Source organism: Nocardia jiangsuensis, assembly GCF_042650385.1.
In the GTDB taxonomy this organism is placed as follows: Bacteria; Actinomycetota; Actinomycetes; order Mycobacteriales; family Mycobacteriaceae; genus Nocardia; species Nocardia jiangsuensis.
Genome location: NZ_JBHSAX010000017.1, coordinates 59,703 through 113,170 on the forward strand (window position 1 = coordinate 59,703; position 53,468 = coordinate 113,170).

Sequence of the window (53,468 nt, forward strand, 5' to 3'; positions counted from 1 at the left end):
GGGATCGCCGAGGGGGTCAGGCAGTTGCGCGGCACCTCGGTGAACCAGGTGCGGGACGTGCGGAACGTCCTGGTCACCGCTGGTACAGGGGTACCGACCTCGGGGCTGATCCTCAGCGCGGCGTGAGCGGCTCGGCGCGGTCGATCCGCCACGCGGTCCGGGGCGGGGCGGGAGGCCCGTCCGCGACGGCACGCGATCCGCTGGCACGCTGAGTCCGGCGCGCACATCGGGCGCCGGAGAGGAGCACCCCCGTGATCGCGCGGCACCTGGTCGACGTGCACGTCCTGCTCACGAGGCAGGACGAGATCCTGCTGAGCCTGCGCCGCAGCGGCGACGAGTTCGACGCCCGCTGGCACCTGCCCGCGGGCAAACTCGAGGCGGGCGAGCCCGCCGCGCGCGGTGCGGCCAGGGAGGCGGCCGAGGAGACCGGGGTCGAGATCGACCCCGCTGACCTGCGCCTGGTGCACACCGCGCACGTGGTGAGCCCGACCAGGGATTCCCGCCTCGGCCTCTTCTTCCACACCGAGCGCTGGTCCGGCACCCCGGAGAACCGCGAACCGGACAAGAGCTACGAACTCCGCTGGTTCCCGCTCGACGCCCTCCCGGACGCCCTCATCCGCTACCCGGCGCTCGGCATCGCCGGCTGGCGCGCAGGCGTTCCCTACAGCGAATTCGGCTGGGCGGAGTAGCGGTCCGCGGGTCGGCGCCCGCGCGAGTGGCTCCCGCCCGCGCGGCGGTCGGCCCGGCCCGCGCGCCGGTCGGCTCTGCCCGGTGTGCATCTGCTCACGACCGCCACGGGCAACTGCCCCGATGCGTTAGAACCGGAAGCGATGTCCGAACCAACGCTCGACCCCGCGCAACGTGCGGCCGCCGACGCCCTCGACGCCCTGCTCGACCGCCGCGGCCGGGTGCGCAAACCGGGCGGCAAGCGCCCCGCGGGCGTCTACCTGCACGGCCGCCCCGGCCGCGGCAAGACCATGATCATGGACCGCTTCTTCGCCGCCACCTCCTCGAAGCACAAGGCCCGGCTGCACTTCCACCGCTTCTTCGCCGAGCTGAGCGCCGCCGTCCGGATCACCGGCTCGATGCGCACCGCGGTGGACATGGTGGTCGGCGACGTCGACCTGCTCTGCTTCGACGAGTTCCACGTGGACGACATCGGCGACGGCATGCTCATCGCCCGCCTGCTCGACGTGCTCTTCACTCGCCGCGTCCTGGTAATCGTCACAGCGAACCAGCCCCCGGCCGAACTGCTGCCCGACCCGATCTTCCACGAAGGGTTCGAGCCGACCATCGCGCTCATCACCGAGCGCCTCACCGTGCTCGCGGTGGACGGCCCGCGCGACTACCGCTCCGGCGGCGAGCGCGCCACCGGCGGTTTCGCGGGCGGCGCCTACCGCGTCACCGGGGTGTTGCCCGCACTGCCGCCGCCCGGCCGCCCGGTCCGCCGTGCCCTGCGCCCGGTCCCCGCGGACGACGGCGTCGCCCTGACCTTCACCGCGGTCTGCGGCGACGCCGGTGCCGCCGCCGACTACCTCTCCCTGGTCGCGACCCATCCGCGGATCACGCTCACCGGCGTTCCCCCGCTGCGCCTGGTGCCGCCGACCTGGGCCGCGCGCCTGGTCACCTTCATCGACGTGCTGCACGACGCGGGCGCGCACCTGACCGTCGAGGCGACCGTCCCGCCCGCCGAACTCGCCGCGGACGCACGCCCGATTCCCGGCCTGGCCCGCATGCTCAGCAGGCTCGGCGAACTGACACCTGTTCCAGCCTCCTGAGACAGCGGAGTGAGATTCCACAGAAAGAGGCCGGTGTGGTTTGTGGCTGAACCCGACCAGTCCGCAAGATCGCTGGTGAGAGCGCTTTGTGCGCCTTCCGGATGTCACCGATTCGGACTCGAGCGGACCACCCGGCATGTAACTATGTGGGCGAATTCGGTGTGATCGGGGTTGGTGAACTGAACGTGGCAAGGGCGCGAGCGCCGATCGCACGCGTGGTCGTATCGATCGCGCTGCTCTGCTGTGCCGTGGTCGCGCTCCGCGGCCACCTGCCCGGCGCGGAGGCGGCGCGTCCGCCGGAGCCGGGCGCGCCCTCGGCGCTCACCCTCGCGCTCATGCCGGTGCTGCTCACCGTCTCGGTGGTGATCCTGACCGCCGGGGTGATCGCCTCCAGGCACCGGCTGCCGCTCGCGGTGCCCGAGCCGGAGCGCGACGAGGAGCGCGAGCTCGGCAAGCTGGGGCCGATCGGGGTGCTCGCGGTCGCCGGGCTGGCGCTGCTCGCCATGGCGCTCGCGGTCGGGTCGGTGGCCTACCTGCTTCGGGCCACCGCGCCGGAGGAGGAGCCCGGCCCCGTCGTGCTGCCGCCGTCGCCGACCGGCACCGCCCCGCTCACCACCGACGCCCCGCCCCCCGACCCCGGCGCGGCCCCGCTCGGGCTGGACGGCACCGCGCTGCTGCTCACCGCGGTCACCGCCGCCGTGCTGCTCGGCGCCGCGCTGATCGGGCTGATCGTGGTGCTCTTCTCCGGCCCGCAGGCGCGCAGGCGGGCGGTCGCGGTGCCGCCGGAGCCGGAGCCCCCGAGCACCATCGACTCGCTGGCCCGCGCCGCCGAGATGGGGCTGGCCGCCATGAACGCCCCGGGCCAGGACGCCCGCACCGCCATCATCGCCTGCTACGTCGCGATGGAGCGCGGGCTCTCCGCCGACCGCGCCGCCGCCCCGCTCGCCTCCGACACCCCCATGGAGGTGCTGGCGCGCGCGTTCGAGCACGGCGCGCTGCGCGATGCCTCGGCCCGCGAGCTGGTCGCCATGTTCGAGGAGGCGCGGTTCAGCCCGCACTCCATGCTGGAGTGGCAGCGCATGCGCGCCGAGCAGCTGCTCCGGGTCGTCCTCGCCGACCTGCAGGGGGAGATGGCATGAACCGTGCCGGTGCGGTGGCGGCGGGCGCGGTCGTCGTCCTCTTCGTCGAGCTGATCGCCTTCCGGGCGGCCCACGAGCTGGCGCTGATCGTCGCGGCGGTGCCGCTGGCGCTGGTGCTGTGGGTGCTGGCCAGGTGGTGGCTGAGCGAGCGGCAGCCGTTCAGCGAGCCGGAGCTGCCGCCGGACGAGATGGAGAACGGCCCGGCCGAGATGCTGGAGCGCTGGCGCGCGCGGGCGACCGTGCTCGCCGACCGCGCCGACGGGACCAGGGCCGACTGGGACAAGCACCTGCGTCCCATGCTGGCGAAGGAGTTCGAACTCTCCACCGGGCTGCGGATCGCCAAGAACCGGAGAGCCACCGAGGCTGCGGGGTTGCAGCAGTTCGGGCCGGAGCTGTGGCGATGGGTGGACCCGACCGATTCGGCGACTCGCGACCATATCGGTCGCGCGCCCGGGCGGGCGGCGCTGGACGAGATCCTGCGCCGATTGCAGCGGTTGTGACAATGGGGTCGAGGGAAATGCGGGTGTTCACATGACCATGCCGATGGACGCTACCGTCCACCGCAGCGAGGCCATCCTCCGCGAGATGTCGCGGGTGGTGGTGGGTAAACGCGACGAATTGCAGCTGATTCTGGTGGCTGTGCTCGCGGGCGGCCACGTACTGATCGAGGACCTGCCCGGCCTGGGCAAGACGCTCATCGCCAGATCGTTCGCCGCCGCGCTGGGGCTGAACTTCACCCGGGTGCAGTTCACCCCCGACCTGCTCCCCGCCGACCTGCTCGGCTCCACCATCTACGACATGAACACCGGCCGCTTCAACTTCCGCCGCGGCCCGATCTTCACCAACATGCTGCTCGCCGACGAGATCAACCGCACCCCGCCCAAAACCCAGGCCGCGCTGCTGGAGGCGATGGCCGAGGGCCAGGTGAGCATCGACGGCGAGACCTTCCCGCTGCCCGACCCGTTCATCGTGCTCGCCACCGACAACCCCATCGAGTACGAGGGCACGTACCCGCTGCCCGAGGCCCAGCTGGACCGGTTCGCCATCCAGCTGCGGCTGGGTTACCTGTCCGAGCACGACGAGACCCAGATGATCCGGCGTCGCCTGGAGCGCGGGTCGGTGCCGCCGCAGGTCGGGCAGGTGGTCGACGCACAGGGGCTGCTGGAGATGCGGCAGTCGGTGGAGTACGTGACGGTGCATCCCGACGTGGTCAGCTACGTCGTCGCGCTGGCCGCCGCCACCCGCGCGCACCCGCAGGTCGAGGTGGGCGCCAGCCCGCGCGCCGAACTCGACCTGGTGCAGATGTCCCGGGCGCGGGCGCTGCTGCTCGGCCGCGACTACGTCATCCCGGAGGACATCAAGGCACTGGCCGTCTCCGCCATGGCGCACCGGATCACGCTGCGGCCCGAGATGTGGGTGCGGCGCATCCGTGGCGAGGATGTGATCTCCGAACTGCTACGCCGGCTTCCGGTGCCGCGCGCCACGAACTCATGAGGCATCGGGACGCGGGCGCCACCGTCGAGGCGGAGCTGCGGTGGCGGCCCGCTCCGCTGGTGTTCATGCTGCTCGCCGTCGCCGGGGTCGCGCTGCTGCTCGCGTTGGTGCTGCAGCTGTGGCAGTTGGTCGTTTTCGCCGCGCCGATGATCGGGGTGCTGGTCACCGCGCCGTGGCAGCAGTCGCGGACCCGCATCCAGGTCGATGGGGCCGGGACTCTGCGGTGTTTCGAGACCGAGGAGGTGACGTTCTCCGTCGCCGCCTTCGTTGACGACGGGCACGCGCTGCTCCGGATGGTGCCGGAGCCGCTGGACGGGCTCGCCATTCACGTCGAGGAGAGCTCGGACTCCGGGCTCGCCCCGGCCGGGTTGAAACTCGCGCTCTCCGCGCAGCGGTGGGGGCGGTATCCCGCCGCCGTTCGCGTTTCCGCGCTGAGCCCGGCCGGGCTTGCCGTGGCTACCGCTGTGCTGCCCGCCGGGCAGCTGTACGTGTATCCGATCACCGATCCGCAGCGGCTCACGCTGCCGCGCATCGACATGCCGGAGCGCCTCGGCGTGCATCTGACCCGGAAGCACGGGCCCGGTGTGGAGTACGCCGACATTCGCGCCTACGCGCCCGGTGACCAGCTGCGGCTGGTCAACTGGCCGGTGAGCGCGCGGCGCGGGAAGCTCTACGTCACCGAGCGGTATACGAATCGCTCGGCGGATGTCGTGGTCCTGGTCGACACTTCGCAGCAGGCCCCCGGCCCCGCCACCGACTCGCTGGAGCTGTCCGTGCGCGGCGCCGCCCAGGTGGTGCAGTCCACCCTGCAGGCCGGTGACCGCACCGCCGTCGTCTGCCTCGGCGAGACCCCCCGCTGGCTGCGCCCCGACATCGGCCGCCGCCAGTTCTACCGCATCGTGGATACGGTTCTGGACGTCGGCGACGAGCACATCCCCACCACCGGCACCCTCGCCCCGCACGCCGCCGTTCCCTTGGGCGCGATCATCGTCGCCTTCTCCACCCTGCTCGACACCCAGTTCGCCCTCGCCCTGATCGACCTGCGCAAGCGCGGTCACGTGGTGATCGTGGTCGACGTCCTGCGCGGCACCCCCTTCCGCGGCGGGCTCGACCCGACGCTCGGGAAGATGTGGCAGCTCGAACGCACCGCCATGTACCGCGACATGGGGACGGTCGGCGTCGATATCGTCGGCTGGCCGGAGGACGCGCGGCTCGACCAGGTGATGAAGCTGATCCCCGAGCACCGCCGGATGATTCGAGCCCGCCGATGAAGCGCTTCCTCGCCGCGCTCTCCGGAGTGCTGCTCGCCGTCTCCGTCGCGGTGGTAGAGCCGCGCCTCGCGGTGGTCGTCCTGGTACTGGCCGCCGTCGGCCTGTGGTTCCGGATCGCCGCCGTCTGCGCGGTTCTGGTCGTGGTCGGGTTGGTAGCCGTCGCCGACGTCGACCTGGTCGTCTGCACCGCCGCCGGCCTGGTCGCCACCACCTACCTGCTGCTCAGCGCGACCGTCACCGCCCCGGCCGGTGTCGTCCCCACCACCATCCCCTCGGTAGTCGGCGCCCTGTTCTTCTCCGGCTGCGCCGTCGCCGTAGCGAGCGTCCCCCTCGACCTCCCCTACGCCCCCCTCGCCGCCCCGGTCCTCGTCCTGATCCTCAGCGCCCTCGTACTGCTCGGTGTAGCGGTGCGGCGCAACGGTTCTGTATCAACCCCCTCGACCTCTCCCGCCACGTCAGCGGAGCCCGAGCCCGACGTGAAATCTGCTGACGAGCCGACCACCGCCGACCGATGATGAACCCGGGAGGGGAAGTGGACAGGGGCACGATCCACCGCTGGAACCCAGCGACGGGAACGGGCGTCATCCGAATCGGTGAAACGCTCGTGTGGTTCCACTTCTCCGCCTTCGACAATGCCTCGGTGACCGATATCGCCGAAGGTCTGCCGGTCGACGTCGACGTCGACCACACGTCTCAGGGGGAATTCTCCTGTCGCGCTGCGCGCATTCGGCTGTCATCGCCTGCATCCTGGCAATCCTGACCGCAGGACCGGCGTCCGCGAAGCCGGGACAAGCCGATTTCACGCCATCGAGTACGGCACACCGCTTCAGCGGCGACCACGGCGTCTTCACCGCCGACGCCGTCTACGACCCGGCGAATCCCCGCCTCTTCTGGTCTCTTCGGCGGTCGGATTCTGTGCGAGCGATCGTGCAGGGGCCGATGTCGTGCGGAGCCCACGTCGAGGGAAAGCGGGGGTACGCCGACCACCACCCGTCCATTCCCGCGGACTACCAGTGGCACTCCGTCGTGCCGAACCTCCAACTGGATACGCCGTACCGGCTCGTCGCGAATTGCGCATTCACCGCGACGAACGGTCACACCACCGCACTCGGCCGAGTCGACTACTCGGTCGTGTTCACCCTGCACTCCCGGTGAGTCATGGTCACCGGGTGCTCACCCCGCTACTACTTGCGCTGCGGACATGCTCGACCCGCTCCGAGTCGAGGACTGGTCTGTCCCGGATCCGCTCCGGCCTCGATCGACCTCCATCGCGGGAGTCGACGCGCCGCCCGACGAGATCGAGGGCCTGCTCGCGCTGGCGTCGGACTGCGGGATGTCGGCCGAACAGGCCCGCGAGCGAATGCGCCACGTCGCGGCAGCGCTGGTGAGCTGGCCCGACCGGGCGCGAAGAAATCAGCTCAGCGAGTGTGAGATCACCACAATGGCCGAGTCGATCGAGCCGCGGCTGGAGGCCGTCGCCGCGGCTGCCGGCGCTGACAATCGCGCACGCAGACTCCGTCGTATGCACCCCGGTGAGCCATGATCACCCGGTGCCCACCCTCTACCTGATCATCTGCGCCGCGGGCACTGCCCATCGCGCCGCGGACATGGTCCGCTCCGCCCAATCCGATGGCTGGTCTGTCCACTGCATAGCCACCCCCGCCGCCGTTGAGCACTTCCTCGACATTCCTGAGCTGGAAGTCGCCACCGGCCACGAAGTGCGCACTGCCCACCGCAATCCCGGCGACCCACCGCTGCCGCCCGCCGACGCGGTGATCGTCGCCCCTGCCACCTACAACACCATCAACAAGTGGGCCGCGGGCATCGGCGACACCTATGTCTTGATCAAGCTCGCCGAACTCACCGGACTCGGGGTCCCGATCGTTGCCGTCCCGTACGTGAACGCGGTGCTCGCCGGGAACCGCGTCTTTCACCGCAGCATGGCCGAACTCCGGGAAGCGGGGGTCCGAGTGCTCTATGAGCCGTATGAGCCGGGCGGCGATTCGTCCGGCGGCTTTCCGTGGTCTGCGGCGCTCGCCGCTATCCGGCACAGCGGGTAGCGGCGAGTACGTCGGCCGGGTATCGCCGATAGGCGAATGAAACTCACGACGCCGTCGTGGGCCAGCGCATCGACCAGGTCGGCGGTGCGGTCTCGCCGACCTGTCGGCCCATGTCATTCGAACAACCGATACCCAGATCGCCCCACACCCCCCGACGATGATCGGATGACCCCCCGCCAACCCCGCTCCGGTTGCGTCCCGGCAACAACGGAGCCAGGTTCGGCTCTCGCTTGTAAAGCAGCGCGAATCTTATTTCGGGGGTGACGATTTCGGATGTGGTGAAGGCTCCCGGCTGCGGTATTCCGAGCTGACCATCGGCAATCTCGGGTTCGTGCCGGCCGGTCGGTGTAGCTCGAGGACACGAAGAATTCTTGAACAACCTATTTTATCTTGATAGTGAAGCGGAAGATTTGCGTACATGGGAATGCTCGATGATGCTCGACGTGAGCACGAAGAACGAGATCGTGAACTGCTTGCTTACTCTGAAAAGATAGCGGCGTTTCATCGATACGAACAGGCTGCCGTCGCTGATTTCATGGATGCGATGGTCGAGCTGCGCATTTCCACCAGAGTTCATGACTTGGTGACCTGGAAGATGGAAGATCTACGCAACTGGCGCGGTGCGCCGACCGGGACGTGTCGATGGCAACTCGTCCCGACCGGTAAAGCGATGGCAGGCTGGCTTCTTGGAAATCCCCGGCTGGAGCTGCGTGGCACAGATGGTGAAGAACTCGACAAGAAGACGACTCCGCGATTCGCGGACCCGGCTCACATCGCTGTCCGTACCAATGACGTAATTGTCACCTCGAAAGGCGAAGTCTGCGCGCTGGGTCTCAGCGGTTTCAATTGGCGTAATCGGGTGTTCAATCCGGCGAACGATATACCGCCCCGCCAGTTTCTTCCTCCTTGGGAGTTCTGGACGGTCAAGGTTGTGGAACAAGACGAAGTGACACGACTGTCGGATATGCTGAAGGCCTGCGTATCACGAATGCTCGCACAGTCGTAGGGCTCCCCGGCCGGCTTTTCCGGCAATCTCCGCCGCCACCTACCGGCAAGCGGAACGGCTCGCGGCCTGCATCGCCGATACCGGCGCGGTGTAGACCGGGCTCTCGTGGCGCTGACGGTCCTCATCTGCTACGACATCTCCGGTGACGATCGTCGGGCCAAGGTCGCCGCGCGACTGGAACGGTGGGGCGATCGCAGCCGCCTACGCCGGAGTTGTTTTGGGCTGTGTACTGAGTCACATTGAGGTGGCGGGCGGCAGTGATTTTGAGGCGAGGTCCGTGCAAGGATCTAACTGCGGAAATGAGGTTTTCGGGAGGGTTCGAGGTCCGGTGGGAGGGGTGCTGGAGGGGATAGGGTCGGGGACGTTGTCTCGCCGATAGGCGAACAGAAACCATTTACGGTTCGAGGAAAAGCCGCTCGTTCGGAAGGCGCGGCGCATCCGCCACGCCACGCGGACTCACCCGAACCGTATCCGCCAGACGATGGTGCTCGAGGTCGCAGACGAAAACCAGCGCGGCGGTGAGGCACGCGGCGAAGTGGAATTCGACTCCACCGATGAGAAGGGTGAGCCAGACGTCGGGCTCGTGCGGACGGGGTGAGCGCATCGTCAGGTGCCGTTCCAGCCGTTGAGCGCGGCGACGAGGCGTTCGAGCAGTCCGCGTTCCGGCGGCCGGATGAGGGTCATCGGTGGCGGAATCGGCTTCGGTTTCCGGACGGGGAGCGGCTCTGGGGCGGGGCGGGCGGTCATCGCTGTGCCGCGCATCGGCGAAGGGCGGAGATCACGGCGTTTCTGGATGGGAGGTCAGTGCTGATCGGCGGGACGATCCAAATCCGTGCCGCCGCGTGCCTGGCACTCGGTGAAGGAAGCGGAATGTCCGTGTCGACGACGATTCCGGCGTTTGCTTCGGCCAGCCCGACCGTTTGCCGGTCGTCGGGCAGGTCGGGTTCGGTCAGGAACATCCAGCGGCGGGCGGGCGGGTAGCAGGAGATCGGTCCGGGGTGGCCGGTCGATGCCAGGTCGGCTGCGACGGAGAGTCCGAGGGTGTGGGGCATGGTGATGGCGGAAATTTCTGTACCGGGTGCAAGGATTTGCTGCGCACACCACTCGGGGATGAAGGCGGGGATGCCGCACACGCGGCGGTAGTAGTCGCAGCGCTGTTGCGCGGTGGTGCCCCAGGGCGGTGGTTCTGTCCGCATCGGCCTCTGCTCTCGAATGGATGCCGGAGGCTCGCCTGCTCCGGCTGGTGATTTGCGCCCATGACACAGCGGATGCGGAGTAGGGTTCGCCGAATCGGGACGCCCGAAGGGGGATTCGTTCATCAACCCTGGGATGTGCCCATCGCAGGTGGGAGTACATATTCGAAGCGGGTTGCCAGCGGTACCCGAAATGGGTACCCGGCTGAACCCGGAACGGGGGAATCATGGACCATGTGCAAACGGCATCGACGCTGCCGCGTCGGCAGCTCGGCCGGTACCTCCGCGAGTGGCGGTCGCGGGTCGGACTGACGCAAGCGGCGGCGGGCCGGTTGATCGAGATGAGCGCGAGTGCGCTGCAACGGATCGAGGCGGGAGAGACCACGCGGCTACGTGGCCGCGATATCGAAGCGCTCTGCGATGTGTACGGTGTGCCACCGGAGACTACGGCGGCGTTCGTCGGACTGGCTCGGCAGGCGAATGTGAAAAGCTGGTGGCATCAGTACGGCGACTTGATCCCGCCCGATTTCAACGTCTACGTGGGACTGGAATCCGTTGCGGCACAGATTTACTCGTATCAGCCCGAACTCATTCCGGGGCTGCTCCAACGCCGCAGTACGTGCACGATCTGATCCGCGCCCGGCAGCCGGAAGGTCCGGCACACGAGTGGGCGCAGCACGTCGAGTTCCGTGCGCATCGGCGGACGATCATTCAGCGGCGGACAGCGCCGGTCCGCCTCGATGTTGTGATCGGCGAGGCGGCGTTGCGGCGACCTGCGGGCAGTTCCGCCATGATGGCGAAGCAGATGCGGCACCTTGCGGACATCCCCGGCCAGTTGCCGCAAGTCACGGTTCGTGTGCTGCCGTTCTCGGCTGGTTTTCCAGGCGGGATCTCGCTGCCGCCGTTCGTCATTCTCGGGTTCGGTGAGACGAGTCCTGGTGAGCCGGTGGAACCGCCGGTCGTCTACCTGGAAGCGGTGGTCGGCAATCTCTACCTCGAGAAGCCGGAAGATACGGCGAACTACCATGAGGCGCACGCCCGCCTGGTGCGTGCTGCGCTGGATGAGGCGGACAGCAGGCAACTGCTCCGGCAGGTGGCAAGGGAGTATGAACGTGGACTATGACCTTTCGGACTTGGCCTTCCGTAAGAGCAGCTTCAGCCAGGCCGGTGGTGAGTGCGTCGAGGTAGCCGAGGCACCGAACGGCGACCACTACGTCCGCGACTCCAAGAACCCCACCGCCGGAGCCCTCCGCTTCACCGCCGCCGAGTGGACCGCCTTTACCCACGGCATCCGGGCCAGAGAGTTCTGATCTGCGGATTTCGCGAAAACCTGGGATCGGTAGGCGCCCAACCCGGCATCTACTTACCGCATGACATCTCCCCAGCAGAACCTGAACCCCACCGGCCTCGACAAGAAGACCAGCGCGATCCTCTCCTACGCGCTCGGCTGGCTCACCGGAATCGTCTTCCTCATCCTGGGCAAGCACGATCCCGACGTCCGCTTCCACGCCGCGCAGTCGATCGTCTTCTTCGGCGCGGTCTCCGTACTCAATATCGTCCTCAGCATTCTCGGCTCGCTCCTCGGCGCGATCGGGATCATCCTCAGCCTGGCCGGATTCGCGCTCGCGGTGTTCGCCGCCGTGGTCTGGGTCATGGCCATGCTGCAGGCGAACCGGACCGGCGGCGTGCGCGCCGAGCTGCCGATCGTCGGGAAGTTCGTCGCCCCCTACGCCGATCGGCTGGCCGGCGCGGCCAACTGATGGCAGGAAGCCGCTCGCGAAGGTCGGTAGCGTCTCCCCGATGGACGACGCTGCCGACCTGATGCGGCTGTACCTGGCCGATCCGGATCAGCCCTTCCCGCCGGTCGAACTCGCCGACCCCTCCGGGCTGATCGCCTTCGGCGGGGATCTCTCCCCGCGGCGGCTGCTGAACGCCTACTCCTCGGGAATCTTCCCCTGGTACGACCCCGGCGAGATAATCCAGTGGTTCTGCCCGGACCCCCGCAGCATCCTGATACCGACCGACCTGCGCATCACCAAGTCGTACCGGCGAGCCATCGATAAGGCCGACTACGCGGTGACCATGGACCGCGCCTTCGCCGCCGTGATGTCGAACTGCGCCGAACCCCGCGACGACGACGCCGGAACCTGGATCGGCGCGGACATGCTCGCCGCCTACCTCCGGCTGCACCACCTCGGTCACGCGCACTCGGTCGAGGTGTGGCGCGATGGTGAGCTGGTCGGCGGCCTCTACGGCGTCGCCCGCGGCCGTTCCTTCGCAGGCGAATCCATGTTCTCCCGGGCCCGCGATGCCTCCAAGATCGGGCTGCACTGGCTCTGCGCCCAACTCACCGCTTGGGATTTCCCCCTCGTCGACTGCCAGATCGCCTCCGGCCACCTCACCTCGCTCGGCGCCATCGAGGTCTCCCGGGCGGACTACCTGTCCCTGCACACCCGAGCCGCCGCTCGTCCCGGGCTGCCCGGCCGTTGGAAGTTCGACCTTCCGGTGCCCGCCTCGCCCAACCACCTACCACTCTGAGCGCACACTGATAGGTGTGACTGATGAGACGATCGATGGTGAACCCGTCACTGACGAGATGGTCCAGGGGTGGGCCGACGAGGCGGAAGCCGGATACGACGTCGAGCAGCTGAGTAAGCGTGCAGAGGGCCAGTGGAGGTGAGCAAGACGTACAGCGCGAGGGTTTCCCGCGACGAGGACGCCTGGTCCATCGAGGTGCCCGAGGTCGATCGCGTCACACAGGCTCTCGACCTGCGGCAAGTCGACGCTATGGCCAGCGATCTCATCGCCGTCATGGACGATGTCGATCCGGATTCCATCGAACTCGACATCGAATGGCCCGCGGATATCGCCGCAACCCCGTCGGCGTAGTTCAGCGGAGAATTCCGTTCTGTGTCGTCCACGCATCCCGGACGAGCTCTTCGAGCTCTGAACGGCGGGGTGACCACCCCAGATCTGCGATCGCCCTGGACGGGTCGCTGATCGAGACCGCGGGCTCCGGCGCCGCCGGACGGTACTCGAGCGGAACAGGCCGCCCGGTCACCCGCTCCACCGCGGCGACGACGTCTTTCACGCTGCTGCCCACCCCGCTCCCGATGTTGTACGTCACCGCCCGCTCGATCGCGGGCAGGTGGTCGACCGCGGCGGCGAAGGCGTCGGCGGCGTCGGCGATGTGCAGGTAGTCGCGGATGGCCGAACCGTCTCCGTTCACGGTGAGCGGCGTCCCGCACCCGGCGGAGGTGAGCGCGCGGGGGAGGAGGCGGGTGGGGTCGGGGTCGGAGCCGCCGGCGATGTTCAGCATGCGCAGGGTGATGGCGGTGAACGATTCGAGCGCGAGCTCGGCGGCGAGTTTGCTGGCCGCGTAGGGGTGCGGCGGGGCCGGAGGCAGGTCCTCGGTCATGGGCTGGCGGTCGGGAGTTCCGTACACCGAGCCGGTGGAAGCGAAGACGATGCGGCGCACTCCGGCCGATTCCATGGCGTCGAGCAGCGCGAGCGTCCCGGTGGTGTTGGCGCGGAAGTAGCCGAGCGGGTCGGCGAGAGACTCGCGGGCTCGGGTGCGGCCGGCGAGGTGACAGACTGCGCCCACATCCCGGACGGCGTTCCGCAGTGACCCGGGATCGTGCAGGTCGGCGACGCGGACCGGGCCGGGTTCACCGACCCGGCCCGAAGCCCGGACCATCGGGATGGGTTCATGGCCGCGGTCGCGCAGCGCTGCGACGACGGCCCGGCCGACATAGCCGTTCGCTCCGGTCACGAGTACCCGCACCGGGCCATCATGGCAGGTCGGAGCCCCGGGGTGGGGCGCTTCCGGGTCTGCGGGTCAGGGCAGGACGCGGGCGCTCTTGCTTCCGGTCTCGCGGTTATCCGGCGATCCGCAATTCCACATCCGCGAGCACCGGCGCATCGTCCCGCTCGACAACGGTCACCCCGAGCGTGACCACATCCCCGGACTTCCACCCGCGGATCCGCAATGTCTCGCCCGGGAAAACGACCCCGGCGAAGCGCGCCCGGAACCCGCCGACCTTCGAAACATCGCTACCGAGAAGCACATCCGTTGCCGTCTTGCAGGTGATCCCATACGTGCACAGCCCGTGCAGAATCGGCGCCGGGAACCCGGCCCCCTTCGCGAAAGCCGGATCCGAATGCAGCGGATTACGATCCCCGCTCATCCGATACAGCAGCGCCTGCTGCGGCAGGATCGGCACCAGCTCTTCGAAATCCGGGGCGGACGAGGGGATCTCGACCTTGGTGGAGGGCCCCCGCTCGCCGCCGAAACCGCCCTCACCCTTGGCGAAGATGGACGAACGATCGGTCCACAGCGGTTCCCCGTTGGAGCCGACGATGGTCAGCTCGCGCACGACGACCGCGGCGGACCCCTTGTCCCACACCTCGGTCACCCGACCGGTCAGCGTCGCCTTCCCGGAGGCCGGAATAGCCCGGTGCAGCACGATTTCCTGGTGCGCGTGCACCACCTTCGCCAGGTCGATATCGACCCCGGGGTAACTCACCTTGGGTGGCTCGGTCTCGTGCACGGTCGGCGCGACGGCGGCGAAGGTGGGCAGCACCTGGGGCGAGACGTCGTCCAGGTAGCGGAGCTCCGCGGGGTCGGTCCAGCGCGTGCCCGCGCCGAGTCCGAGGTGGTAGATCTGCACGTCGGACGGCGTCCAGGAGAACGAGCGTCCGGGCAGTTCGGCGCCGAGCGCGCGGTCGAGATCGATGGGCATCAGTGAACCTCCTTGGCCTTCTGCTCGACGATATCCATGACGGCCAGGTACCCGAAGGTCAACGCGGGGCCGATGGTGGCGCCGGGGCCGGCGTAGGTGTGGCCCATGACCGGCGCGCTCACATTGCCGGAGGCGTAGAGCCCCTCGATCACGCTCTGATCCTCGCGCAGCACCCGGGCCGCGGTGTCGGTGACGACGCCGCCCTTGGTCCCGAGGTCGCCGGGGACCAGGACGACCGCGTAGAACGGGCCCTCCTCGAGCGCGCCGAGGCACGGGTTCGGCTTGATGGTCGGGTCGCCGTAGTACTTGTCGTAGGCGCTGTCCCCGCGGTGGAAGTCCTCGTCGACTCCGCTGCGCGCGAATCCGTTGAACCGCTCGACGGTCCCGGCCAGTTTGTCGGCGGGCACCTTGATCTTCTCCGCGAGCTCGGCCAGCGTCGGCGCCGACACGATGTAGTCGTTCTCCAGCCACCGCTTGGGAATCCGCTGCCCGGGCTGCAACCCGGCGAAGATGTAGCGGTTGCGGTACCGCTGGTCGAAGACCAGCCACGCCGGGATGTTCTCGCCCGGGCCATCGCCCTCGCCGTACTCGCCGCCGTACATGGTGTGCACCGCCTCGACGTACGGCGCGGACTCATTGCCGAACCGCTCACCCCGGTCGTTCACGATGATGCACCCGGGCAGATTCCGCTCGGACAGGCAGAACCAGGGCTTGCCGCCCTTGAAGATGGTCGGCCCCCACCAGGCGTCGGCCATGATGTCGGTGTCGGCGCCGAGCTCCAGCGCGGCGCGGTGGCCGTCGCCGGTATTGGCGGGCGCGCCGGTGGTCCAGTCGGTGGTGATGGGGGCGCGCTGGTACTTCGCGCGCATCTCGGCATTGTGGTCGAAGCCGCCGGTGGCCAGCACCACGCCGTATCGAGCCGTGAACCGCACCGCCTCGCCGTTCTGCTCGGCGTCCACCCCGACCACCCGGCCGTTCTCCACGACGAGCCCGGTCAGCGGCGTCTCCAGCAGCACCGGCACCCCGGCGTCCATCAACCCCTTGCGAATGGCGGCCGCCAGCGCCTGCCCCATCCCGAGCAGGTGCTTCCCGGTGAGCCGAGCCCAGGTGGTGCGCGCCCCGACCTTCGCGGCCCGCAGCATCCCGCGCGGATGCCTGCGGATCAGGTTCAGCTGCTTGAAGTCGGCCTGGGTGACCACGACGTTCAGCGGCGCCTTGCTGTAGTTGGGCTCCAGCTTGAAACGCTCGGCGCCGAGCACCTTGGCGTTGAAGGGCTTGGGCTCGCAGGAGCGCCCCTCGGCCGTCCCGCCCGGCGCCTCGGGGTAGTAGTCGGAGTACCCCGGCACCCAGTTCATCTTCAGCGGCGTGTGGTCCAGCACGAAGTCGAACGCCTCGGCGCCGCGGTCGATGTAGGTATCGATCCGGTCCTTCGGCACCACCTCACCGATGATGCTGTGCAGGTAGGTGCGGGCCTCCTCGCGGTCGTCCGGGCGGCCCGACGCCTTCAGCGCCTTGTTCCCCGGAATCCACACCCCGCCCCCGGAGCGCGCGGTCGACCCGCCGTAGTGCGCGGCCTTCTCGATGACCACGACGCTGAGTCCGTGGTGTGCCGCGGTGAGGGCCGCGGTCATTCCGGCGGCGCCGCTGCCGACCACCACCACGTCGTATTCCCGATCGCTCATGTAGAACACGTTATAGAATGGACGCGGCTTTGGTCTATGTCGAGTGGCAGATGACTCGAGAACAACCAGGTAACTCGTTTCAGTTCGGAGTGTGAATGGTCTGGGATAGCAGTGCCGACGTCGTCGTGATCGGCGCCGGAGCGGCGGGTGCCGCCGCCGCGCTGGAGGCGGCGGCAGCGGGGGCGCAGGTGCTCGCGCTGGACCGGTTCGCCGGCGGCGGGGCGGCGGCGCTCTCCGGCGGGATCGTCTACGCGGGTGGCGGCACCAGCATCCAGCGCGCGGCCGGGGTCACCGACGATCCGGCGTGGATGCTCGCCTATCTCCAGCGCGAGGTCGGCGATGCCGTCGCCCCGGAGACGCTGCGCCGATTCGTCGACGAGAGCCCCGCGCTGATCGACTGGCTGATCGAGCACGGCGTCCCCTTCGACCCCGCGCTCTGCCCCTACAAGACCTCCTACCCGAACGACGACTGGTACCTCTACCACTCCGGCAGCGAGCTCTCCGGCGCCTTCGCCGACATCCCGCCCGCGCAGCGCGGGCACCGGGTGAAGGGCCGCGGGGTCTCCGGGAAGAAGTTCGCCACCGGGCTGCTCGCCTCGATGCGGAAAGCCGGGATCCAGCTCGAGACCTGCACCCGCGCGACGACCCTGCTCACCGACGACACCGGCGCTGTCATCGGCGTCGAGTGCGTGACCATGAACGACGCACCCCGCCGCGTGCGCGACCAGTTCGCGCGGATGGCGGCGCTCGCGGCCAAACCGGGCATCTACTACCCACCGCTGCGCAAGGCGATGGAACAGCGAATGGCCCGGCTCGAGCAGCGCTACGGCGTCACCACGAAGGTGCTCGCGAGGCGTGGCGTGATCGTGAGTGCCGGCGGCTTCATCGCGAACCGGGAGATGGTGCTCGAGCACGGCCCCGAGTTCCGGCACGGCCTCGCGCTCGGCACCACCGGCGACGACGGCAGCGGCATCCGCATGGCGCAGCAGGCAGGCGCCGCCACCGCGCACATGGACAACATCTCCGCCTGGCGCTTCCTCCTCCCGCCCAGCGCGTTCGCGGGGGCATTGCTGGTCGACGCGGCAGGCACCCGCGTCATCGACGAGACCCGCTACGGCGCGGCCGTCGGCGGCAAACTCGTCCGCGAGCACGGCGGCCTCGGCTGGCTGCTGGCCGACGACGCGGTCGCGCGGCGCGCCTTCGGGCAGATCCACAGGGAGGGCGCCTGGTTCCAGCGCGCCCAGTTCGAGCCGGTGCGCCGCCGGGCCGTCAAGGCCCCGACCATCGAGCAGGCGGCCAGAAAGGCCGGCATCGACCCGGCCGGGCTGCGCGCCACCGTCGAGGCGCACAACGCCGCCGTCGCGAACGGCACGCCCGACCCCGTCGGCAAGCCCGCCGAATTCCGCGAAACCTGCGACACCGGCCCGTTCTGGCTGTTCGATGTGGGTATCAAACCCAGCCTGACCAACCCCTGCCCGATGCTCACCCTCGGCGGCGTCGTGGTGAACGAGGAGACCGGGGCCGTGCGCGACCGCGACGGTGCCGACATCCCCGGCCTCTACGCCGCGGGCCGCACCGCGGTCGGCATCTGCTCGCGCTCCTACGTGAGCGGGCTCTCGCTCGCCGACTGCGTCTTCTCCGGGCGTCGCGCCGGGCGGGCGGTGGCGGGTGCGGACATAGTGGAAGGAATCCGATAGGTGCTCTCCGAAGCGGTACGCATCGAGCTGGCCGACGAGCTCGCGGTCGCCGAGCGCGAACGGGTCGCGATCGACCCGCTGGTGGCCAGGCACCCGGAGATCGACGTGGTCGACGCCTACGAGATCCAGCTGCTGAACATCAGGCACCGGGTGTCGAACGGCGCGCGGGTGGTCGGGCACAAGGTCGGGCTCTCCTCGAAGGCCATGCAGCAGATGATGGGCGTCGACGAGCCGGACTACGGCCACCTGCTCGCCGAGATGGAGGTCTTCGAGGACCGGCCGGTGCCCGCCGCGAACTACCTCTTCCCGCGGGTCGAGGTGGAGGTCGGTTTCGTGCTCGGCACCGACCTGCCGGGTGAGGAGTGCACCGAGGCCGACGTCCTCGCCGCGACCACCGCCTTCGCTCCCGCCATCGAGCTGATCGACTCGCGGATCAGGGACTGGAAGATCGGGCTCTGCGACACGATTTCGGACAATGCGTCGTCCGCCGGGTTCGTGCTCGGGCCGGAGCGGGTGGCGCCCGGTGACATCGACATCAAGGCGATCGACGCAGTGCTCACCCGCAACGGTGAGGTGGTGGCGGAGGGGCGCAGTGACGCGGTGCTCGGCGATCCGGTGATCGCGGTGGCATGGCTGGCGCGCAAGGTCGCGGGCTTCGGGGTGCGGTTGAAGGCGGGGGATATCGTGCTGCCCGGGTCGTGCACGCGGGCGATCGATGCGCGGCCGGGGGATGGTTTTCTGGCCGAGTTCGCCGGGCTCGGCGCCGTCCGGCTGCGGTTCGAGTAGTCCGCGTTGGATTTTCGGATCGTCCCATCCGGCATGATCGACGCCGGAGGGTTTGCCGGTGTCAGCCGATATGCACCCAGCCGACATCGGCTACCGCAGCTCCCGCTGGGGCCGCCGCGCCACCCCTCCGGTCCCGCTCACCACCCTCGGTGGTCTCCCCGGGCACCTCGTCGAGACCTCCGGAACCCGTGAATCCGACGCCCTCGGCTGCCCCACCGACTTCTCCGTCTACACCTCCGCCTTCCGTCTCGACCGGGAGAAGCTGGTGCTGACGATCGGCGCTGACCGCGGGGTCGCGTGAGAGTTGTCGCTCGCCCGGACGCAGCAGATCTTCGCCACCGTCCGGCATCTGCCATGATTTCGCTAGAATCATGGCATGACCATGTTTCAAGTCAGCGATCTAGCGGGAGCACGGCGCCGCGAATTCCTCGATGAAGCCAAGCAGGACTCGGCTTCGCTGCGGGATACCGATGGCTCGGTCCTGGTCATGCTCGCAGCTCGCCGGGTGGCGGCGCTGCGGGAGGCGGCCTCGGTAGCGACGCTGCTGTTCGCCGTCGAAGCCGTGCTCGCGCGAACCGACAAGCCGACGCCGGTCGAACTGGGCGGGCTGGCCTGGCTGGCGGAGTTCGATACCGACGACCGGGCCGAAGCGCTCTCCGAGATCAGGAACGCGGTCGCGCTCACCGTCGCATCGGAGGATCCGGCGCCATTGCGCGAGGTGCTGCACGCGTGGGCGGCTACCGCATCGGTCATGCGTGATCCCGCGCGCCGAGCCATCCACACCGCTCCGGCGGACGAACTCGAGTTCAGCGAAGTCGAGGCTCCGCGTCCGGGCAATGATGGCTGAGGGCGATCCGCAACCCGGCGCCTACCGTCCGTTCGTCGCCGCCCGGTCACCCGGCGGCAGGCCGCGGGAGAAGCCCGGCTATCGGGTGCTCGTGCACCGGCAGTACGTGCACCTGTGGAACGAACTCGCCGACCGCGTCGGCCTGACCGCAGCATGTCAGTTCTGGGATCATGTATCTGCCACGCCCGGCCAACCGCCGCCGGTGGGCAGCTCGACGATGCTGCGCGGCAAACACCACGGTCCCAAGTGGGCCGGCTACTCCCGCACCATCCACTACGAAATCAGTGGTGCTGGGCGGATCGACTACCAGTACTGCAGTGACACGCGCGAAGGCGCGGACGGCGATCCGCACGCGGTCGTCAAGATTTTGACGATCGACCTGGGCAGCCATTGAGTGACTGACGCCTCATAGGTGCCTTGTCAGCTTCTCCCGACCTATCCGGTCTACCCGGTAACCGACGAGCGAAGGAGCGGGCGATGAGGATCGCGGTGGCAGGTGGGACCGGGACCGTGGGGAAGCCGGTGGTGGAGGTGCTGCGCGAGCGCGGGCACGAGGCGGTGGTGCTGGCCCGCTCGACCGGGGTGGACCTGCGCACCGGCGCGGGGCTGGACCTGACCGGAGTGGACGCGGTGATCGACCTGACTTCGCTGGTCACGCGCTCGGCCGCGGAGGCGACGGAGTTCTTCGAGCAGGTCACCGCGAACCTGCACCGCGCGGAGCAGGCGGCGGGGGTGCGGCACCATGTGCTGCTCGGGATCGTCGGGAGTGATGCGGTGCCGTTCGGCTACTACACCGGGAAGATGGCGCAGGAGCGCGCCGTCGAGCGTGGACCGGTGCCGTGGACGCTGCTGCGTGCCACCCAGTTCCACGAGTTCGCCGGGCAGCCGCAGGGTGGGGTGCGGGTCGGCCCGCTGACGCTGGTCCCCGCCATGCGGGTGAATCCGATCGCGGCGCGCGAGGTGGCCGAGCGGCTGGTCGACTTGGCGGTCGGTGCGCCGGCGGGTCGGGTGCGAGACCTCGGGGGTCCGGAGGAGCTGCCGCTGGACGACATGATTCGCCGCTATGCCGCCGCCACCGGTCGTGGCGATCGGGTGCTGCGGTTCCCGCTGCCGGGGAAGGCGGGACGTGCGTTCCGGCAGGGAGCCCTGGTAGCCGGGCCGGATGCCGATCGCGGAATTCAGACGTTCGCAGAGTGGCTCGAAATGCGCACCTAGCAGCGTTTTCCTGAGAAAAGTATACTTATCATAACTGTACTTCTCCCGGGAGGCGCTGTGGAAAAGCCAGCCGATGTCTTCGATCGGGATCGCGAGTGGGACGCGTTGCGCCGCTTCGTCACGGACGAAAGCCGCGGAGCCTCGCTCGGCGTCGTCTCGGGCCGGCGGCGGCAGGGAAAGAGCTTCCTGCTGGAGGCGGTCTGCGAGAGCGCGGGCGGTTTCTACTTCTCGGCGCAGGAAGCCACCGACGCCGAGTCGCTGGCATCCATCGGGCAGGCGCTGACCCGGCACCTGCGGCCGGTGGTGCCGTTCGCGCCCGCCGACTGGGGGCAGGTGCTCGACGTGCTGCTCAGGATGGGAGCGGAGCGGCCCGTCCCGGTGGTGATCGATGAGTTTCCCTACCTGGTGCGGGTGAACCCGGCGCTGCCCTCCATCCTCCAGGGCGCGTACGCCCCTCGGCGGAGCGAGCGCACTTCGTCCCGCACCCGGCTGCTGCTGTGCGGCTCGGCGCTGTCGTTCATGGGGAAACTGCTGTCCGGGAATGCCCCGCTGCGCGGCCGCGCCTCGCTCGAACTGCCTATCCGCACCCTCGGGTATCGGGAGGCGGCGCGGTTCTGGGAGATCGATGACCCGCGGCTGGCGCTGAACGTGCACGCGGTGGTCGGCGGCACGCCCGCGTACCGCACCGAGATGATCCGCTACGACGCCCCGCGCGGGCTCGACGATTTCGATGACTGGGTCACCCGCGCGGTCCTCTCCCCGGGCAGCCCGATGTTCCTCGAAGCCCGCTACCTGCTCGCCGAGGAACCGGACCTCCGCGACGGCGCGATCTACAACTCGGTACTCAATGCGATCGCCAACGGCAACAGCGGCCGCGGCGGTATCGCGGGCTACGTGGGCCGGAAGTCGAACGAGCTCGCGCACCCGCTGACGGTGCTCGAGGATGCCGGCCTGATCACCCGCGAAGTCGACGCCTTCCGCGCCAACCGCACCGATTTCCGAATCGCCGAACCGCTCCTCACCTTCTATCACGCGATCATGCGGCCCTATTGGCCACAGCTCAGCGCGGCGACGGCCATCGAGCGCATCTGGGAACGGTCCGCGCAACGCTGGACGAGCAATGTTCTCGGGCCGCGCTTCGAGCAGGTGTGCCGGGAGTGGGCGGCGGTGTACGGGCATCAGCGGCGGCTGGCAGATCTGCCGGTTCGGGTGTGTGCGGGCACCGTCAACGACCCCGTCGATCGGAGGACGCACGAGGTGGACGTGGTCGCGGTCGGTTACGCGGACGGAAGCCGGGCGCCGCTGCTCGCGCTGGGCGAGGCGAAGTGGAACGACGTCATGGGGCTCGGGCACCTGGATCGGCTTCGGCGCATCCGCGCTCTCGTCGGCCGTCAGGGACGCTACGACACCGATGCGACCCGCCTGCTCTGCTTCTCCGGGGCCGGATTCACCGACGATCTGGTGCAGGAGCAGAGCCGTGGTGAGGTCGAGTTGATCGGCCTCGATGAGTTGTACGGCAGGGCGTAGGCGGAAGCGGTCAAGACCGTAATTCCGCTAGCACCCTCCGCACCTGATTCGCCCGCCCGGCGTCGGTTCGCGCTTTGGTCACCCGCAGTGAGAAGCCATAGCGCGCACTGCGCCCCAGTGCGTCGAATCGTGCCCGGGCAGCCGGATCAGCGGCGAGCGCGACGACCAGATCCGGATGCGTCGCACCACTCCGCTGCGGGGGATACGCCGCCGCCCAGCGCCCGTCCGCCCGCGCCGCCTCGATCGCCGCGAGCCCGGCGGCCCGCATCCTCCCGGCCGCGATCAACGCCTCCGCCTTCGCCACGTTCACCGCCGACCACGGGCTGCGCGCCCGGCGCGGCGAATACCGCTGCAGGTAGTGCTCGGCGTCGACACCCCGCCGGTGGCTATCGATCCAGCCGACGCACAGCGCGCCGTCCAGCGCCTCGGTGAGCGTCACGCTCGCCCGCGCCGCCCCCTTCTTCGCGATCCGCACCCACACCTCGCCTGCCCGCGCGTGATTCTCCGCCAGCCAGCGATCCCACTCGGCGGCATCCGCGCACTCGATGATCTCCATGCGTCCATGATCCCGAGATAAGCGCTCATCCACTGAGCACTTTCCCGACGAACTACCGTGGCGAGAATGAAGTTCTCGGTCAATTACCCGACGCCGATGCACGGCGCCGACCCGGACGCCCTGGTCACCTTCGCCCGGCACGTCGAGGCATGCGGCTTCGAGGGGTTGTACGTACCCGACCACGTCGCGCTGTATCCCGGCGCCCGCATCGGCGGCACCGAGGTGCCGACCACCCTCCCCTTCCCGGACCCGCTCGAGATCCTGACCTTCGTCGCCGCGCACACCGACCGGCTGCTCCTCGGCACCGGCGTCCTGCTGCTCCCGTACCGCCACCCGATCCTGCTGGCCAAGCGCCTCGCCACCCTCGACCTGCTTTCCAAGGGCAGGCTGCGGCTGCTGACCGTCGGCGTCGGCGGGCTGCCGGGCGAGGCGGCGGCGCTCGGCGTCGGCTACGCGACCCGCGGCCGGCGCGCCGACGAAGCGCTCGACGTGCTGCGCCTGCTCTGGTCCGGCGGCCCCGACGGCGTCGAATTCCACGGCGAGTTCTTCGATTTCACCGAGGTGTGCGTCTATCCCAAGCCGTCCACCGCGGAGTTCCCCATCCACATCGGCGGCTCCAGCCCCGCCGCCGCCCGCCGCGCGGGCCGCCGCGGGAACGGCTACTTCACCGGCGGCATCCTCACCCCCGACGAACGCGCCCGCCAGCTCGCTCTCGCCCGATCCGAAGCCGCCGCCGCAGGCCGCGATCCCGCGCGCCTCGAATACACCCGCTGGGGCTCCACCGACCTCACCCCCGGCGACATAGCCGCTCTGACGGCGGAAGGCGTCGACCGCTTAGTGGTCAACGCCTCCCCGAACCCGCTCGACGCCCAGCTCGACGAACTCTCCGCCTTCGCCGAGCTGATCCGTGCTGTCTAGAAGCTCACAACCACGTATCCAACGTCGTGGTGGTGAGAAAGTGCTCGAGATCTGCCCGCCAGGGCGCGGGCACCGTCTTGTCCGGCTCGATGGCGCTGTATTGCCCCCGGTAGAACAGCAACGGCCGCCCCGACTCGCCCACCTCGGCGAGCGAGAGCACCCGTCCGATGACGATCCAGTGGTCCCCGCCGTCGACCACCCGATCCACCGAGCACTCGATGGTCGCGAGCGCATCGTCGAGAACGGGCAGTTCCAAAGAAGAACGGTGCCATGCGGCCCCGGCGAACTTGTCCTGCTCGCGCGACCCGAAGCGGGCACAGAGCTCCCGCTGCTCTTCGGCGAGCACGTTCACCGCGAAACGCCCGCGCTCCTCGATCGCCGCCCAGGACCGCGACGCCTTACCCGGGCAGAACAGAACGAGCGGCGGGTCGAGGGAGAGCGCGGCGAAGGACTGGCAGGCGAAGCCGATCGGGGCCTCGTCCGCACCGAAGGTGGTGATCACGGTGATGCCGGTGCAGAACTGCCCGAGGACGTTCCGGAACGCCCTGCCGTCGATCTCCGGGTATTCGCTCATTGCTCGCGGAACCCGACGGTGAAGTCGTGGCCCCACAGGCTGACGGCGGTGGATTCCCGCGCGATCCAGTCGGTGTCCTCGACTTCCAGCCCCTCGCAGCCGAATTCGATGTCGAAGCCGCCCGGGGTCTTCATGTAGAAGGACAGCATCTTGTCGTTGACGTGCCGCCCGAGCGTGGCCGACATCTTGACCTTCTTGCGCAGCGCGCGGTCCAGCGCGAGCCCGACGTCGTCGGCGTTCTCCACCTCGAGCATGAGGTGCACGATGCCGCTCGGGGTCGGCTGCGGCAGGAAGGCGAGCGAGTGGTGCCTGGGGTTGCAGCCGAGGAAACGCAGCCAGGCGGGTTCGCCGTCGGCGGGGCGGCCGACCATCTGCGGGGGGAGCCGCATGGAGTCGCGCAGCCGGAAGCCGAGGACGTCGCGGTAGAACTCCAGCGCCGCCTTGTCGTCGGAGGTGCTGAGCACGACGTGCCCGAGCCCCTGCTCCTCGGTGACGAAGCGGTGCCCGTACGGGCTGGCCAGCCTGCGGTGCTCCAGCGCGACCCCGTGGAACGCCTCGAGCACGCTGCCGCTCGGGTCCTCGAACCGGATCAGCTCGTAGACCCTGCGGTCGGCCAGTTCGGCGGCGGTGCCCTCCTTGTAGGGCACGCCGGCGGCGTCCAGCCGGGCGCGGATGTCCTGCAGTTCCTCGGCGTTTCCGGTCTCCCAGCCGGAGACCTGCAGGCGGTCCCGCTCGCCGGGCACGATCACCAGGCGGGCCGGGAACTCGTCCATGCGCAGGTAGAGCGAGTTCGGGTCGGTGCCCTTCCCCTCCACCATGCCGAGCACCTTGAGCCCGTACTCGCGCCAGGCGGCGACGTCGGTGGCCTCGATGCGGAGGTAGCCGAGGGAGCGGATGCCCATCACTTCTCCTTCACGCCGGCCAGGAAGTCGATCGCCAACCGGTTGAACTCGTGGAACTTCTCCAGCTGCGCCCAGTGCCCGCAGCCGCCGAAGACGTGCAGCTGCGCCCGCGGAATGGATTTCAGCGCGACCAGCGCGCCGTCCAGCGGGTTCACCCGGTCCTCGCGGCCCCAGATCAGCAGTACCGGCTGGCGCAGCGTGTAGGCGTCGCGCCAGAGCATGCCCTTCTCGAAGTCCGCGCCCGCGAAGGACTTGCCCATCGCGCGGGTGGCGGCCAGCGACTCCGGCTCACTCGCCGAGGCGAAGCGCTCCTCGACCAGCTCGGGGGTGATCAGCTTCTGGTCGAAGACCATGATCCGGAGAAACGCCTCCAGGTTCTCCCTGGTCGGCTCGTAGTTGAACTTGCCGAGCAGCTTGACGCCCTCGGTGGGGTCGGCGGCGAAGAGGTTGGTGCTCAGCCCGCCGGGGCCCATGAGGATGAGCTTGCCCGCCCGCTCCGGGTAATCCAGCGCGAACCGTACCGCGGCGCCGCCGCCGAGCGAATTGCCGAGCAGGTGCACCCGGTCGGTGACGCCGAGGTGGTCGAGCAGGTCCTTCAGCGCGGCCGAGCTGTGCACGAAGTACTGCGGGTGCTCGGTGGGCTTGTCGGACTTGCCGAAGCCGGGCTGGTCCACGGCGAGCACGTGGAACTCCCGCGCCAGCACCGGGATGTTGCGCGCGAAGTTGGACCACGAGGAGGCGCCGGGGCCGCCGCCGTGCAGCAGCACGATGGTCGGGCCGTTGCCCACCCCCGCCTCGTGGTAGTGCAGTTTCAGGTCCGGCCGCACCTGCGCGTACCGGGAGGTGGACTCGTAGGTGAGTTCCGCCGTCGAGGTCACGTGTCTTTCCCCCTACACCATGGCGTCGTTGATCGGCAGCCCGAACTCGTGCGTGCCGAACATCTGGTACGCGCGCTCCGGATCGTTCGCCGCGTGCACCCGGCCCGCGTGCGCGTCGCGCCAGAAGCGCTGCAGCGGCGTGCCGTTGGAGAGCGCGGTGGCGCCCGCGCTCTCGAAGAGCCGGTCGATCGAGGCGATGGCGCGGCCGGTGGCGCGCACCTGGTCGCGGCGGGCCCTGACCCGCAGGTCGAACGGGATCTCCCCGCCCGCCTTCAGGATCGCGTACTCGTCGGCGACATTGCCGGAGAGCTGACGCCAGGCGGCGTCGATGTCGCTGGCCGCCTCGGCGACCCGCACCTTGGCGAACGGATCCTCCTTGGCCTTCTCGCCCGCGTAGGCGGCGCGCACCCGCTTGCCCTGGTGCTCGATGTGCGCCTCGTAGGCGCCGTAGGCCATGCCGACGATCGGCGCCGAGATGGTGGTGGGGTGCACGGTGCCCCACGGCATCCGGTAGACCGGGTCGGTGTTCTGCTCGAGGCCGGGCGCGGTCAGCTCGCTCATCGCGCGGAAGCTGAGGAAGCGGTGCCGCGGCACGAAGACGTCCTCCACCACGACGGTGTTGGAGCCGGTGCCGCGCAGCCCGACCACGTTCCAGACGTCGTCGATGCGGTAGTCGTCGCGCGGGATCAGGAAGGAGCCGAAGTCGACCGGCTTGCCGTCCTTGATCACCGGGCCGCCGAGCACCGCCCAGCTGGCGTGGTCCGAGCCGGAGGACCAGGCCCAGCTGCCCTTGACGATGTAGCCGCCGTCGGTGACCGTGCCGATGCCCATCGGCGCGTACGAGGACGAGATCCTGACCTCGGTGTCCTCGCCCCAGACGTCCTCCTGGGCGCGCTGGTCGAAGAGCGCGAGGTGCCAGTTGTGCACGCCGATGATGCCCGACACCCAGCCGGTGGAGCCGCACGCGCTGGCGATCTTGCGCACGGTGTCGTAGAAGACGACCGGGTCGGCCGCGTGGCCGCCCCACTGCGTCGGCTGTAGCAGCCGGAAGAAACCGGTCTCCTGCAGCGCCTTCACGGACTCGTCCGGAATGCGGCGCAGATCCTCGGCCTCCTGCGCGCGCTCGCGCAGCGTCGGCAACAGTGCTTCGACCCGTTCGGTCACTTCCTGCGTCATGTCCGGACCTGCTCCTGCCTGGTCGATCGGTAACCGGTACTCATCACTCCTGAGACTAGAACAGGTTCTTATTTATGTCGAGAACAGAACCCGGGTGCTGGTCGCCGCTGGGCGAAAGGGGGAGACCTGGGCCGACGCTGGCGCTGCGGCCCACAGTTTTGTAACGTGTTCTAGTAGTGAAGGAGGAGGATTCGCGAATGGCAGACACCTCAACCCGCGGCGGTAAGGTGCGGGAGCTCGACGTCGGCACGGTTCCGACCCGCTACGCGCGGGGCTGGCACTGCCTCGGGCTGGCGAAGAACTTCCGCGACGGCAAGCCGCACGCGGTCCAGGTCTTCGGTACCAAGCTCGTGATCTGGGCCGACGGCGGCGACGAGCTCCGCGTGCTCGATGCCTACTGCAGGCACATGGGCGGCGACCTGAGCATGGGCGAGGTCAAGGGCGACGACATCGCCTGCCCGTTCCACGATTGGCGCTGGTCGGGGACGACCGGCAAGTGCACCGAGATCCCGTACGCGCGGCGCGTGCCGCCGCTGGCGCGGACCCGCAAGTGGACGACGCTGGAGCGCAACGGCCAGCTCTTCGTCTGGCACGACCACGAGGGCAGCCAGCCGCCGGACGACGTCACGATTCCGCACATCGTCGGCCCCTACACCGACGCGGACGGCAACACCACCGAGCAGCTGGACAGCGGCTGGACCGACTGGACCTGGAACTCGATGCTGATCGAGGGCGCCAACTGCCGCGAGATCATCGACAACGTCGTCGACATGGCGCACTTCTACTACATCCACTACGCCTTCCCGACCTACTTCAAGAACGTCTTCGAGGGGCATATCGCCACCCAGTTCCTGGAGACCAAGGGCAGGCCGGACATCGGGATGGCGTCGAAGTACGGCGGCGACACGCTGCTCAAGTCCGAGGCGTCGTACTTCGGCCCCTCGTACATGATCAATCCGCTGGTCAACATCTACAGCGGGTACGAGGTCAAGAGCGTCCTGATCAACTGCCACTACCCGGTGTCGCAGGACTCGTTCATGCTCCAGTGGGGGATCACCCTGCAGAAGCCGGACGGGGTCGAGGGCGCCACCGCGGACAAGCTGGCGGCCAAGATGACCGAGGGCATCAGCGTCGGCTTCCTGCAGGACGTGGAGATCTGGAAGCACAAGTCCAAGGTCGAGAACCCGCTGCTCTGCGAGGAGGACGGGCCGGTCTACCAGCTGCGCCGCTGGTACGACCAGTTCTACGTCGACCTCGCCGACGTCACCGAGAAGATGACCCAGCGCTACGAGTTCGAGGTGGACACCGCCAAGGCGAACGAGTACTGGGAGGCCGAGGTGGCGGAGAACCTGCGCCGCCAGCAGGAGACCGGGCCGCAGGAGGCGAGCGTCTGATGGCCGCCACCTGGGCCAAGGCCCCCGATTTCGCGGACCGGCCGGAGCGGCGGGCCGAGGTGCGGGCCCAGACGGTGGCGGACAAGCGGCGCTATCTCGAGGACGGCCTGACCCCGCTGCGGTGTCAGGCCTGCGGCACCGAGGTCCGGGTGCGCAAGGCCAGCGAGCGGCAGACCTCGATCGAGTGGACCGAGCCGCCGCAGCAGCGGTGCCCGGTGTTCGCCCGGCTGAGCGAAGGCGGGTACGGGCCGGGGCGGCCCGAGGGGTGCGAGAGTCTCGCGAAGACGATCCGGTGGGCGGTCGAAGAGGGCGTGCTCGAGGTGGAGTGACGGCGGTTCGGCTCAGTCCAGCCGGAAATCCGCGAAGTCGAAGCCGGGGGAGACCACGCAGGCGACGAGCACGTGCTGGTCGCCCGCGGGCTTCGCCGCCTGGCTCACCCCGCCGGGGACAACCAGCTGCAACTGCTGCCCGGCCGCGTGATCCGGGCCGAGCAGCACCTCGGTGCCACCGATATCGAGCACGAGCGCACCCCCGCCCTGCCAGAACCACAGCTCGTCCGAGCGGACGGTGTGCGGCGCCGAGCGCTCGCCCGGCATGAGCAGGAACAGGATGGCGGTGGCGGCGGCGCGGTCACCCGGGTAACCGTCGGGGGTGAAACGCACCGGGCTGCGGTAGGTTTCGCGGAACCAGCCGCCCTCGGGGTGCGGGTCGAGATCGAGCGTTTCGGCCAGGGGCGGGCGCATGGATTCCTCTCAGGAGAACGGGGTCTGCGGCCGATCCTGCCGGACGCCGTCGATGACGATGTCCACTTTCTCGTTGTAGAAGCAGAGCAGCCCGGCGACCTTCTGGCTCTCCGGCAGCGGCGTGCGGTAGCCCCAGACGATGTCGCGGTGCTCGATGCCGTCCACCGTGACCGTCCAGTAGTCGGCGGTGCCCTTGTACGGGCAGCTGGTGTGCGTGGCGCTCGGCGTGAGCAGCTCCAGCCGGACGTCGGCGAACGGCAGGTAGTACCGCGGCGGCAGCGAGGTCTCGAAAAGAATACGCGGCGAGCGGGATTCGGCGAGCACGGTGCCGTCCAGCTCGATCCGCACGTGCTTGGAGCTGGCCAGCACGTCCACCCGCTTGTACGGGTCGCGCGGGTGCACGTAGACCGGCTCGTCCTCCTCCAGCCACTCGTCCATCGCCGCCCACTCCAGCCGGACGTGATCCGGGACCGCGGTCCAGCGCAGCGCGGCGCCGGGCGAGCGCACGCCGTCGAGCAGGACGTCGTACCTGGTGCCGGTGCCGAGCAGGTGGTGCGTCTCGGGCGCGCCGGTGGGGACCAGCTCGGCCTTCAGGTCGGCGAGCGGGAGGTAATAGGCGGGGTAGTACGGGATCTCCCAGACCAGCAGCGGGGTGGCGGTGTCCGCGACCGGGCGGCCGGCCAGGAAGGGGCGCACGCGTTTGGGGCTCGGCTCGGAGCGGAGGCTCATGGGCCCGACGCTACTCCCGGATCAGGGCGGGAGTAGCCGGTCCAGCAGGCGGTCCAGCAGCAGCTCGGCGTGCTCCGGGGTGGCGAAGCCGCTCAGCATGCCCTGGGCGAGCCCGCCGACCGCGGCGACCAGGAGCTCGGCGTCCAGCGTGATCGTCTCCATCCGCGCGTCGGTGCCCTTGCGCAGCCGCGCCAGTTGCTGAGCGGCGGCGTCGACCATGTACCGGGCCGGGCCGTTGCCGATGGTGTTCTCGACCTCGGCGCGGCCGAGCTGAGCGGCCTGGAAGGCGCCGAGGATCAGCACCTCGTCGCGGCGGGTGTCGTCCAGCGGGAGCAGCTCGGCGAAGGTGGTGCGCAGGATGTCGCGCGGGGTCGCGTCCGGGCCGAGCGCGGTGAGCCCGGCGCCGAGCCGGGCCCCGGCATCCACCACGACCGCCTGGTGGGTGGCGATCAGGAACTCGCGCTTGGTGCCGAAGTAGTACTGCACCAGCCGCACCGAGATCCCGGCCTCCGCCGCGACGGACTGGAAGGTGGCCGCGGTCAGTCCGTCGCGCGCGATCACCCGGCGGGTGGCGTCGGTGATCTGCTTCCGGCGCTGTTCATGGTCGGCGAGCCGAGGCATTCGTCCACCTTTCCCCGGAAGGCATACGTACGGCGGGACAGCCGATATGATACGACGGTACCACCATGTGTGAGGAGCGGTGATGGCTATCAGAGCGGGGCACTTCGGCAGCGCGAAGGCGCGGGAGAAGTTCGTCGCCGCCTACGGGGCCGCCGAAGCACTGTATCCGATCCCGTGGCGCGATCTCGAGGTGCCGACCTCGTACGGCCCCACCTACGTCCGGAGCTCGGGAGACGGCACCGGCACCCCGCTGGTGCTGATCCACGGCTTCCAGGGCAACAGCCTCATGTGGAGCCCGGTGATCGAGCGGCTCGCCCGCCGCCGCACCGTCTACCTGCCGGACATCATCGGCACGCCGGGCCGCAGCGTGCAGACCGAGCCGATCGTGCACGGCGCCGAGATGGCGCGCTGGCTCGGCGAGGTGCTCACCGGGCTCGAACTGCCGCGCGCGCACCTCGTCGCCTTCTCGCACGGCGGCAGGCTGGCCGGGATGCTCGCCGGGCAGAGCTCCATCCCCGCCAGCCTCACCCTGATCGAACCCGGATCGGTGCTGGTCCCGGTGCGCACCGTGCTGCTGGCTCGCATGGTGCTGGCAGGCATCCGGCCGACATCGGGTCGCACCCGCAGGCTGCTCGCCAAGCTGCAGCCCGGTGTTCCGACCACCCCCGAGGACACCGAGCTCGCCACCGCCGCGATCCGCTTCCGCATGTCGCTGCCGTACGCCCGGGTCCTGGCCGATGCGGATCTCACCGCCATCGCCACCCCCACCCTCGTCCTCTGCGGCGGCGGCACCGTCCTCTACGACCCCGCCGCCGCCGTCACCCGCGCCCGCGCGTTGATCCCGAACGTCGAGACCGAGGTCTTTCCCGAGGTCTCGCACGGCCTGCTCGCCGAAGTCCCGCGCAGCGCCGCCACCCGCCTCCTCCAGTTCACCGCCCTGCACGATCTGCGGGTTCCGCGCGCGACGGCGTAACGGCGGTCAGCCGCCGACGGTGATGGCCTGGGCCTCGGCCACACTGCGCGGCGCCGGTTCGTGCTCGTCGATGTGCGCGAGCGCGCCGCGCCCGGCGTACAGGACTCCGACGGCGGCGGCGGTGAGGGCGGCGCCGAGCCAGAAGGGGAGTGCGGTGTTGTGCTCGCCGAGCTTGCCCGCCAGGTAGGGGGCGGCGGCGCCGCCGGCGAAGCGGACGAAGCTGTAGGCCGCCGATGCGGTGGAGCGCTCGACGGGGGCGGAGATCATGACAGCCTCGGTGATGAGGGTGTTGTTCACGCCGAGGAAGAGCCCGGCGAGCACGGTGCCCGCGATGAGCACCGGCTTGGCGTCGGCGAAGAGCGCCATGACGGCGAGGTCGGCGGCGAAGAGGCCGATGGCGGCGCACATCATGGGCAGGGTGCCGTAGCGGCGCTGCAGCCGGGGAGCGAGGAAGACCGAGGAGACGGCGAGCAGGATGCCCCACCCGCAGAAGGTGAAGCCGATCGCGTAGGTCCCCATGTCCAGCGGGAACGGGGTGTAGGCGAGCAGCGTGAAGAAGCCGAAGTTGTAGAGCAGCGCGGTCAGGCTGACGACCAGCAGGCCGCGGTGGCGCAGCGCGCGGAAGGGGGCGGTGATCGAGGTGCGGTGCTCGGGCTTCGGGCTCTCCGGCAGCAGGACCAGGATGGCGACGAAGGCGACGGCCATGAGCACCGAGACGCCGAAGAACGGCCCGCGCCAGCTGATTCCGCCGAGCACCCCGCCGACCAGCGGCCCGGTGGCGATGCCGATCCCGAGCGCGGCCTCGTACAGGATGATGGCCCGCGCGACCCCGCCGCTGGCCGTGCCGACGATGGTGGCGAGCGCGGTCGCGATGAACAGCGCGTTGCCCAGCGGCGCCGTGGTCACGCGGCATGCCGCACACGGATAATTGTTACATAAGCTAATTATCTGTGTGCGGTGAGGTCGCTCGCCCGGTGCGGGCCGGGCGCCGCGCCGTACCGAAGAGCTGAGCGTCGGCGTGCGCGCGCTTGAAGAACAGGTGCGCGTCGTGCTCCCAGGTGATGGCGATGCCGCCGTGCAGCTGGATGGACTCCGCCGCCACAGTGGAGAAGGCGGCGGTGCTGTGCGTACGCGCCACCCAGACGTCCTCCGCGGTGCTCTCCGACCCCGCCACCAGGGCGGCGGTAGCCGCCTGGACGGTGGACTCCGCCGACTCGACCAGCACGTAGAGATCGGCCATCCGGTGCTTGAGCGCCTGGAAGCTACCGATCGGACGGCCGAACTGCACCCGCGACTTCGAGTACTCGACGGTGCTCTCCAGGCAGCGCGTCGCCGCGCCGACCTGTTCGGCGGCGAGCGCGGTCCAGACGATCTCGCGCAGCCGGACGGGGTCGACATCGCCGATCCGGCGCGCGGTGACCCCGTCGAACTGGACCTCACTCACCCGGCGGGTCGGGTCCATGGTGGCGATGGTGCGGACGGCGGTCGGCTCGGCCTCGTACAGCCCGGAGTCGGTGAGCACCAGGTGGGTGGTCGCGCCCGCGGCGTCGAGCACGTAGTGCGCGGTGCCGTGCAGCACGTCGCCGTCGGCGCGCACGCCGTACGAGTCCCAGCCGCCCGCGTCGGCCCAGCTGACGGCGAGCGTGCGGGTGCCTTCGGCGACCTCGGGGAGCAGCCGGGCGCAGGTGTCGGCATCGCCGGCCAGCAGCAGCGCCTGCACACCCAGCACGGCGGAGCCGAGCATCGGCACCCCGGCCAGGGTGCGGCCGAGTTCGCCGACGACCAGCAGCGATTCGGCGAGCCCCGCGCCGACCCCGCCGTACTCCTCGGGGATGGCGAGCGCGGCGACGCCGATCTGCTCGCAGAGCAGCCGCCAGAGCTTCTCGTCGTAGCCGAGGTCGGTGTCGAGCGCTGCGCGCACCGCGGCGGAGCCCGCGTGCTTGCTGAGCAGGGCCCGTACCGAGGTGCGGAACTCCTTCAGGTCGTCGCTCACTCGGTTCCTCGCAGGGAGTCGGCGATCCGCGATCGGTGGAAATCGGCGGTGCCCCACGCGCTCCGCAGCGCCCTGACCCGGGTGATCCAGAGCGAGAGGTCGTACTCGGCGGTGTAGCCGATGGCGCCGTGCACCTGCAGCGCCACCCGCGACGCCAGGTACGCGGCGTCCGCGCTGGTGAGCAGCGCCGCCGAGACATCGCGCCCGCGAGTCGGCTCGGCGGTGGTGAGCGCGGCGCGCAGCACCAGCGGCTCGGCCAGGTCGAGCGCGATGAGCACATCCGCGAGCTGCTGCTTGACCGCCTGGAAGCTGCCGATCGGCGCGCCGAACTGCTTGCGCTGCTTGGCGTACTCCGTGGTGGCGTGGAGCAGGGCTTTGCCCGCGCCGAGCAGCAGCGCGGCGGCGGCGAGCGCACCGTGGTCGAAGCCCGCGGCGATGGCCGTGCGCACCTCCTCGCCCTCGGTGAGCACCTCGCCGGGCTCGACCCGGAAGAGCCTGCGCGCGGGGTCGAGCGAGCGCACCGCCTCGCCGACGGTGGCGCGGCTCAGCCGCGGCCCGTCGGCGACGAGCACGGTGCCAGCGGTGTCGGCGTCGAGCGCGAGTGGTTCGCCGAAGGCGATGGTGCCGAGCGCGCCCTCCGCGAGCCCGGGCAGGATGTCGCCCGCCACGGTGGAGTCCGGCAGTGCCTGGAGCAGCGCGGGAATGGCGGCGGCCGTCTCGACCAGCGGGCCGGGCGCGGCGGCCCGGCCGATCTCCTGGAAGGCGACGAGCAGGTCGACCGGCTCGGCGCCGAGCCCGCCGTGCTCCTCGGTGATCGCGAGGCCGAGCACTCCGGCGTCGGCCAGGCCGCGCACCAGCGCGAGCCCGGGGCCGGTGTCGCCCGCGGCCCAACTCCGGACGGCGGCCGGGGTGCGGCCCGCCTCGAGGAGTTTGCGCACGCTGGCCCCGAAATCGGTCTGCTCCGGGCTGAGCGCGAATCTCATCGGCTCCCTCTCGGTAGTCCGAGCAGCCGCTCGGCGATGATGTTGCGCTGGATCTCGTTGGTGCCCGCGTAGATCGGGCCCGAGATGGCGAAGAGGTAGCCGTCGGTCCACGGCCCCGCCTGCTCGGCGGCCCCGCCGAGGACGTCGAGCGCGGTCTCGTGCATGGCCACGTCCAGCTCGGACCAGAACACCTTGGTGATCGAGGACTCGGCCCCGAGCTTGCCGCCATCGGCCAGCCGGGTCACCGTGCCGAAGGTGTGCAGCCGGTATGCCTCGGCCCCGATCCAGGCGTCGACCACGGCATCGCGCTGCGCGGTGTTCGCGCGGTCGCCCGCGGTGCGCCACAGCTCGAGCAGCCGTTCGGCGGTCGCGGTGAAGCGGCCCGGGCTGCGCAGTGAGAGCCCGCGCTCGTTGCTCGAGGTGCTCATGGCGACCCGCCAGCCCTCGTGCGGCGGGCCGATCACGTCGGCGTCCGGCACGAAGACCTCGTCCAGGAAGATCTCCGCGAACCCGGCCTCGCCGTCCAGCTGCGGGATCGGCCGCACCGAGACGCCGTCGGCGTCGAGCGGGAACATGACGTAGGTCAGCCCGCGGTGCCGCTCGGCCGCCGGGTCGCTGCGGAAGAGCCCGAAGGCGCGGTCGGCGAAGGAGGCGCGGGAGCTCCAGGTCTTCTGGCCGCTGAGCAGCCAGCCGCCGTCGGTGCGCGTGGCGGTCGAGCGGATACCGGCCAGGTCGCTGCCTGCCTCCGGCTCCGACCAGGCCTGCGCCCAGATGTCGTCGCCGCGGGCCATCCGGGGCAGGATGCGGTCCAGCTGCTCCGGGGTGCCGTGCTCGAAGAGCGTCGGGGCCAGCAGGAAGATGCCGTTCTGGGCGACCCGGCCCGGCGCGCCCGCGGCGTAGTACTCCTGCTCGAAGAGGACCCACTCCAGGAGGGAGGCGTCCCGGCCGCCGTGCTCGTGCGGCCAGGAAACCACGGAGAATCTGGCCTCGGCCAGGGTGTGCTCCCACTCGCGGTGCGCCTCGAAGCCCTCGGCGGTGTCCATCGATGGCAGCGGGGTGCGCGGCGCCGACTCGGCCAGGAATTCCCTGACCTCGTTCTGGAAGGCGCGCGCGGATTCGTCCAGATCCAGATCCATCAGGATTTCCCGTTCTCGGTCGCGGTGTCGCGCATCGAGCGGGCGTTCATCCCGCCCAGCGAATCCGCCCCGACCTCGGCATTGTGCGCGTGCGCGAAGTGGTGCAGCCCGAAGACCGAGTCCATGCCGGTGCGCATGCCCATCAGATCCTCGGCCTGGTTCACCGCCTTCTTGGTCAGCGCCAACCCGAACTGCGGCATCTGCGCGATCTTCTCGGCCAGCGCAGTCACCTCGGCCTCCAGCTCGGCGCGGGGAACCACCCGGTTCACCATGCCCCACTCCTTGGCCTGCGCCGCGCCGAAGCGATCGCCGGTGAAGAGGAACTCCTTGGCGGCGCGCGGGCCGATCATCCACGGGTGCGCGAAGTACTCGACGCCGGGAATGCCCATGCGCACGACCGGATCGGAGAAGAACGCGTCGTCCGAGGCGACGATGAGGTCGCAGACCCAGGCCAGCATCAGCCCGCCCGCGATGCAGGCGCCCTGCACCTGCGCGATCATCGGCTTGGGGATCTCCCGCCAGCGCCTGCACATGCCCAGGTAGACCTCGGACTCGCGGGCGAAGCGCTGGTCGCCGCCGGTGCGGTCGACGTGGTCCCACCAGAGCACGGCCTTGTTGTCGTAGTGCACGTGGTGGTCCCGGCCCGGCGTCCCGATGTCGTGCCCGGCGCTGAAGTGCTTGCCGTTGCCCGCCAGCACGATCACGGTGACCTCGGCGTCCTCGACCGCGCGCTGGAAGGCGGCGTCGAGCGCGTAGGTCATCACCGAGTTCTGCGCGTTGCGGTAGTCCGGCCGGTTCATCGTGACGACCGCGATCGGGCCCCGGCGCTCGTAGGTGACCACCTCGCCCTCGTCGGGCACACCCTCAGCGGACATCAGGAAATCTCCTCACGTAGACGACGTTTCAGCACCTTGCCTGCGGCGCTGTAGGGCAGCTGGTCGCGGAATTCGACGAAGCGCGGCACCTTGAAGTTGGCCAGCGTGCCGGTGGCGTGCGACAGCACCTGCTCCTCGGTGAGCCGCGCACCGGCCTTGCGCACCACGTACGCCTTGCCGACCTCGCCCATCCGCGGGTCGGGCACGCCGACCACCGCGGACTCCGCGACCCCGTCCAGCCGGGCGAGCACCTGCTCGATCTCGGCCGGGTAGACGTTGAAGCCGCCGCAGATGTACATGTCCTTGAGCCGGTCGGTGATCTTCAGGTAGCCGCGCGCGTCGACCACCCCGATGTCGCCGGTGTGCAGCCAGCCGTCGGCGTCGATCGCCTCGGCGGTGGCGTCGGGATCGTCCAGGTAGCCGAGCATGACGTTCGGGCCGCGCAGCAGCACCTCGCCGGAATCGGCCAGCCGCAGCTCGAAATCGGCGATCGGGCGGCCGCAGGTGCCGGAGATGGTGGCCGGGTCGTCGTCCGGGCGGCACATGGTGCCGAACCCCGCCGCCTCGGAGAGGCCGTACGCGGTGAGCACCACCTCGAAGGCCAGCTCGTCGCGCATCCGCTCGATCAGCACCACCGGGACGGTGGCCGCGCCGGTCACCGCGACCCGCAGCGTGCTCAGGTCGAACTGCGCGCGGTCCGGGAAGTCGAGGATGGTCTGGTAGATGGTCGGCGGGCCCGGGAGCACGGAGATCTTCTCTTCGCTGACCAGCCGCATCGCCTGGGGCACGTCGAACACGGCCTGCGGCACGATGGTCGCGCCGGTGAGGACGCAGGCGAGGATGCCCGCCTTGTAGCCGAAGTTGTGGAAGAACGGGCTGATGATCAGGTAGTTGTCGGCCTGGCGCAGGGTCGCGCACTCGACCCAGCCGCGCACCACGTCGAGCGCCTGCCGGTGCGCCACCAGCGTGCCCTTGCTGCGGCCGGTGGTGCCGGAGGTGAAGAGGATGTCGGCGATGTCGTCCGGGGTGACGGCGTCGGCGCGGGCCTCGACCTCCGCGCGCGGGGTCTGCTCCGCGAGCCCGGTGAGGTCGTCCCAGTGCAGCGCCCCGCCGGCGGCCGAGCGCGCGTTCTCCGGGTCGACCGGGATCACCACGACCGACGGGATGTGGAGCTGCGGCGCCTCCGCGCGCAGCTCGGCCAGCCGGTCCCGGCCGAGGAACGGCCCGGCGACGAAGAGCGCGGCCGCGTGCACGCGTTCCAGCACGTCCGCCGCCTCTGCCGCGACGTACCTGGTGTTCAGCGGGACCAGGGCGGCTCCCGCGTACTGCGCCCCGAGCGCGGCCGCCACCCAGTGGTGGGTGTTCGGCGCCCACATGGCGACCCGATCGCCCGGCCGGACCCCGCGCGCGATCAGCGCACCGGCCACCCGGCGCACGTCGTCGAGCAGGTCGTCCCAGCCGAGCCGCACCGAGCCGTCGGCGACGGCCGGGGCGGCGCCGAAGTCGGCCGCGGCCGCCCTGAGCGCCGCCGGAATGGTCTGAGCAGGGGTGCTCACGAATATCCTCACCGTCGCAGCTACAAAGCAAGTGCTTGGTAGGTTACCCTAGCGTCGTGGGTGCGATCCAGACCTCAGAATCCGGCACGGCGGGCAGCGGCGGGGCCGATTCCGGCGATGCCGCCTTCGCCCGCGAGGTGCGCGAGTGGCTCGCCGACAATCTGGCCGGCGAGTTCAGCGGGTTGCGCGGGCTCGGCGGCCCCGGCCGCGAGCACGAGGCCTTCGACGAGCGGCTCGCCTGGGACCGGCATCTCGCCGCCGCGGGCTGGACCTGCCTCGGCTGGCCGGAGCAGTACGGCGGCCGGGATGCGAGCGTGCGCAGGCAGGTGATCTTCCACGAGGAGTACGCGAAGGCGAACGCGCCCGCGCGGGTCTCGCACGTGGGGGAGGAGCTGCTCGGCCCGACGCTGCTCGCCTTCGGCACCGAGGAGCAGAAGCAGCGCTTCCTGCCCGGGGTCAGGAACGTCACCGAGCTCTGGTGCCAGGGCTACTCCGAGCCCGGCGCCGGCTCCGACCTCGCCGCGGTGAGCACCGCCGCGCAGCTAGACGGCGACGAGTGGTCGATCACCGGCCAGAAGATCTGGACCTCGCTGGCGCACGTGGCCGACTGGTGCTTCGTGGTCGCCCGCACCGAGAAGGGCTCCAGCAGGCACAAGGGCCTCTCCTACCTGCTCGTTCCCATGGATCAGCCGGGGATCGAGGTGCGCCCGATCATCCAGCTCACCGGGAGCTCGGAGTTCAACGAGGTCTTCTTCGACGATGCCCGCACCGCCGCCGACCTGGTGGTCGGCGAGCCGGGGCAGGGCTGGCGGGTGGCCATGGGCACGCTCGCCGTCGAGCGCGGGATCTCGACGCTGGGCCAGCAGATCCGCTTCGAGCGGGAGCTGGCCTCCATCGAGGAGCTGGCGCAGCGCTCCGGGGCGGACGGCGATCCGGCCATCGCGGCCAGGATCGATGATGCCTGGGTCGGGCTGCGGGTGCTGCGCGCGCACGCGCTGCGCACCATGGGCGAGAGCGGCGACGAGGGTGGCCAGGCCTCGGTGGGCAAGCTGCTGTGGGCCAACTGGCACCGCTCGCTCGGCGAACTGGCGATGGCCGTGCGCGGCCCCGCCGGGCTGCTCGCCGCCGACGACCTGGACGAATGGCAGCGGCTGTACCTGTTCACCCGCGCCGACACGATCTACGGAGGTTCGAACGAAGTGCAGCGCAACATCATCGCCGAGCGGGTGCTCGGACTTCCCCGCGAGGCCCGGCCGTGAGCGACGGGCGCGAAGGGACCGCGGGGCCGCTCTCGGTCGCACCGGAACCGGTTGCCGGGCACGGTCTGCTGACCGGGCGCAAGGCCGTGGTCACCGCGGCGGCCGGCACCGGGATCGGCTCGGCGACCGCACGCAGGCTCCTCTCCGAGGGTGCCGACGTGGTGGTCTCCGACTGGCATGAACGCAGGCTCGGCGAGACCAGGACCGCGCTGGCCGAGGAGTTCCCGGAGCGCACGATCGGCGCCGTCGTCTGCGACGTGCAGAGCACCGAGCAGGTCGACGCCCTGATCACCGGCGCCGCAGCCGAACTCGGCCGGATCGACATCCTGGTCAACAATGCCGGGCTCGGCGGCGAGACCCCGGTGGTCGACATGGACGACGCCCAGTGGGACCGCGTCCTCGACATCACCCTGAACGGCACTTTCCGCTGCACCCGTGCCGCCCTGCGCTACTTCCGCCAGGCCGGGCACGGCGGCGTGATCGTGAACAATGCCAGCGTGCTCGGCTGGCGCGCGCAGTACGGCCAGGCGCACTACGCCGCGGCCAAGGCCGGCGTCATGGCGCTGACCAGGTGCAGCGCGGTCGAGGCCGCCGAGCTCGGCGTGCGGATCAACGCCGTCTCGCCGAGCATCGCCAGGCACGCCTTCCTGGACAAGACCAGCTCCTCCGAACTGCTCGACCGCCTCTCCGAGCGCGAGGCGTTCGGCCGGGCTGCCGAGCCATGGGAGGTCGCCGCCACCATCGCCATGCTGGCCAGCGATTACACCAGCTACCTGACCGGCGAGGTGGTCTCGGTCAGCAGCCAGCGGGCATGATGAACCGGGTGACCGCTCCCGACGCCGCGAAGCCGAACCGGCGCGCCGAACTGCTCGCGCTCGCCGCCGGACTCTTCGCCGAGCGCGGGCTGCGGGCCACCACCGTCCGCGATATCGCCGACTCCGCGGGCATCCTCTCCGGAAGCCTCTACCACCACTTCGATTCCAAGGAATCCATGGTGGACGAGATCCTGCGCGGCTTCCTGGACGACCTCTTCGGCCGGTACCGGGAGATCGTCGGCGCCGGGCTCGGCTCGCGGGACACCCTGGAGGCGCTGGTCCTCAGCTCCTACGAATCGTTCGACCGCTTCCACGCCGCGGTCGCCATCTACCAGACCGAGGCCAAGCGGCTCCGCGATTCCGAGCGCTTCGCCTACATCGAGGAGTACAACCGCGAGTTCCGCGAGCTCTGGCACCAGGTACTGACGGCGGGCGTCGCCGACGGCACCTTCCGCGCCGAGCTGGACGTGGAACTCGCGTACCGATTCCTGCGCGACACCGTCTGGGTTGCGGTCCGGTGGTATCGCCCGGGCGGCCCGGTCACGGTCGAGAACCTCGCCAAGCAGTATCTGACCATCGTGCTCGACGGGCTCACCGCCCCCGGGCACAGCTAGGAGTTCCGATGTCCGCACCCCGCCGCGCCCTCGATGCCTATGTCGTGGACGCCGTCCGCACCCCCGTCGGCAAGCGCAATGGCGCGCTCGCCCAGGTGCACCCCGCCGACCTCGGCGCCACCGTGCTGCGCGGCCTGCTCGACCGCAACCCCGTCGACCCGGCGCTGGTCGATGACGTGATCGTCGGCTGCGTCGACAATGTCGGCCCGCAGGCGGGCAATATCGGCCGCACCATGTGGCTCACCGCCGGCTACCCGGAGGAGGTGCCGGGGGTCACCGTCGACCGGCAGTGCGGCTCCAGCCAGCAGGCCATCAACTTCGGCGCCCAGGCCATCATGAGCGGCACCGCCGAGCTGATCGTGGCGGGTGGCGTGCAGAACATGAGCGCCATCCCGATCTCCGCCGCCATGCTCGCGGGCAAGGAGTACGGCTTCGACTCGCCGTTCGTCGGCGCCAAGGGCTGGGACGACCGCTACGGCACCGACGAGGTCTCGCAGTTCCGCGGCGCCCAGCTGATCGCCGAGAAGTGGGGCATCAGCAGGCAGGACATGGAGCAGTGGGCCCTCCGCTCGCACGAGCGCGCCCGCGACGCCATCAAGAACGGCCGCTTCGACAACGAGATCGTCCCCGTCGGCGACTTCCGCGTCGACCAGGGCCCGCGCGAGACCACCCTGGAGAAGATGGCCTCTCTTCCGGCGCTCGCCGAGGGCAGCCCGCTCACCGCGGCCGTCGCCAGCCAGATCTCCGACGGTGCCAGCGCCACCCTGCTCGCCTCGGAGTGGGCGGTCCAGGAGTACGGGCTGAAGCCGCGCGCCCGCATCCACCACGTTTCCGCCCGCGGCGCCGACCCGATCTTCATGCTCACCGCGCCGATTCCGGCCACCAAGTGGGCGCTGGAGAAGACCGGGCTGACCATCGATGACATCGATGTGGTCGAGATCAACGAGGCGTTCGCACCCGTGGTGCTGGCGTGGTTGAAGGAGACCGGGGCCGACCCGGACAAGGTGAATGCCAACGGCGGCGCCATTGCGCTCGGGCACCCGCTCGGCGCCACCGGGGCCAAGCTGTTCGCCACGCTGCTCAATGAGTTGGAGCGGCGGAACGGGCGCTACGGGCTGCTCACCATCTGCGAGGGTGGTGGCACCGCTAACGCCACCATCATCGAGCGGTTGTAGACCGAAGGAGCATGCGCGGTCGCCGAACCGGCCGCGCATGCCGGCTCATTGCCAACCAGCTCACCTGAACGAACCGCGCTAGCCTCGGTATATGGCTGCCCAGCTCGGGGAACTGCTGCGGTCGGTGCGGGTGCGCCGCGGCATGACGCAACGTGAGCTGGCCGCTGCGGCCGGGATCTCGCTGTCGCTGGTCCGCAAGGTCGAACAGGGCGAGCGCACCAGCGCACGCATGGACACCCTGCGACGCTTCGCGGTGGCTCTGAACTGCCCACTGACCGCACTGCTCGGGCCTGAACCCGCACCATCCGAGGACGTAGCGGCCGCGGAGATCTGGACGCCAACGCGGGATGCCCTGGCAGCGCTCGGCCCCGGCACCGAACCGGCAGCGCATCCAGGCATGGAATCGGTCCTGGCCTACGCCACCCGGCTCTACCACGACAACGAATACGAGCAGCTGGCCAGCGTGCTTCCGCCCCTGATCGAGGACAGCGGCACCGCCACGCCCCTCATCCGCTCGAGGGTGCTGCAACTTGCCGGCTCGGCGATGGTGCAGACCCGCCAGCACAGCGCTGCCCGCATCGCCCTGGATCGGTCCGTCGCCGACGCGGAGTCGACCGGCGACGAACTCGACGCGGCATCGGCGGTGATCACTCAGTGCTGGCTACTGCTGGTGGAGCGGCGATTCGACGCGGTGCGCCGGTTGGCTGCGGAATGGGCAGACCGCATCGAACCGCGCATGTCGACGGCAACGACCCGTGAGCTGTCGACCTGGGGGTGGTTGCTGCTTCGCGGGTCCGCCGCGGCCATTCGCGACAACCGGCCGGATGAAGCCGACGACATGATGCGGCTCGCCCGCGCCGGGGCGGTCGCCGTGCGCCGTGAACCGTGCCCCTACCACCAGTACTGGACGACTTTCGACACCGCCGTGGTCGACATGAAGCGCGTCGAGAACGCCGTGGTGGACGACCGGCCGGACCTGGCGCTGCGGCTCGCCCGGCAGATCCCCCCCGACTTGCGCCCGACCTCGGACAACCGGAACCGTCATCTTTTGGACGTGGCGGCAGCCCACCTCGAACTTCGTTCCTATGACGCTGCTTTCGACGTCCTGATCAAGCTTTCGAACGATGCGCGCCCCTGGCTTGTGGAGCAGCGCCTGGCGCGCGACATTCTCGGACGCATCATCGGGAGGCGGCGCACCCTCACGCGCGAGATGCGCGAAATGGCCGATGCCATTCATCTCGAATACTGATCTGTTTCAGCTGATTCAGTGCTTCGTGGCACTTCACCGACCAAGCCGCCGAGAGTGCCATAGCGAGCGGACATGCGTCGTTGGGAGTCTTCTGACGGCCCCGCCGCCGGGTTGACCGGACATCTCGATCACCGAGTTCCCCAGCGGCGGGCGCCTCCCGAATAAACCAGTGGAAGGCGCATGTCGGCACATGATTGATGCATCGATGCCGCTACCTCGGAGCAGGGGCGGCGCGCGTGGTCCGGTTGGATAACCGTTGGCTCGATTGCAAGTACAGTCCCGACTCTCTGACCGCCGCAGAAGCCCAGATGATCACCGGCTGGCATCGGCACCCACCCGGTGACACCTGCGTTCTGCAGATCGCAGCCCTCGCCTACATGTCCGAGCCGGCCTCGGGCGACGAGTGGGAGTGATCGTGGAGATGCATATTTCGATCATCTACCCGACGGGCGCGACTTTCGAGTATCGGATCACCCACACTGCGGCAGAAAAATTCCGGAGCGAACTTGCACGATGGGCGCCGGAGGCGCGGGTGATCATCGACGATCAAGTCGCCGAGGGGCTTGTTGAAATCCCCTGTGCATCACTGTGGGAACTCTGATGTGCTGCCCGCCAGCAGGTCCGCGATGGTGAGCGCCTCGGGCAAGGTCCACGTCGCCCCCTCTTCGGCGAGCAGCCCCTCCCACGAGGGTGCTCCGGCGCCCGCGCGGCTCGCGGAATCAGAGCGGACCTGCAGCGCGAGCGTGCCGATCCGGAGAAGAACCGGGACGTTCAGGTGCCTGGCCGCGACAGCGGTCCCACCGGCGACAGCCGCTGCGGCCGTTTTCGACACGCTGATGGCCCCAGCCGCGGCGTGTGCGGCCAGCAGCATCTCGGAGCGTTTTGCCGCCGCGCCGGATGACAGCTGCGCGGTGCCCGTCGACCGATAGGCCGCGAGGTGCGTGTGGGTTCGGATGACGACCTCGGTCGCGAGAACGCCGAGCCCGGGTGTCAGGATTCCGGAGCGGAGATTCAGGCCGCCTGCGTACGCGTCGTGGGCGAACTTGCGCAGGGTCGGGTCCGGCATCTCGCAGAGCAGGGTCCAGCCGGGGAGCGGGAGGCTCATCGGGGTGACGAAGTCGGCAGCCAAGTGTTTGAGCAGCAGCGCGACCGCGAGATGCGGCTCGGACGCCTGCGCGAACGGCAGCCCGGAGCGGGTGGTCGTCGCCAGGCCGGTCATGCGCCTGCCCTCCTCCCACCAGGTCCCCTCGAACGTTCCGGTGCGGATCTGGTTCAGGGCGGTGCAGAACCGGCCGATGTCGTGGCCCGCGGATTTGACCCGATGGGTCGGGCCGCCGAATTTCGGTCCGGTGTAGTCGATGGGGAGCCGGGCGGTTTCCCGCTCCCACCGGCGCAGTAGATCGCTCTTCTTCAGCTGGGCCAGGCCGCCGAGCACGGCGGCGTCCACCCGGTGGTCGTAGAGGTTGGCGAGTGCGCCCAGCAGGCCGGAGATCCCGACGACCAGCAGATCGCCACGCTCCCACTGCAGCCGCTGGGCGGCCCGCCATTCGTCGAGCTGTGCGAGCGCGACCGGGTCGAGGAGATCGGCGATCTCGACTTCGCTTTCGCGTCGTTGCCGGTGGTGTTCGGTGAGTTCGGCGTAGCCGAGTTCGAGCGGCGCGCTCGCGAGCCGTTGCCGCACCGAGTTGTCGATCGGCTCGTCCGAAAGTGCCGCCGCGGCGAGCTGCTCGATGGCGTCGAGATCGCGGGTGAGGACGTCCAGGTTGCCGATGTAGTCGTCGTCGACGACGCTCACGTCGTCTCCTCGAGATCGTCGGCGAGGCTGGAAACGCCTTCTGCCAGGTTCTCGACGGTCTTCTTCTCGTCCGTGAGCTCGTCCAGCTCGGCGATCAAGGTCTTGAGCTCGTCGTCCTCGGGGCCGGTGACGCGCTCCTTGAGCCGGTCGGCGACCCCGCGGAACCGGGCGACGCGATCCTCCGCCGCGACCCGCTGCACCCGCTCCGCGTCCAGCTCCGACTGCTTGGTCTCGACCTGCGCCCGGAGCTTGTCGATGTGCTCGGCGAGCGCCGCGACGGTCTTGCCGAGGTTCGTGACCCGCTCGCGCAGGCTGACGATCACGGCCTTCGCCGCCTCTTCGTCGCCGTCCACATCGCGGAGCACGAGCTGGGTCACCACGTGCAGCCGGACGGCATCGGCGGCGATCCGCGCCGCGGTGAGCCCGGCGGCCTTCCCCGCGAGCGTGACCATCCCTGCCCCCGCCGCACCACTGACACCGGTGATCAGCGCGGCGCCACCGGCCATGCCGAGACCGCCTGCGGCGATGGAGCCGCCGCCGAGCGCCGCCAGCCCCGCGGTCGTGGCGACCGCGCCCGAATAGCCGAGCACCAATGCGCCGTACGCCCCGGCGATGGCCGGTGCGGCGAGACCGCCGGTCAGCACGCCGAGCCCGAGGCCTGCCCCCGCGAGGAGCGCGTACTTGGTCCAGTTGCCCGATGTGGACAGCTTCTTGATCGCGTGCCGGTAGGCGTTCTCCACCGCCTCGAGATCCTCAGGATGAAGCGCGCTCATCGAAGCGTGCGCGGCACTCAGGGTTTCGGCGCGAGCGGCCTTCTCCCACTTGCCCTCCACCCACGGCTCGAAGCCGTAGAGGTCGATGAGCAGAAGCAGGGCCCTGGATCGCCGCGCCACGACCGAGGAGATCTCCGGCCCGGCGGATTCGAGCGCCTCGAAATTCGGAGCGGTGTCGTCCGCGCTGATCCGGTGCACCACCTCGGCCACCGCGGGGGACCAGTCCCGATGACGCCCCGCGAAGGCCGCGGCGGCCGCGGTGCGGAAGGCATTCCGGACTTCGCGCTTGGCGGGCAGATGTTTGCCCTTGGAGGCCGCGATGTCGCGCTGCATCATCCGGTACTGCCAGGCGGTGAGGACGAAGTCCTCGTCGGACGAGAGTTCGAGCTTCTTCTGCACCTGCACCGCGTTCATGCGCCAGAGAGTAGCGGGGATCAGCCCGAGGCACGCTCGTTCTCGCGGTGCCACCGCTGGGCGCGGACCGCGCGGCGCTCGATCTCGGTGACCATCGCGTCCGCGCTCAGCGGGCCGGCCTCGATCGGGTCGCCGGTGCGGACCAGGTAGCGGCCGTCGTCGTAATCCATCCACCAGAAGCCGTCGCCGGGGGCTGGGCGGGCGTCGATGGCGGGGCCGGGGAAGACCGCGACCTCGCCGAGTGCGCGGCGTGGGCGGGCGAAGACGCGGTCGAGCTGGGCGATGGCGCCGTTCGTCGCGCGCAGCGGGCGGTCGCGATCGGCGCGAATGTCCGCTCGTGGCAGGCGGATCGCCGGTCGGGAGCCGGGCGGCCGGGCGGGCAGCGCGCCGACGGCGGCCGCCGGCACCTGCCCGGCCCGGCCGTAGCGAAGCACGATGTCCGCGCCGGTGTCCGGGGCGGGGCCGGGCTCCTGGGTGAGCGCGGTGCCCGCATTGGCCCGGATCGCGCCGTGGAAGCGCACGGGGCGGGCCGGGTCGGCGTGGTCCAGACCGGTGACCTCGATCCGGACGTCCGGCTCCAGCAGGACATCGAGCGCGCGTTCCAGCTCTACCGCGTACATGCCGGTGAGCGTGGTGACCGCGGCCTCCCTGAGCTGCCGCAGATCTCGGAAGTCCATCGGCTCCGGCCGGTAGCGCAGGGGGTACGGGAGGCGGTCGCGGCCGTAGGCGCTCCACAGCAGCTCGAATTCGAGGCCGCTGAAACGCCACTCAGGCATTATCGCCGCCGATCACCGGCGGCACCGTCCTCGGCAGTGCGTCCAGGCCGGTGAGCTCCTCGCCGTTTCGCTGGTTCACCAGGTAGTCCTTGGTGCCGGCGGAGTTCTCGTCGTCCCGGCGGCCTGCTCCCGCGCCTCCGCCCATCATGCCGGGGGTGCCGGTGGTGGAACGGGTGCTGGTGGTGGTCGCGGTGGTGGTCGCGGGTGTGACAGTGGTCGTCGGGGGAGTGCCCGCGATGCTGCGGCCCGGTGCGGGGGTGGTGGCCGGAGTGCCGGAAGGGGTTCCGGGAGAGGGGGTTCCCGGCCTCGATGGCGTGCCGGGACTCGACGGTGTCCCGGGAGTGGTCGACGGCGGGCCGGGCACGGTGCTGGTCGGGCTCGGTGTTGTGCTTGCCGGTGTGGTGCTCGGCGTCGTCGACGTGGGGGTTGTGGACTGGGTGGTGGACTCGGTACCCGCGGCTTCGGTCTGCGGCTCGCTGTCGGAGTGATCCTCGGTCGGTGTCCCGGCGTCGGTGGTCGGGGTGTCGGTGGCCGGAACGTCGGCGACCGGCTCCTCCTCGATGGTGGGGGTGTCGGTTCCGGCCGGACCGGTGCTGTTGGTGCTGGTCGGGGTTCCCTGAGTGCTCGCGGGCGGCCCGTCCGATCCCGGCCCGTTCACGATCACGGGGGCGTCGGGCAACACGGGCACACCGTGATCGGTCTGCTGCGCCACCTGCCCGTACACGGTCCGCAGCACCCGCCGAGCCTCCTGCGTCGCTTCCTCCTCCGCGTAGTCGCCCGCCTTCATCACCCCCTCCTGCGGGAGCGTCTTGCCCGCGACATCCGGGCGTTCCGTCACGTACGGCATCAGCGCCTGCGTCTGGTGCAGCCCGGTGTGCAGTTCGGCGAGTTTGAGCCCGACCATCGCCGCCGCCGTCGCCAGATCCTCGGATCGCCGGGTGTAGTTCTGCACCGCCGTGACCGCCGACTGCGCCGCCGCCCCCTGCCACCCGCCCTGCACGGTGCGCGCGAACTCCTCGTTGAAAACGCTCACCGCGCCGGTGAGGTTCATGCCGATCCCCGTCCACGCCTCCGCCGCCTGTTGCGCCACCGAGGGGCGCATGTCGTTCACCGCGTCGACCATCTGGGTCAGCGTCATGCTGTCGTAGTTGTCCGGGGCGGGGATGTTCGGGGGGTCGTATTCGCCGGTGAAGCCGGTGTTCGCGCGGGCGGTGAAATCGTAGATGGTGTCGCGTTCGCGGTTCCACTGTTCTTGCGCGTCGATGATGCGGGCGCGGTAGTCGTCGTAGGTCACGGTGTGGTCCCCGAGATGTGGTCGCCGGAGATGGAGTCCTGCTCGGCGAAGTTCTGGATCGCTCTCGCCACGGCCTGTTTGGCGAGTTTCACGGCGTCGATGTGTTGGAGGAGAACGGCCTCCAGGGAACGGTCACCGCCCATCGCCTTCTGGGTGAACTTCTGTTGCAGTACTTCGGAGGACGGGAAGCCTCCGAAGCCCTCCAGAAACGCGACGCTACGGACGTTCTGATAAAGCTGGCCCAGTCGGGTCAAGTAGTTGTCACAAATCCTGTCGAGGTCGCTACCGACTGCGGGGTCCAGCGAGACCTGACCCGCTTCAGCGGCAGTGAGAACGCTCTGCCACTCCAGACTCGAGGCTGCGGGGTCCATTCGATCCTCAGCTCCTCGGGAGGTTCACGGCGAGGTCATCGGCATGACGAATCACCTCGGAGCACGGATCACCCAGTTTGCCGACCACGGGGCTGGCGATCAGGCGAAACGCGACCGTGCCCCAGGGCACTTCGACTGCGACGCTGCACGTGAGGCTCCGGGAATCGCTGACGTCGAGAAACGTCACTCCCGGACGCCCATCGACCGAGCGATCCTTGAACGAGGTGAAGTCCTTGCGCTGCCGTACCTCGTCGAGCGTCGGACTTCCGGAGAAGATCGTCAGTTCGTACCAGTCAGGTGGTTCGGGACTCCAGTTGCACACCTGCCACCCGTCGAAGTCGACACCGACGACATCCGGAATTTTGCTCCGCGGATCCAAACCGGTTGCGGAAATGGCCGAATCGGGCAGCCTACACGGATCCCACAGCCCCGCATCCGGATCAACTTTCGTGCTCGGCGACACCGTCGTAATTGCCGACGTCTCCGGCGTGACCTCTTCCGCCGTGGGCCCACACGCCGCACTCAGGCACGCGACAGCGAGTACACCAGCAACAAATCCTGCCCTGCGCATCTCCGCACCCTCCCTGCCGATGCGGGGCCGGTACCGTCTCCCCGCCCCGGACGGGTCAGACGGTACCGCTCGGCACGAACACCGGCAATCAGTGCTCGGCGAGGCTGGGTGCCAGCGAACTCAAGTCGGAGGGTGGTGTGTCGCCGAAGACGAGGTGCGGGCCGATTCCACCCTCATGGTAGGTACGGGCCGAGAGCGTCGGCGTGCTGTCGCACCTCAGTGCAGGGATCACCCTGCTTGCCGATCGAGTACCGCGTCGTCAGGTAGAACATCACCGTTCCCTGCGGGATCTCGACTGCGATCGAGCAGTTCAGGCCTTTATCGTCTCCAGCGTCGAGGAACTGCACCCCAGCGCGTGTGCCGATCGAGTAGTCCGTGATACCGACGAAGTCGTCCCTTGCTCGCACCGCTTGCAGAGTTGGGGTTCCGGAGAGCACGCCGAGGCTGTACCACTCGGCGTTGCTCTGCCAGGTGCACACCTGCCACCCGTCGAAGTCGACGCCGGCAACATCCGGCACTTCGGTCTTCGGATCGAGTCCGGTGGCAGAGATGGCCGAATCGGGCAGATGGCACGGATCCCACAGTTCCGCGTCCGGATTGACACTCGTGCTGGGCGCCGGCGTCACAACCTCTGATGTCTTCGTCGCAGTTTCCCCTTCGGGCTCCCCGCACCCCGTACTCACGCACGCGATGGCAAGCATTCCCGCTACGACCCCCGCCCTGTGCACTTTCAGCACCCCCTGCCGATGCGGGGCCGGTACCGTCTCCCCGCCCCGGACGAGTCAGACGGTACCGCTCGGCACGAACACCGGCAATCAGTGCTCGGCGGGGCTCGCCGCCAGTGCGGAGAGCGATCCGATCCGCGCGACGGCGTCGTCGATGATCCGGTCGATGAGATCGGCACAGGTCGGCAGATCTTCGATGATCCCGGTGACCTGCCCTGCCGCCAGTACCCCCGCCTCGGTATTCCCCTCGACCAACCCAGCCCGTAGCAGCATCGGCGTATTGGCCGCCATCACCACCTGCGACCAGGTCAGATCCTTCGCCTTGCGCATGGCGAGCCCATCCCGCACCAGGGTCGACCACTTCATCCCGGTCATCCCCTTGAACTTCGCCGCGTTCGCGACGGCGGCGCTCAACCCGCGCACCCGACCCGACTTCTCCAGCCGGGAGACGAGTTCGGTGTTCAGCACCCGGTGCGGCATGCCGTCCACCTTGAGCGACACAACGGTGTCCTGCAGATGCCTGCTCAGGTACTCCTGCTTGACCGAATCCGGCACCGAACTCTCCTGCGTGAGCAGGAACCGGGTGCCCATCGCGACCCCGGCCGCGCCGTAAGCCAAAGCAGCGGCCAGCCCGCGGCCGTCGAAGAAGCCGCCGGCGGCGACGACGGGAATGTCGACCGCGTCCAGCACCGAGGGCAGCAGCAGGGTGGTGGCGACCGGGCCGGTGTGCCCGCCGCCCTCGCCGCCCTGCACGATCACCGCATCGGCACCCCAGGACGCCACCTTCACCGCGTGCTTGGCCGCCCCGATGGACGGAATCACCACCACGCCCGCGTCCTTGAGCTTGGCGATCAGCTCCTTCTTGGGCGCCAGAGCGAACGAGGCTACGCGGACCTGCTCGCGGATGAGCAGGTCGATCCGCTCGGGAGCATCCGAGGCGTCGGCCCGGATGTTCACCCCGAACGGCTTCGAAGTGCGCGCCTTGGTCTTGGCGACGGCCTCCTCCAGCTCCGCGTAGGTCATGGTCGCGGAGGCGAGAATGCCCAGTCCACCGGCATTGGACGTGGCGGAGACCAGGCCGGGCCCGGCCACCCAGCCCATGCCGGTCTGCACCACCGGGTGCTCGATCCCGACCAGTTCGGTGAGCGGGGTGCGCAGCCGCGCGGTCACTGCGGCACCTCGCGGTCACGCACCGACTTGGGGTCCAGCACCTCGCGGATGAGCCGCAGCTCCTCGGCGGTGGGCAGCCGGGACTCCGGAGCATCGGCCAGCCCGGCGATCTCGAAAGACGTGTTCTCCGCGACCTCGTCGGCGGTCACCCCGGGGTGCAGGCTGCGCGCGCGCAGCGTGTGGTCCGGGCCCTCGAAGTCGAAGACACCCAGATTGCTCACCACCCGGTGCAGGTGGTGGAAACGAAACGCCGGGTTGGCGGGATCGACCTTGTCGTACCCGACGCCGGAGACGATATCGACCTTGTCCACGAACACCCGCTTACCGTGCTTGGGCACGAAGTAGCTGGTCGCGTGGTTGATGGTGTTGCCTGGCGCCCCACGCACGCCGAACATCTGCCGGGTCGGCTGCTGCAAGGCGCCGAAGGCGGAGAGGTTCTGGTTGCCGTAGCGGTCGATCTGGTTGGCGCCCATGACGACGTGCCTGCGGCCGGAGGCGACCACGTCGAAGACCTTGCGGAACGGGATCCAGCCCTCGATCGGCGCCGAGCGGCCGAGCGCGGGGGTCTCGGCGAAGAACCGGGCCTCACCGTCGGAGAGCAGCAGGTCCGGCTCGGTGGTGAGCTTGGCCAGCCGGGCGCCCAGAGTGGTCAGCGGCGACATCGGGCTCGCCATGATCTCGCCCGCCCCGGCGAAGATCTCGGCGCACGCCACCGCGCAGACCTCGGCGCGGGTAATGGTCTCGGTCACTTCTGCTCCTCCGCGAAACGCCGCACGGCGGCCTGGTACTCGTCCTCGGGCACCGCGAGATAGGTGTCCACGAACTGCTGCCACGCCTCCGGCGTCTTGGCCGACTCCACGTAGTGCCGCTGGAACTTCTCGTCCCGGCCGTAGTCGTCCGCGGCCAGCGTGAAGTGCGCGCCGCCCGGCGCCTCGACCACGCCGTCGACCAGCATCCGATTCAGCAGCAGCGCTTGCGGCGGAACGGATTTGACCAGCTCCTCGGTCTCCACGACGCGCTCCACCGAGAGGTAGCGGCGCTCGGCGGCCAGGCAGTACAGGTCGTCGAAGTAGGGGTCGATGCCGGTGTAGGCGGCATTGCCGTGCGCGTCGCCGATGTTCAGGTGCACCAGCGCGGCGTCCAGGTTCAGCGCGGGCATGGCGATCAGCGTCTCGTCGCCGTAGGGGGAGTCGACGGTCTTCAGCTCGCCTTCCCAGAAGTTCGGCACGTCCGAGCCGAGCCCGGCGCGGATCGGCAGGAAGGGCAGCCGGGCCGCGGCCGCCTCGAGGCCGCACTTGACCATGCCCTCGTCCATCTCGCGCACCACGATCTCGCCGTTGGTGCGCGCCTTGGCGAACCACGGGTCGTAGAAGGGCGCCGAGTCCAGCGAGACGAAGCCGTAGTACGCCTTGCGCACCTTGCCCGCCGAGCAGAGCAGCCCCAGGTCGGGGCCGCCGTAGGTGACCACGGTGAGATCGGTGACGTCCGAGCGCAGGATCGCGCGGACCAGCGCGAGCGGCTTGCGCCGCGAGCCCCAGCCGCCGATCCCGATCGTCATCCCGCTGCGCAGCTCGCCGACCACGTCGTCGAGCGACATCCGCTTGTCGCGCATCGTCTTTTCCTCAGTTCCCGGACCGGCGCGCCGCCAGATCCTCGTCGAAACGGTCCCGGATCTCGTCCGAGACCCCGGCCAGGTTGAGCTCGAAGGTGAAGCCCTGCTCGAAGCGGTAGCTCCGGTGCACGTCCTGCACGTCGATGCCGTTCAGCGCGCGCTTGGCGGCTCGGATGACCCGGCCGTCCTTGGCCGCGACGTTCTCCGCGACCTTCAGCGCGGCGGCGTCCAATTCCTCCCGCGGCACCACCTGGAACACGGAGCCGAAATGCAGCAGCTGCTGCGCCGTCACCGTGCCCGCGGTGTAGAAGAGCGCGCGCATGAGGTGCTGCGGCACCAACCGGGAGAGGTGCGTGGCCGCGCCGAGCGCGCCGCGGTCCACCTCGGGCAGCCCGAAGGTGGCGTCGTCGC

63 protein-coding genes and 2 pseudogenes (2 of these 65 cut by a window edge) are annotated in these 53,468 nt (G+C 69.7%); 36 read left to right on the forward strand and 29 right to left on the reverse strand.

Features of this window, described 5'->3' with window-relative positions; translation table 11 throughout:
• The 12 genes from ACFO0B_RS19645 to ACFO0B_RS19700 all read left to right on the forward strand — a co-directional run.
• Positions 1-126: the 3' portion of a lipid-transfer protein gene (locus tag ACFO0B_RS19645; protein WP_378613977.1), read on the forward strand. 1,047 nt of this gene lie to the left of the window's left edge; 126 of the gene's 1,173 nt are visible here — the last part of the coding sequence; the start codon falls outside the window, past its left edge; it ends in the stop codon at positions 124-126.
• Between the two features lie 125 nt (positions 127-251).
• Complete coding sequence (locus tag ACFO0B_RS19650; protein ID WP_378613978.1) at positions 252-689, forward strand: NUDIX hydrolase; 438 nt, start codon at positions 252-254, stop codon at positions 687-689.
• Between the two features lie 141 nt (positions 690-830).
• Entirely contained in the window at positions 831-1,778 is a 948-nt protein-coding gene (gene zapE, locus ACFO0B_RS19655) for a cell division protein ZapE (protein WP_378613979.1), read from the forward strand.
• A 215-nt stretch (positions 1,779-1,993) separates the two neighbouring features.
• Complete coding sequence (locus ACFO0B_RS19660) at positions 1,994-2,917, forward strand: DUF4129 domain-containing protein (RefSeq protein ID WP_378613980.1); 924 nt, start codon at positions 1,994-1,996, stop codon at positions 2,915-2,917.
• Positions 2,914-3,417, forward strand: a complete 504-nt coding sequence (locus tag ACFO0B_RS19665; RefSeq protein ID WP_378613981.1) for a hypothetical protein — start codon at positions 2,914-2,916, stop codon at positions 3,415-3,417. The genes ACFO0B_RS19660 and ACFO0B_RS19665 overlap by 4 nt, the downstream gene beginning before the upstream one ends.
• Before the next feature lie 31 nt (positions 3,418-3,448).
• A complete protein-coding gene (locus ACFO0B_RS19670; RefSeq protein WP_378613982.1) occupies positions 3,449-4,411 on the forward strand; it encodes an AAA family ATPase in 963 nt (320 codons plus the stop codon).
• Positions 4,408-5,682 (forward strand): DUF58 domain-containing protein, encoded by a 1,275-nt coding sequence (locus ACFO0B_RS19675; protein WP_378613983.1) that lies wholly within the window; start codon positions 4,408-4,410, stop codon positions 5,680-5,682. Before ACFO0B_RS19670 ends, ACFO0B_RS19675 begins: the two co-directional genes overlap by 4 nt.
• A complete protein-coding gene (locus tag ACFO0B_RS19680; RefSeq protein WP_378613984.1) occupies positions 5,679-6,197 on the forward strand; it encodes a hypothetical protein in 519 nt (172 codons plus the stop codon). The genes ACFO0B_RS19675 and ACFO0B_RS19680 overlap by 4 nt, the downstream gene beginning before the upstream one ends.
• Before the next feature lie 17 nt (positions 6,198-6,214).
• Positions 6,215-6,442, forward strand: coding sequence for a cold-shock protein (locus ACFO0B_RS19685; protein ID WP_378613985.1), 228 nt, complete (start codon positions 6,215-6,217; stop codon positions 6,440-6,442).
• A 441-nt stretch (positions 6,443-6,883) separates the two neighbouring features.
• Entirely contained in the window at positions 6,884-7,225 is a 342-nt protein-coding gene (locus ACFO0B_RS19690; protein ID WP_378613986.1) for a hypothetical protein, read from the forward strand.
• A gap of 7 nt (positions 7,226-7,232) precedes the next feature.
• Positions 7,233-7,742 carry a flavoprotein gene (locus ACFO0B_RS19695; protein WP_378613987.1) on the forward strand — a complete coding sequence of 170 codons (510 nt, stop codon included), beginning with the start codon at positions 7,233-7,235 and terminating at the stop codon, positions 7,740-7,742.
• Positions 7,743-8,160: 418 nt separating this feature from the next.
• The gene (locus tag ACFO0B_RS19700; protein WP_378613988.1) at positions 8,161-8,748 is read left to right on the forward strand and encodes a hypothetical protein; all 588 of its coding nucleotides are present in this window, start codon (positions 8,161-8,163) and stop codon (positions 8,746-8,748) included.
• A gap of 743 nt (positions 8,749-9,491) precedes the next feature.
• On the opposite strand, the gene ACFO0B_RS19705 is transcribed toward ACFO0B_RS19700, so the two are convergent.
• A complete protein-coding gene (locus ACFO0B_RS19705) occupies positions 9,492-9,944 on the reverse strand; it encodes a DNA-directed RNA polymerase subunit beta (protein WP_378613990.1) in 453 nt (150 codons plus the stop codon).
• Between the two features lie 224 nt (positions 9,945-10,168).
• Between ACFO0B_RS19705 and ACFO0B_RS19710 the strand changes: the two genes are divergently transcribed.
• The 7 genes and pseudogenes from ACFO0B_RS19710 to ACFO0B_RS19740 all read left to right on the forward strand — a co-directional run bounded on the left by ACFO0B_RS19710 (position 10,169) and on the right by ACFO0B_RS19740 (position 12,830).
• Positions 10,169-10,573, forward strand: a complete 405-nt coding sequence (locus tag ACFO0B_RS19710) for a helix-turn-helix domain-containing protein (RefSeq protein WP_378613991.1) — start codon at positions 10,169-10,171, stop codon at positions 10,571-10,573.
• Entirely contained in the window at positions 10,561-11,064 is a 504-nt protein-coding gene (locus tag ACFO0B_RS19715; RefSeq protein ID WP_378613992.1) for a DUF5753 domain-containing protein, read from the forward strand. Before ACFO0B_RS19710 ends, ACFO0B_RS19715 begins: the two co-directional genes overlap by 13 nt.
• Positions 11,054-11,251, forward strand: coding sequence for a DUF397 domain-containing protein (locus ACFO0B_RS19720; RefSeq protein WP_378613993.1), 198 nt, complete (start codon positions 11,054-11,056; stop codon positions 11,249-11,251). Before ACFO0B_RS19715 ends, ACFO0B_RS19720 begins: the two co-directional genes overlap by 11 nt.
• Positions 11,252-11,311: 60 nt before the next feature.
• The gene (locus tag ACFO0B_RS19725) at positions 11,312-11,701 is read left to right on the forward strand and encodes a DUF4870 domain-containing protein (protein ID WP_378613994.1); all 390 of its coding nucleotides are present in this window, start codon (positions 11,312-11,314) and stop codon (positions 11,699-11,701) included.
• Positions 11,702-11,741: 40 nt separating this feature from the next.
• Entirely contained in the window at positions 11,742-12,479 is a 738-nt protein-coding gene (aat, locus tag ACFO0B_RS19730) for a leucyl/phenylalanyl-tRNA--protein transferase (RefSeq protein WP_378613995.1), read from the forward strand.
• Between the two features lie 16 nt (positions 12,480-12,495).
• Positions 12,496-12,600: pseudogene (locus tag ACFO0B_RS19735) on the forward strand (CopG family transcriptional regulator); the annotation flags it as partial.
• Positions 12,601-12,617: 17 nt separating this feature from the next.
• Entirely contained in the window at positions 12,618-12,830 is a 213-nt protein-coding gene (locus ACFO0B_RS19740) for a hypothetical protein (protein WP_378613996.1), read from the forward strand.
• 1 nt (position 12,831) lies between these two features.
• Here the strand turns inward: ACFO0B_RS19740 and ACFO0B_RS19745 are convergent, their stop codons facing one another.
• The 3 genes from ACFO0B_RS19745 to kstD form a co-directional block, all read right to left on the reverse strand.
• Positions 12,832-13,725, reverse strand: coding sequence for an NAD-dependent epimerase/dehydratase family protein (locus ACFO0B_RS19745; RefSeq protein ID WP_378613997.1), 894 nt, complete (start codon positions 13,723-13,725; stop codon positions 12,832-12,834).
• A 94-nt stretch (positions 13,726-13,819) separates the two neighbouring features.
• On the reverse strand, positions 13,820-14,683 hold the full coding sequence (locus tag ACFO0B_RS19750) for a MaoC/PaaZ C-terminal domain-containing protein (protein ID WP_378613998.1): 864 nt from the start codon (positions 14,681-14,683) through the stop codon (positions 13,820-13,822).
• The gene (gene kstD, locus ACFO0B_RS19755; RefSeq protein WP_378613999.1) at positions 14,683-16,365 is read right to left on the reverse strand and encodes a 3-oxosteroid 1-dehydrogenase; all 1,683 of its coding nucleotides are present in this window, start codon (positions 16,363-16,365) and stop codon (positions 14,683-14,685) included. The genes ACFO0B_RS19750 and kstD overlap by 1 nt, the downstream gene beginning before the upstream one ends.
• A 95-nt stretch (positions 16,366-16,460) precedes the next feature.
• Here kstD and ACFO0B_RS19760 point away from each other — a divergent pair, with 95 nt between their 5' ends.
• The 7 genes from ACFO0B_RS19760 to ACFO0B_RS19790 all read left to right on the forward strand — a co-directional run bounded on the left by ACFO0B_RS19760 (position 16,461) and on the right by ACFO0B_RS19790 (position 22,437).
• A complete protein-coding gene (locus ACFO0B_RS19760) occupies positions 16,461-18,062 on the forward strand; it encodes an FAD-binding protein (protein ID WP_378614000.1) in 1,602 nt (533 codons plus the stop codon).
• Complete coding sequence (locus ACFO0B_RS19765) at positions 18,063-18,848, forward strand: 2-keto-4-pentenoate hydratase (protein WP_378614001.1); 786 nt, start codon at positions 18,063-18,065, stop codon at positions 18,846-18,848.
• Positions 18,849-18,906: 58 nt separating this feature from the next.
• On the forward strand, positions 18,907-19,149 hold the full coding sequence (locus ACFO0B_RS19770) for a hypothetical protein (RefSeq protein ID WP_378614002.1): 243 nt from the start codon (positions 18,907-18,909) through the stop codon (positions 19,147-19,149).
• Between the two features lie 75 nt (positions 19,150-19,224).
• Entirely contained in the window at positions 19,225-19,695 is a 471-nt protein-coding gene (locus ACFO0B_RS19775; RefSeq protein WP_378614003.1) for a hypothetical protein, read from the forward strand.
• Positions 19,685-20,089: a hypothetical protein gene (locus tag ACFO0B_RS19780; RefSeq protein ID WP_378614004.1), complete on the forward strand. Its 405-nt coding sequence runs from the start codon at positions 19,685-19,687 to the stop codon at positions 20,087-20,089. Before ACFO0B_RS19775 ends, ACFO0B_RS19780 begins: the two co-directional genes overlap by 11 nt.
• Before the next feature lie 83 nt (positions 20,090-20,172).
• On the forward strand, positions 20,173-20,910 hold the full coding sequence (locus ACFO0B_RS19785; protein ID WP_378614005.1) for an SDR family oxidoreductase: 738 nt from the start codon (positions 20,173-20,175) through the stop codon (positions 20,908-20,910).
• A gap of 57 nt (positions 20,911-20,967) precedes the next feature.
• Positions 20,968-22,437 carry an AAA family ATPase gene (locus tag ACFO0B_RS19790; RefSeq protein ID WP_378614006.1) on the forward strand — a complete coding sequence of 490 codons (1,470 nt, stop codon included), beginning with the start codon at positions 20,968-20,970 and terminating at the stop codon, positions 22,435-22,437.
• Positions 22,438-22,447: 10 nt separating this feature from the next.
• Here ACFO0B_RS19790 and ACFO0B_RS19795 read toward each other — a convergent pair whose 3' ends face one another.
• A complete protein-coding gene (locus ACFO0B_RS19795) occupies positions 22,448-22,993 on the reverse strand; it encodes a YdeI/OmpD-associated family protein (RefSeq protein WP_378614007.1) in 546 nt (181 codons plus the stop codon).
• A 66-nt stretch (positions 22,994-23,059) separates the two neighbouring features.
• On the opposite strand from ACFO0B_RS19795, the gene ACFO0B_RS19800 reads away from it, so the two are divergent.
• Positions 23,060-23,911, forward strand: coding sequence for a TIGR03619 family F420-dependent LLM class oxidoreductase (locus ACFO0B_RS19800; RefSeq protein ID WP_378614008.1), 852 nt, complete (start codon positions 23,060-23,062; stop codon positions 23,909-23,911).
• A gap of 4 nt (positions 23,912-23,915) precedes the next feature.
• Here ACFO0B_RS19800 and hsaB read toward each other — a convergent pair whose 3' ends face one another.
• From hsaB to hsaA, 4 genes are read right to left on the reverse strand one after another with little or no spacing between them, the layout of a single operon-like run.
• Entirely contained in the window at positions 23,916-24,485 is a 570-nt protein-coding gene (gene hsaB, locus ACFO0B_RS19805) for a 3-hydroxy-9,10-secoandrosta-1,3,5(10)-triene-9,17-dione monooxygenase reductase subunit (RefSeq protein ID WP_378614009.1), read from the reverse strand.
• Positions 24,482-25,387, reverse strand: a complete 906-nt coding sequence (hsaC, locus tag ACFO0B_RS19810) for an iron-dependent extradiol dioxygenase HsaC (protein ID WP_378614010.1) — start codon at positions 25,385-25,387, stop codon at positions 24,482-24,484. The genes hsaB and hsaC overlap by 4 nt, the downstream gene beginning before the upstream one ends.
• Positions 25,387-26,265: a 4,5:9,10-diseco-3-hydroxy-5,9,17-trioxoandrosta-1(10),2-diene-4-oate hydrolase gene (gene hsaD, locus ACFO0B_RS19815; protein ID WP_378614011.1), complete on the reverse strand. Its 879-nt coding sequence runs from the start codon at positions 26,263-26,265 to the stop codon at positions 25,387-25,389. The genes hsaC and hsaD overlap by 1 nt, the downstream gene beginning before the upstream one ends.
• A 12-nt stretch (positions 26,266-26,277) precedes the next feature.
• Entirely contained in the window at positions 26,278-27,441 is a 1,164-nt protein-coding gene (gene hsaA / locus ACFO0B_RS19820; protein ID WP_378614012.1) for a 3-hydroxy-9,10-secoandrosta-1,3,5(10)-triene-9,17-dione monooxygenase oxygenase subunit, read from the reverse strand.
• 197 nt (positions 27,442-27,638) lie between these two features.
• On the opposite strand from hsaA, the gene ACFO0B_RS19825 reads away from it, so the two are divergent.
• A complete protein-coding gene (locus ACFO0B_RS19825) occupies positions 27,639-28,835 on the forward strand; it encodes a Rieske 2Fe-2S domain-containing protein (RefSeq protein WP_378614013.1) in 1,197 nt (398 codons plus the stop codon).
• On the forward strand, positions 28,835-29,164 hold the full coding sequence (locus tag ACFO0B_RS19830) for a hypothetical protein (RefSeq protein WP_378614014.1): 330 nt from the start codon (positions 28,835-28,837) through the stop codon (positions 29,162-29,164). The genes ACFO0B_RS19825 and ACFO0B_RS19830 overlap by 1 nt, the downstream gene beginning before the upstream one ends.
• A gap of 12 nt (positions 29,165-29,176) precedes the next feature.
• Here ACFO0B_RS19830 and ACFO0B_RS19835 read toward each other — a convergent pair whose 3' ends face one another.
• The 3 genes from ACFO0B_RS19835 to ACFO0B_RS19845 are packed head-to-tail and all read right to left on the reverse strand — an operon-like array spanning position 29,177 to position 30,928.
• Positions 29,177-29,578 carry a cupin domain-containing protein gene (locus ACFO0B_RS19835; protein WP_378614015.1) on the reverse strand — a complete coding sequence of 134 codons (402 nt, stop codon included), beginning with the start codon at positions 29,576-29,578 and terminating at the stop codon, positions 29,177-29,179.
• Positions 29,579-29,587: 9 nt separating this feature from the next.
• A complete protein-coding gene (locus tag ACFO0B_RS19840; protein ID WP_378614016.1) occupies positions 29,588-30,307 on the reverse strand; it encodes a DUF427 domain-containing protein in 720 nt (239 codons plus the stop codon).
• Between the two features lie 21 nt (positions 30,308-30,328).
• Positions 30,329-30,928 (reverse strand): TetR/AcrR family transcriptional regulator, encoded by a 600-nt coding sequence (locus tag ACFO0B_RS19845; RefSeq protein WP_378614017.1) that lies wholly within the window; start codon positions 30,926-30,928, stop codon positions 30,329-30,331.
• An 82-nt stretch (positions 30,929-31,010) separates the two neighbouring features.
• On the opposite strand from ACFO0B_RS19845, the gene ACFO0B_RS19850 reads away from it, so the two are divergent.
• On the forward strand, positions 31,011-31,901 hold the full coding sequence (locus ACFO0B_RS19850; protein WP_378614018.1) for an alpha/beta fold hydrolase: 891 nt from the start codon (positions 31,011-31,013) through the stop codon (positions 31,899-31,901).
• A 6-nt stretch (positions 31,902-31,907) separates the two neighbouring features.
• Here ACFO0B_RS19850 and ACFO0B_RS19855 read toward each other — a convergent pair.
• The 6 genes and pseudogenes from ACFO0B_RS19855 to ACFO0B_RS19880 all read right to left on the reverse strand — a co-directional run.
• A pseudogene (locus ACFO0B_RS19855) lies at positions 31,908-32,792 on the reverse strand (MFS transporter); the annotation flags it as partial.
• Positions 32,793-32,841: 49 nt separating this feature from the next.
• Positions 32,842-33,894, reverse strand: coding sequence for an acyl-CoA dehydrogenase family protein (locus tag ACFO0B_RS19860; protein WP_378614019.1), 1,053 nt, complete (start codon positions 33,892-33,894; stop codon positions 32,842-32,844).
• On the reverse strand, positions 33,891-34,877 hold the full coding sequence (locus ACFO0B_RS19865) for an acyl-CoA dehydrogenase family protein (protein WP_378614020.1): 987 nt from the start codon (positions 34,875-34,877) through the stop codon (positions 33,891-33,893). Before ACFO0B_RS19865 ends, ACFO0B_RS19860 begins: the two co-directional genes overlap by 4 nt.
• Positions 34,874-36,013: an acyl-CoA dehydrogenase family protein gene (locus tag ACFO0B_RS19870; protein WP_378614021.1), complete on the reverse strand. Its 1,140-nt coding sequence runs from the start codon at positions 36,011-36,013 to the stop codon at positions 34,874-34,876. Before ACFO0B_RS19870 ends, ACFO0B_RS19865 begins: the two co-directional genes overlap by 4 nt.
• The gene (locus ACFO0B_RS19875) at positions 36,013-36,888 is read right to left on the reverse strand and encodes an enoyl-CoA hydratase (protein WP_378614022.1); all 876 of its coding nucleotides are present in this window, start codon (positions 36,886-36,888) and stop codon (positions 36,013-36,015) included. The genes ACFO0B_RS19870 and ACFO0B_RS19875 overlap by 1 nt, the downstream gene beginning before the upstream one ends.
• Positions 36,888-38,444: a FadD3 family acyl-CoA ligase gene (locus tag ACFO0B_RS19880; RefSeq protein ID WP_378614023.1), complete on the reverse strand. Its 1,557-nt coding sequence runs from the start codon at positions 38,442-38,444 to the stop codon at positions 36,888-36,890. Before ACFO0B_RS19880 ends, ACFO0B_RS19875 begins: the two co-directional genes overlap by 1 nt.
• 56 nt (positions 38,445-38,500) lie before the next feature.
• Here ACFO0B_RS19880 and ACFO0B_RS19885 point away from each other — a divergent pair, with 56 nt between their 5' ends.
• The 6 genes from ACFO0B_RS19885 to ACFO0B_RS19910 all read left to right on the forward strand — a co-directional run bounded on the left by ACFO0B_RS19885 (position 38,501) and on the right by ACFO0B_RS19910 (position 44,157).
• A complete protein-coding gene (locus tag ACFO0B_RS19885; RefSeq protein WP_378614024.1) occupies positions 38,501-39,703 on the forward strand; it encodes an acyl-CoA dehydrogenase family protein in 1,203 nt (400 codons plus the stop codon).
• Positions 39,700-40,518, forward strand: a complete 819-nt coding sequence (locus ACFO0B_RS19890) for an SDR family oxidoreductase (protein ID WP_378614025.1) — start codon at positions 39,700-39,702, stop codon at positions 40,516-40,518. Before ACFO0B_RS19885 ends, ACFO0B_RS19890 begins: the two co-directional genes overlap by 4 nt.
• Positions 40,518-41,132 carry a TetR/AcrR family transcriptional regulator gene (locus ACFO0B_RS19895; RefSeq protein ID WP_378614561.1) on the forward strand — a complete coding sequence of 205 codons (615 nt, stop codon included), beginning with the start codon at positions 40,518-40,520 and terminating at the stop codon, positions 41,130-41,132. Before ACFO0B_RS19890 ends, ACFO0B_RS19895 begins: the two co-directional genes overlap by 1 nt.
• Positions 41,133-41,140: 8 nt before the next feature.
• Positions 41,141-42,307: an acetyl-CoA C-acetyltransferase gene (locus ACFO0B_RS19900; RefSeq protein WP_378614026.1), complete on the forward strand. Its 1,167-nt coding sequence runs from the start codon at positions 41,141-41,143 to the stop codon at positions 42,305-42,307.
• 91 nt (positions 42,308-42,398) lie between these two features.
• Positions 42,399-43,556, forward strand: a complete 1,158-nt coding sequence (locus ACFO0B_RS19905; protein WP_378614027.1) for a helix-turn-helix domain-containing protein — start codon at positions 42,399-42,401, stop codon at positions 43,554-43,556.
• Positions 43,557-43,965: 409 nt separating this feature from the next.
• Entirely contained in the window at positions 43,966-44,157 is a 192-nt protein-coding gene (locus ACFO0B_RS19910) for a hypothetical protein (protein WP_378614028.1), read from the forward strand.
• On the opposite strand, the gene ACFO0B_RS19915 is transcribed toward ACFO0B_RS19910, so the two are convergent.
• The 11 genes from ACFO0B_RS19915 to ACFO0B_RS19965 all read right to left on the reverse strand — a co-directional run.
• The gene (locus tag ACFO0B_RS19915) at positions 44,140-45,351 is read right to left on the reverse strand and encodes a hypothetical protein (protein WP_378614029.1); all 1,212 of its coding nucleotides are present in this window, start codon (positions 45,349-45,351) and stop codon (positions 44,140-44,142) included. The genes ACFO0B_RS19910 and ACFO0B_RS19915 overlap by 18 nt on opposite strands.
• Complete coding sequence (locus tag ACFO0B_RS19920; protein ID WP_378614030.1) at positions 45,348-46,538, reverse strand: hypothetical protein; 1,191 nt, start codon at positions 46,536-46,538, stop codon at positions 45,348-45,350. The genes ACFO0B_RS19915 and ACFO0B_RS19920 overlap by 4 nt, the downstream gene beginning before the upstream one ends.
• 20 nt (positions 46,539-46,558) lie before the next feature.
• Entirely contained in the window at positions 46,559-47,314 is a 756-nt protein-coding gene (locus ACFO0B_RS19925; protein WP_378614031.1) for an ESX secretion-associated protein EspG, read from the reverse strand.
• A complete protein-coding gene (locus ACFO0B_RS19930) occupies positions 47,307-48,608 on the reverse strand; it encodes a PPE domain-containing protein (protein ID WP_378614032.1) in 1,302 nt (433 codons plus the stop codon). Before ACFO0B_RS19930 ends, ACFO0B_RS19925 begins: the two co-directional genes overlap by 8 nt.
• Entirely contained in the window at positions 48,605-48,979 is a 375-nt protein-coding gene (locus tag ACFO0B_RS19935) for a hypothetical protein (RefSeq protein ID WP_378614033.1), read from the reverse strand. Before ACFO0B_RS19935 ends, ACFO0B_RS19930 begins: the two co-directional genes overlap by 4 nt.
• Positions 48,980-48,986: 7 nt before the next feature.
• A complete protein-coding gene (locus tag ACFO0B_RS19940) occupies positions 48,987-49,550 on the reverse strand; it encodes a DUF3558 domain-containing protein (RefSeq protein ID WP_378614034.1) in 564 nt (187 codons plus the stop codon).
• Positions 49,551-49,723: 173 nt separating this feature from the next.
• Complete coding sequence (locus tag ACFO0B_RS19945) at positions 49,724-50,251, reverse strand: DUF3558 domain-containing protein (RefSeq protein ID WP_378614035.1); 528 nt, start codon at positions 50,249-50,251, stop codon at positions 49,724-49,726.
• A gap of 114 nt (positions 50,252-50,365) precedes the next feature.
• The gene (locus ACFO0B_RS19950; RefSeq protein ID WP_378614036.1) at positions 50,366-51,445 is read right to left on the reverse strand and encodes an NAD(P)H-dependent flavin oxidoreductase; all 1,080 of its coding nucleotides are present in this window, start codon (positions 51,443-51,445) and stop codon (positions 50,366-50,368) included.
• Complete coding sequence (locus ACFO0B_RS19955) at positions 51,442-52,194, reverse strand: CoA-transferase subunit beta (protein WP_378614037.1); 753 nt, start codon at positions 52,192-52,194, stop codon at positions 51,442-51,444. The genes ACFO0B_RS19950 and ACFO0B_RS19955 overlap by 4 nt, the downstream gene beginning before the upstream one ends.
• On the reverse strand, positions 52,191-53,057 hold the full coding sequence (gene ipdA, locus ACFO0B_RS19960) for a cholesterol ring-cleaving hydrolase subunit IpdA (RefSeq protein ID WP_378614038.1): 867 nt from the start codon (positions 53,055-53,057) through the stop codon (positions 52,191-52,193). Before ipdA ends, ACFO0B_RS19955 begins: the two co-directional genes overlap by 4 nt.
• A gap of 10 nt (positions 53,058-53,067) precedes the next feature.
• Positions 53,068-53,468, reverse strand: the 3' portion of a protein-coding gene (locus tag ACFO0B_RS19965; protein ID WP_378614039.1) for an enoyl-CoA hydratase family protein. Its footprint extends 364 nt past the window's final position; the window shows 401 of its 765 coding nt (coding positions 365-765); its start codon lies off the right edge, out of view; it ends in the stop codon at positions 53,068-53,070.

What these genes read in the sequence shown, in the direction of transcription:
- hsaB (WP_378614009.1), bottom strand. Translation starts at nt 24,485, where the DNA reads ATGAGCGAATACCCGGAGATCGACGGCAGGGCGTTCCGGAACGTCCTC.
- ACFO0B_RS19690 (WP_378613986.1), top strand. Translation starts at nt 6,884, where the DNA reads ATGCTCGACCCGCTCCGAGTCGAGGACTGGTCTGTCCCGGATCCGCTC.
- aat (WP_378613995.1), top strand. Translation starts at nt 11,742, where the DNA reads ATGGACGACGCTGCCGACCTGATGCGGCTGTACCTGGCCGATCCGGAT.
- ACFO0B_RS19925 (WP_378614031.1), bottom strand. Translation starts at nt 47,314, where the DNA reads ATGCCTGAGTGGCGTTTCAGCGGCCTCGAATTCGAGCTGCTGTGGAGC.
- ACFO0B_RS19870 (WP_378614021.1), bottom strand. Translation starts at nt 36,013, where the DNA reads ATGGATCTGGATCTGGACGAATCCGCGCGCGCCTTCCAGAACGAGGTC.
- ipdA (WP_378614038.1), bottom strand. Translation starts at nt 53,057, where the DNA reads ATGCGCGACAAGCGGATGTCGCTCGACGACGTGGTCGGCGAGCTGCGC.
- ACFO0B_RS19780 (WP_378614004.1), top strand. Translation starts at nt 19,685, where the DNA reads ATGATGGCTGAGGGCGATCCGCAACCCGGCGCCTACCGTCCGTTCGTC.
- ACFO0B_RS19705 (WP_378613990.1), bottom strand. Translation starts at nt 9,944, where the DNA reads ATGCGGACAGAACCACCGCCCTGGGGCACCACCGCGCAACAGCGCTGC.
- ACFO0B_RS19845 (WP_378614017.1), bottom strand. Translation starts at nt 30,928, where the DNA reads ATGCCTCGGCTCGCCGACCATGAACAGCGCCGGAAGCAGATCACCGAC.
- ACFO0B_RS19840 (WP_378614016.1), bottom strand. Translation starts at nt 30,307, where the DNA reads ATGAGCCTCCGCTCCGAGCCGAGCCCCAAACGCGTGCGCCCCTTCCTG.
- ACFO0B_RS19940 (WP_378614034.1), bottom strand. Translation starts at nt 49,550, where the DNA reads ATGCGCAGGGCAGGATTTGTTGCTGGTGTACTCGCTGTCGCGTGCCTG.
- ACFO0B_RS19750 (WP_378613998.1), bottom strand. Translation starts at nt 14,683, where the DNA reads ATGCCCATCGATCTCGACCGCGCGCTCGGCGCCGAACTGCCCGGACGC.
- ACFO0B_RS19935 (WP_378614033.1), bottom strand. Translation starts at nt 48,979, where the DNA reads ATGGACCCCGCAGCCTCGAGTCTGGAGTGGCAGAGCGTTCTCACTGCC.
- ACFO0B_RS19670 (WP_378613982.1), top strand. Translation starts at nt 3,449, where the DNA reads ATGACCATGCCGATGGACGCTACCGTCCACCGCAGCGAGGCCATCCTC.
- kstD (WP_378613999.1), bottom strand. Translation starts at nt 16,365, where the DNA reads ATGAGCGATCGGGAATACGACGTGGTGGTGGTCGGCAGCGGCGCCGCC.
- ACFO0B_RS19945 (WP_378614035.1), bottom strand. Translation starts at nt 50,251, where the DNA reads ATGCTTGCCATCGCGTGCGTGAGTACGGGGTGCGGGGAGCCCGAAGGG.
- ACFO0B_RS19900 (WP_378614026.1), top strand. Translation starts at nt 41,141, where the DNA reads ATGTCCGCACCCCGCCGCGCCCTCGATGCCTATGTCGTGGACGCCGTC.
- ACFO0B_RS19825 (WP_378614013.1), top strand. Translation starts at nt 27,639, where the DNA reads ATGGCAGACACCTCAACCCGCGGCGGTAAGGTGCGGGAGCTCGACGTC.
- ACFO0B_RS19665 (WP_378613981.1), top strand. Translation starts at nt 2,914, where the DNA reads ATGAACCGTGCCGGTGCGGTGGCGGCGGGCGCGGTCGTCGTCCTCTTC.
- ACFO0B_RS19850 (WP_378614018.1), top strand. Translation starts at nt 31,011, where the DNA reads ATGGCTATCAGAGCGGGGCACTTCGGCAGCGCGAAGGCGCGGGAGAAG.
- ACFO0B_RS19795 (WP_378614007.1), bottom strand. Translation starts at nt 22,993, where the DNA reads ATGGAGATCATCGAGTGCGCGGATGCCGCCGAGTGGGATCGCTGGCTG.
- ACFO0B_RS19785 (WP_378614005.1), top strand. Translation starts at nt 20,173, where the DNA reads ATGAGGATCGCGGTGGCAGGTGGGACCGGGACCGTGGGGAAGCCGGTG.
- ACFO0B_RS19830 (WP_378614014.1), top strand. Translation starts at nt 28,835, where the DNA reads ATGGCCGCCACCTGGGCCAAGGCCCCCGATTTCGCGGACCGGCCGGAG.
- hsaA (WP_378614012.1), bottom strand. Translation starts at nt 27,441, where the DNA reads ATGACGCAGGAAGTGACCGAACGGGTCGAAGCACTGTTGCCGACGCTG.
- hsaC (WP_378614010.1), bottom strand. Translation starts at nt 25,387, where the DNA reads ATGGGCATCCGCTCCCTCGGCTACCTCCGCATCGAGGCCACCGACGTC.
- ACFO0B_RS19875 (WP_378614022.1), bottom strand. Translation starts at nt 36,888, where the DNA reads ATGTCCGCTGAGGGTGTGCCCGACGAGGGCGAGGTGGTCACCTACGAG.
- ACFO0B_RS19725 (WP_378613994.1), top strand. Translation starts at nt 11,312, where the DNA reads ATGACATCTCCCCAGCAGAACCTGAACCCCACCGGCCTCGACAAGAAG.
- ACFO0B_RS19835 (WP_378614015.1), bottom strand. Translation starts at nt 29,578, where the DNA reads ATGCGCCCGCCCCTGGCCGAAACGCTCGATCTCGACCCGCACCCCGAG.
- ACFO0B_RS19775 (WP_378614003.1), top strand. Translation starts at nt 19,225, where the DNA reads ATGACCATGTTTCAAGTCAGCGATCTAGCGGGAGCACGGCGCCGCGAA.
- ACFO0B_RS19895 (WP_378614561.1), top strand. Translation starts at nt 40,518, where the DNA reads ATGAACCGGGTGACCGCTCCCGACGCCGCGAAGCCGAACCGGCGCGCC.
- ACFO0B_RS19710 (WP_378613991.1), top strand. Translation starts at nt 10,169, where the DNA reads ATGGACCATGTGCAAACGGCATCGACGCTGCCGCGTCGGCAGCTCGGC.
- ACFO0B_RS19675 (WP_378613983.1), top strand. Translation starts at nt 4,408, where the DNA reads ATGAGGCATCGGGACGCGGGCGCCACCGTCGAGGCGGAGCTGCGGTGG.
- ACFO0B_RS19800 (WP_378614008.1), top strand. Translation starts at nt 23,060, where the DNA reads ATGAAGTTCTCGGTCAATTACCCGACGCCGATGCACGGCGCCGACCCG.
- ACFO0B_RS19865 (WP_378614020.1), bottom strand. Translation starts at nt 34,877, where the DNA reads ATGAGATTCGCGCTCAGCCCGGAGCAGACCGATTTCGGGGCCAGCGTG.
- ACFO0B_RS19920 (WP_378614030.1), bottom strand. Translation starts at nt 46,538, where the DNA reads ATGAACGCGGTGCAGGTGCAGAAGAAGCTCGAACTCTCGTCCGACGAG.
- zapE (WP_378613979.1), top strand. Translation starts at nt 831, where the DNA reads ATGTCCGAACCAACGCTCGACCCCGCGCAACGTGCGGCCGCCGACGCC.
- ACFO0B_RS19700 (WP_378613988.1), top strand. Translation starts at nt 8,161, where the DNA reads ATGGGAATGCTCGATGATGCTCGACGTGAGCACGAAGAACGAGATCGT.
- ACFO0B_RS19905 (WP_378614027.1), top strand. Translation starts at nt 42,399, where the DNA reads ATGGCTGCCCAGCTCGGGGAACTGCTGCGGTCGGTGCGGGTGCGCCGC.
- ACFO0B_RS19680 (WP_378613984.1), top strand. Translation starts at nt 5,679, where the DNA reads ATGAAGCGCTTCCTCGCCGCGCTCTCCGGAGTGCTGCTCGCCGTCTCC.
- ACFO0B_RS19760 (WP_378614000.1), top strand. Translation starts at nt 16,461, where the DNA reads ATGGTCTGGGATAGCAGTGCCGACGTCGTCGTGATCGGCGCCGGAGCG.